Below are 56,904 nucleotides of genomic sequence, written 5' to 3' on the forward strand. Positions count from 1 at the left end.
TGGGGCGGGGGGCATCCCACTCGAGACCCGCATAGACCTCATCGACGATCAACCACGCTCCGACCGAACGTGCAATGTCGACGATCTCCGTCAGCTCTTCTGGGCTAAGCAAGCGGCCCGTTGGATTGTTGGGGTTGGTCAGAAAAATCAACTTGGTTTTGGGCGTTATCAATCTGCGAAATTCATCCAGATTCAAGGCCCAATCAGCAGCCTCACGGCGAAACACCGTTTTGATATCAGCGCCCTGCGCCAAGGCCATGACCTCTGCTTGCGGCCAGCCGGGTTTTTCGATGACGATCTCATCGCCCGGCTCCAGCAACTGACGCAAAGCAAGATAATTCGCCTCTGCTGCCCCGGCCGTGATCAACACATCATCAATATCGCATGTGTCAGCAAGGTTCGCTTGACGCAACACATGGGTGCGCAATTCAGGCAGACCGCGAAAAGAGCGGCCATTCCAATCAAGCGAAAGATCGGGATCAAGATCTGCCAGATAATCGCCAAGCACCGGAGATTTCGACAGGGAAAAGCCAACAAACGCTTCTGGATCCGCTTCTGTGGTCTCCAATAGATACTCAAACAGCGTGTGAATCTTGACTTTCATAGGGTGGCCTGACTTTCCTGAGTGACATCATTGGGAGAGAGCATCGTGAGTCCGACAGGTTTCATCAAGGGGCAAGTGCAGCAACTGCATGTACTTGATTACGGGTTGTTCAAAGTCCACGCGAACGGACGCGTGATCGGGATCTGTGGATTCCTGATGGTGACCGATCGCGGAGAGCGGATCTTGGTCGACACAGGGTTCCCACAAAAATATGCAGAGGATGTTGAGGCGGCATCGCTCGAGGACAAGCTTGGCGAGTTTGGTAAGGTTCTGGAGCTGACCCATGACAACCTGCCAAAGGCGCAATTGGCGAAGGCGGGTGTTGTGATGGGTGACATTGATCTGTTGATTATGACCCACACGCATATCGATCACGTCGGTGGTCTCTGTGATTTCCCGAATGTTCCGATTTTGATCGCCAAAGCAGAGCGGAACCTTGCGAAGCCCCTCTATTGGGGTGACGTCAAGCCCATGGATTGGCCGGATCGGGAGTATTTGTTGCTCGAGGGAGATATTGGTTTGGGACCGAATTTGCGGGTGCTGTTGGTACCAGGCCACGCACCTGGCCAATTGGCGATTCTGGTTGATTTACCAAATAGCGGGCCGATGTTGCTTGTCAGTGATGCTATTTCACGGCCCGCGGAAGTTGATGAAAAATTCGAAGGCTCTTGGGATGAGGGTTTAGCGATTGAAAGTGGTAACCGTCTGATTAAATTTGCAAAAAAGAAGGACGCAGAAATCATTTACGGGCATTGCCCTGCGCAGTGGCCAACACTGCGCAAGACACCGGATCACTTTACTTAACGCACATCGCGCCCTTGATTCAGGATGAACACATTGCCGCTGGAGACTTCCCCCATCGGCCCCACAAGGAAGCCAACCCAGCCCGCGATTTGTTCCGGCTGCATCGCATGACCATGGGGCATTTGCGCTATGGCTTTGGCGAGCACATCGTCTGAAAGCACCCCAAACAAAGGCGTTTCCGTCATCGCGGGGGCAATTGAATTGACGCAAATCTTATCGGTGGCATAGCGCCGTGCAAGGTCTTTGGTCAGCGTATCAAGCGCGGCCTTGCTCGCACGATATGGCGGTGGATCGAAGACATCGAAATTATACGCGCCATTGGATGAAATGTTGATGATCTTCTTCACGCCATCGCGCTTTAGCATCAAAGGCACCGCGTTTTGGCAGCAATGAAAGGCAGTCTCAAAGTTAAGCGCCATCTGCTGTTTGAACTCATCCGCGGGGATGTTCGGGAACTCTGACATGAAACAGGTGCCCGCATTATTCACCAAAATATCAAGCCCGCCAAAGGCCGTGACAACCGCTGTAAAGCTTGCCGTAACGGCATCAGGATCGGTCAGATCAACGCGGATACCTAAGAAATTTGACCCGAGTTCAGCACTCAAATCGTCCAATCCATCCTGCGATATATCAAATCCTGCAACGCGGCATCCATCCGCTATCAGTTTGCGAACAAAGGCTTTTCCCATGCCGCCTGCGGCACCAGTCACGATTGCTACTCTTGTGCTCATCAACCAGGCCCTTTCTGTCTCGGCGCTCCAAACATGCGCTGCAACAGTGTGTTTTGCAATCGCGTGCTGTGTTTGATGTGAGATTGCTTGCGAACAGCGACATGTCCATGCATGGTGCCCTTATCAATTATTTCCTTGGGAGAAAACATCATGAAAAATCTAATGACGGCAACAGCCGTATCCGCACTAATGTGCTCGGCAGCTTTCGCGGAAGACATTAAGCTTGGCGTGATCTACGGCTTTACAGGCCCGATTGAATCACTGACTGGCCCAATGGCGGCGGGCGCAGAATTGGCGATGCAAGAAGTGACAGACTCCGGTCTGCTTTTGGACGGCTCTACAGTGACATCTGTACGCGCAGACAGCACATGCATCGATTCTGCAGCGGCAACAGCGGCGGCAGAGCGTTTGGTGACAGCGGACAAAGTGAACGCGATCGTCGGCGCGGACTGCTCTGGTGTGACAGGTGCGATTCTACAGAACGTGGCGCGCGCGAACGGTATCGTGATGATTTCTCCATCTGCTACATCCCCAGCGCTGTCCACGGCTGAGGACGATGGTCTGTTCTTCCGCACAGCACCGTCTGATGCGCGTGAAGGTCAGGTCATGACCGACATCTTGATCGAAGAAGGCATCAAGTCCGTCGCTCTGACGTATACAAACAACGACTACGGTAAGGGCTTGGCAGACGCGTTCGTTTCCGCATTCGAAGCGGCCGGCGGTGAGATCACAGTCAACATCAGCCACGAAGACGGCAAAGCTGACTACTCTTCCGAGGTTGGCACACTCGCATCTGCGGGCGGCGACATCTTGGTTGTTGCTGGCTACCTTGATCAAGGCGGTCGTGGCATCATTGAAGGCTCCATCGACACAGGTGCTTGGGATCGCTTCGTTCTGCCGGGCGGCATGATCGGTGACAACATCCTGACAATCGGCGATGCGTTGAACGGCTCATTCGGTCAGGTTGCGGGTACGGACAGCACGGGTGCTGCTACCTATGCGGAAATGGCGACAGCGGCTGGTTTCGACGGCACATCCCCTTTCACACCAGAGAGCTATGACGCGGCGGCTTTGATCATGCTCGCGATGCAAAAAGCGGGCTCTTCCGCAAGCGGCGATCTGAAGGATCACGTGTTTGATGTTGCGAACGCACCTGGCGAGCAGATCTTCCCTGGCGAGTTGGCTAAGGCACTGCAGATCATCAAAGACGGCGGCGACGTTGACTATGTTGGCGCATCCGCAGTCGAGATGATTGGCAATGGCGAGAGCGCAGGCAGCTACCGTCACCTCAAAGTCGAAGGCGGCGAGTTTGTGACTGTTAAGTATCGCTAAACAGGCCTACACTTTATGAGACAGGCCCCGGCAGTGCTGGGGCCTTTTTCGTTTGAGACCCATTTCGCGAGACAACAAGATATGCTGAGTAATTCCAAACAAGCAGGTTATTTTCTCTATCATTCCATAGGGATGTATCCCGGTAAGGAAGAAGAGCTGGCCGCCGCAACGGCAGAATTTGCGCAAATTTGGGCGGCTCCTGACGACAAGCAATGGGGCTATGTTCTTTTGAAACGACAGGATTTCATTGATTACTGGCGCCGTATCATCAATGTACCTAAAGGCTCGATGACGACTTGCGAAAGTGTGACGGATGGCATGCACAAACTCATGCGCGCGCTGCCTGACGGGCAATTGCATGGCAAGCGGGTTTTGGTCGCAGAGGATTGTTTCCCCTCGATGCATTTCTTGCTTGCGGGGCTTGCGCCGAAAATGGGCTTCACGCTGGATACGGTGCCAAAACGCGATGGTGCGTCTTGGGTGGAGCCGGAGGATTTCATGGCGCAATGGGGCCGCGATGTTGGGTTGGCTTTGCTCACTTGGGTGACATCGACCGCCTCAGCGCGCGTTGATCTGGAACCGCTCGTGGCGCACGGGCGCGACATGGGCAGCATGATTGGTGTTGATATCACACAAGCGGCGGGCTTGATCCCGTTCGATGCGATGGAACCGAAAGTGGACTTTGTACTTTCAACATCTCTGAAATGGATGTGCGGCACACCGGGAGCGGGAATTCTTTATGTGGATAAAGTACTTGCGCGTGAATTGGAACCAGAAGCGCGGGGATGGTTTTCGCAAAACAACCCGTTCTCGTGGGACTTGGACAAGTTCGAATACGCACCCGATATTCGCCGTTTTGACAGCGGTACGCCCGGATCGGTTGCCGCGCTATCGTCTTTGCCTGCGCTGAAATGGCATGCGGGACAGGATCACGCGGTGCTTGCATCATGGAACCGTGAACTTGTTGATTTAATTATCAAACGCGCCGATGCACTGGATCTGCCACTGCATTCCCCGCGCGATGTGGATGCCCGCGGTGGATCTGTTATGCTGCGCTTTCCAGACAAAGCAGAAGCGGCGGCAGTGGTCGGTGCGCTGGGTGTTGCGGGGCTATCGGTTGATTTCAGAGGGCAATTACTGCGGCTGTCGCCGGGCAATGTAACGTTGAAAGAAACCATCAATGATGTGTTCGATCTGACGGATGAAGTGATGGCCCGCCGCCGTCGTCGATTTGCGGGGCAGGGCGCGCACAAAAAAGAAAATGATATGTCTGCAACTGATGTGCTTGGCGCGCTGGGTGGGATGCTGTTGAGCGGTGATATTCGAATTGTGGATTGCACAGCGCAGCTTGGGCCTGACACACCAATCCTCCATTTACCTGAAGATTTCGCGGTGAATACGCCACAGGTAGAGATCCATAAGATCAGCGAGTACGATTCAGATGGTCCGTTTTTTGCGTGGAATTGGATGAAATTGGGCGAGCATTCAGGCACGCATTTTGATGCCCCACATCACTGGATTTCGGGCAAGGACCACAAGGACGGCTTTACAGACACGTTGGATATGCAGCGCATTATGGCCCCTGTGAATGTGATCGATTGCTCGGCGCAATCTGAGGTGGATAATGATTTTCTGCTCACTGCGGAACACGTCAAAAAGTGGGAGGTCAAGCACGGCGAGATCAATCCTGGCGAATGGGTCGTCATGCGCACGGATTGGGATAAGCGCAGCCATGTTCCCGTGCTTTTCTTGAACGAAGACCCTGATCCACATGAGGACGGCAGCCACAGTCCTGGACCGACGACAGAGTGTATCGATTATTTACTCTCCAAAGGCATCGTTGGTTGGGGCACGCAGTGCATTGGCACGGACGCTGGCATGGCTGGCAAATTTAGCCCGCCGTATCCTGCGCATAACTATCTGCACCGCGACAATTGCTTTGGTCTCGCAAGCCTTTGTAATCTCGATCAACTTCCACCCAAGGGCGCGATTTTGATTGCGGCCCCTTTGAAGATCGACAATGGCACAGGCTCACCCATCCGCGCGATGGCATTGGTGCCAAAACGTTAGTCAGTCTTTCGTGAAGTCCGCTTTCGCTTCACCGCAATAGAATTGCGAAAGTTCCTTGGGAACTTCGCTGCCGTCGGTCATGAACGGGAGAATACCGCGTCGCAAGGAATTACCGCGCATCGCTTTGATGTCATCTTCTGATTTGGTTACGCGCTGCGACATGCGCCGCGCCCATGTGAACAGATAGTCATAAAGCCGGTCGATCTCGCCCTGATGCATGTCGCCTTTGGCAAGGTCGTTAAATTCCTCTGGATCGGTCTCCAGATCGAACAACATCGGGCGCAAACCACCCTCCGCGTGCATCAATTTATAGCGGCCATCAAAAACCATGAACAGCCGAGCATCGCGAGGCTCTAACCCCAGTTTCACGGCTTGCGGTGTGGCGGAGTAATCATATTCGCTAATCGCAAAAGTCCGCCAATCGGGCGTTTCACCGTGCAGCCAAGGCGTCAAAGACCGTCCTTCCAGAATGTGATCGGCCACCTTACCGCCCGCGAATTCAACAAAGGTCGGGGCAAGATCAATCGATTCCACCAATGCATCACACACGGTGCCGCGCGTGGCATCTGCCTCAGAGCGTGGATCATAAATGATCATGGGAACCTTGACGGATTGCTCGTGGAACAAATCCTTTTCCCCGAGCCAATGATCGCCAAGATAGTCGCCATGATCAGAGGTCAGAACGATCATCGTATCTTTCAACGTGTCTTGCGCTTCCATGTGGTCTAGCAGGCGGCCAAGTTGATCATCGCACTGTTTGATCAGACCCATATAGGCAGGAATAACCTTTTGGCGCACCTCTTCCTGCTGGAAGGCAGTTGCGATTTTGTTCTGCATATATGCGCCAAACACAGGCTGCGGATTGTCTTGTTCAACCGCGTGCCGCGTTGGGGCAGGGACATGATTCGCGCCATACATATTATGATAGGGCGCGGGGACGATGTAGGGCCAATGCGGCTTGATAAAGCTGACGTGGGCCATCCAAGGGGGTAATCCGTCGCCTGATTTTTCATTCATGAATTCAATGGTTTTCGTGGTCAGCCACGGCGTTTCGCTATCGTCCTCGCGAATGTTGGCAGCCTTGTCGGCATTCTTGAACATCCAGCCGGAGGCCAGATCGCCGTCCTCGTCGATGCCTGCATTTGCGAAGTCTGCCCATGGGTTCTGGGACGGATAGCCTTTGCCCTTGAGGTACTCATTATAGGGCGAGCGTTTTTCGTCGTAGAACCCGTCAGGGCCCTGGCCCCACAACCCATCATCCCGGATCCATGTGTCAAAGCCGCATTCGGCTTGGCGCGCGCCGATCACGCTGTCTGCAGACAGGCCAAGACGTGCCATACCTTCTGCGTCGGCCTTCATGTGGGTCTTGCCGATGAGCCAACTGTCCATGCCTGCGCGGCGCAAATGATCGCCTATCGTGTGTTCACCCACGCGCAGAGGAAAGCCGTTCCACTGTGCACCGTGGCTCGATGCATATCGCCCAGTGTAATAGCACATGCGCGATCCACCACAGACGGGTGATTGCACATAAGCGTTGGTGAAACGCACGCCCATTGCAGCAACGCGGTCAAAGTTTGGCGTGTGTAGATGCGGGTGGCCCGCGCAGCTTAGATAATCAAAGCGAAGTTGATCATACATAATAAAAAGGATGTTCATATCGCGTATGGCCTTCGATGGTTTATTCGTCTCTACGTCAAACCGAACAACATTTGAAGCACCGTTGATGCACTGCACGTTCGAAATTGCCTGAAACAGGTCGCTCCAGGGCATGCATTGGTCTATTCAACTAAAATTTGCAACCGGTTGCAAAAATTCTGAATCGGGATAGAGTGAAGCTCGAATCATATTCATTCGCGTGATAATACCTGCGCGGCTTGGATGTGTTTTAGACGTTTTCGTGCCTTCGATTGAAGCGCACAGATAGCGCACACATACGCCTTTGTCGAAAAAGGCCCCGGTTTTATGAACGTGCGCCGGGCACATTTTGGGAGGACTACAATGAAGAAAATTCTGATTACGACAGGTCTCGTCGCGATGATGGGAACATCCGCGATGTCACAAGAAATCGGCGCAACATTTTCACGTTTTGACGACAACTGGTTGACAGTTCTGCGCAACGGCATGGTCGAGCACGCAGCAACCATCGACGGTTTGACGTATCAGCAAGAAGACGCGACAGACGATCTTGCGAAGCAGATCGACCAAGTGAAAAATTTCGTCGCATCTGGCGTTGACGCGATCATCGTGAACATTGTTGACACATCCGCAGGTGCAGCTGTTTCCGCAGCCGCGGGCGACACGCCACTAGTCTACGTCAATCGTGAGCCTGACAACGTCAACCAGCTGCCAGCGACACAAGCGTTTGTGGCGTCCAACGAGATCGAGTCCGGCACATTGTCCGCGTTCGAAATCTGCAAAAACTTGCGTGCAGCTGGTAAAGCTGGTGGTGCTACCGGTTACATCATGAACGGTCAACTTTCCAACCAAGCGGCTGTTCAGCGTTCCAAGGACGTACATGATGTGATCGGCATGGACATGTGTAACTTCATGACCATCATCGACGAACAAACGGCGAATTGGTCGCGCGACGAAGCGCAAGACTTGATGACAAACTGGATGTCTTCTGGTGAGCCGTTCGACTTCGTTCTTGCCAACAACGACGAAATGGCAATCGGCGCGATCCAAGCGATGAAAGCGGCGGGCATGGATATGGCTGATGTTCAGGTTGGTGGTGTTGACGCATCCCAAGACGCGCTTCTGTCCATGGCGGCGGGTGATTATGATGTCACAGTGTTTCAAGACTCTGTTGGTCAAGGCACAGGCTCTATTGATGCGGCACTGCGTTTGATCGCTGGCGAAAAAGTGGACCAGAAAGTCTACATCCCGTTCAAGTTGGTGACACCTGCGAACATGGGTGACTTCCTCGACAAGAACTAAGTCGATTTAAACGAACTGGGGCGGCGCATTTGTGCCGCCCTAATTTTTACAGAGCGCTGGAAACTGGGCGCTGAATAGGGAATGGCACCGATGACAGACACCAGCCACGGCACTGGCGGACTTGCGTTCGACAAAACCAAACGATCTTGGCCCAATGAGCTGAACATCCTTTTCGCGCTGTTCGTTATTATCGCGATCTTCGAGGTGCTGGGCCAAGTGTTGCCCTACATGAATGATCAAAGCTTTTTGTTCGACACTAGAGACCGCTTTGACAGTATTTTCAACGAGGCACGTCTTAAAATTATCATCCTTCAGGTCGCCATTATCGGCATTATTGCTTTGGGCGTGACCCAAGTGATTATCACCGCTGGTATTGACCTAAGTTCCGGCCCGCTTGTCGCCGCCACCGCCATGATCGCAATGAGCTTTGGACAAACTGAATTGGTCAACGGCTTTGTGAACCCGAAAGCGCTGTTTGGGCCATGGGCCATGGATTTGCCGGTCATTGTTCCGGTCGTTGTTGGTTTGGCCTTTGGCGCATTCATCGGAGCCATTAACGGCACGTTCATCGCCTACATGCGCATCCCACCATTTATTGCGACATTGGGCATGTTCCTGATCTGCCGTGGCATCGCGCTGTGGTGGTCTGGTGGCAACCCAATTTCCTTCCCAACGGAAAGCTTCAAATTCATTGGCTCTGGCATGATGCCCGTGGTCTGGTTCCTGTCGCTAGCAGTCGTTTTCCACGTGATCATGCGCTACACTGTCTATGGCAAACATACCTATGCAATCGGCTCCAACGAGGAAGCCGCGCGGATGTCTGGCATCAACGTAAAGCGCCACAAGGTGACGGTCTACGTGATCGCCTCGATGCTGGCGGCCTTTGCGGGTGTCGTCCTTGCAGCCAAAAGTGAAACCGCGCAGGCGGGCATGGGCGAGTTCTACGAACTGTTCGCGATTGCCATGGCCGTGATCGGTGGCATTAGTTTGCAAGGTGGACGCGGTTCCATCATTGGCACGGTGCTGGGCGCAATGGTTTTGGGCGTCATTCGTTCTGGCTTTACCTACGTCAAGCTGGACGGTTCTTATCAACTGATGGCCATGGGCAGTATCATTATAGCAGCCATTCTGTTCGATCAATACCGACAACGAAATCGGGCTTAGGAGACATTACCATGAGCGATATCATTCTAAAGACCGAAAACCTGTCCAAGCACTACGGCGGGGTACACGCGCTGGTTGATGCCAACTTTGAAATGAGGAAGGGCGAACACGTCGCCATCATGGGCGACAACGGCGCGGGCAAATCAACCTTTGTGCGACAGATCACAGGTGTTGAGCAACGCACCAGCGGCAAGGTCTCGCTCTATGGCGATGAGGTGAACTTTGCCGGACCGCTTGATGCGCGTGAGGCTGGCATCGAAACGGTGTTCCAAACGCTTGCGCTGGCGGATGATCTGGACGTGCCGGACAATCTGTTCTTGGGTCGTGAGAAAACCAAGTTCGATTGGCTGGGCCCGTTCCGTTTCTTGGACTACAAAGCGATGCGGCAGGCCACTATGGAGGGTCTAGAGCGCACGGGTGTAAAAATCCCCAACATCCGCAACACCATCCAGAATATGTCCGGCGGGCAACGTCAGTGTGTTGCGATCGCGCGCACTGCGACATTCGCAAGTAGACTTACCATAATGGATGAGCCGACAGCTGCCCTAGGTGTGCAGGAAACCGCGCAGGTGGAAAACATCATTCGCACGCTGAAAGAGGCGGGGGAGCCGCTGATTTTGGTCAGCCACAACATGCGCCAGGTATTTGATCTTGTAGACCGCATCGTCGTGTTCCGCCGTGGCCGCATCTGCGCCAATCTCGACATCAAAAATGGCGACTACACAGGTGAGGACGTGGTGTCCTACATTACTGGTGCCAAGACAGGTGCGGAGTATGAGGGCGTCGCGTGAGCAAACTTCTCGATCTTGAAAACCCGTTCTTTGCACCGCTCTGGATACGCATCGCTGTTGTCGCGGTGATGACGCTGTGGGGTTTGTTTGAACTCTCCCAAGCGGCCTATATGTGGGCGATTATCTTCCTTGGGTTTGCGGCGATTTGCGGCTGGCGCTTTGCAACGATCGACTACTCCGCGCGCGACGGCTAAGCGATGGCCGTAACGCTCAAAGATGTGGCCGAACTTGCAGAGGTGTCTCGCTCTGCCGTGTCGCGCACCTTCACCAAGGGCGCGTCCGTTTCTGAGAAAACCCGTAAAAAGGTGATGAAAGCCGCGGATCAGCTTGGCTATAGTCCCAATGCCTTGGCGTCGTCACTCACTACTGGGCGCACGAAAATGATCGGGCTGATCTCGAACAACTTTCACAACCCTGTTTTCCTCGAAGTCTTTGATATGTACACGCGCGGTCTGCACGAGCGGGACCTGCGCCCGTTGCTGGTGAACCTTACCGATGAAACGGATCCAGAGGCGTCGATCCGAATGTTGCGCCAGTATTCTGTGGATGGCGTGATCGTTGCCTCCTCGACCTTGCCGCCTGCGTTTGCCAAGTCATTTCGCGATGCAGGAATTCCTGTGGTGCATTCGTTCGGGCGCCACACGGAAACGCCGGATGTAGATGTGCTTGGGATCGACAATATCGAAGCGGGCCGTATGGCTGCGCGGACGTTGATTGCGCATGGCTACACGGATATGGGCTTCCTTGGCGGCCCTGCGGAGGCGACCTCGACCCTTGATCGTGAGAAGGGGTTTTTGCTGGAATGTGCGTCGCATAAAGGCGTGAGCGCGCGCGTGAGTTTCGCGGATGCCTATTCGTTCGAGGCGGGTAGGGCAGAGATGCTGGAACTGCTGACCGCGCCGCTTGCAGAAGCTTATTTCTGTGGTGATGATGTGCTTTCGATCGGGGCGATCTCGGCGTTGGAAACGGCAGGTCTGAGCGTACCAGAGGACGTGGGCATCATCGGGCTCAACGACATTGATATGGCGAAGTGGGAGAACATCAATCTCACCACAATCCACAACCCGTTTTCCGCGATTATTGCCGCCTCGATTGAGCAAGTGACCGCGCTGGTCGAAAATCAGAGCATCACACCGAAGGCGCATCTATTTGAGTGTTCTGTGATCGAACGAGGAACGTTGAAAGCGCGCTAGGTTTCCCCAGCGCGCCTTATTTTTATTCACAAGTTTTACTGAAACATAGGTGGACGGGCATCGAGCCACGCGCCGTCCTGTTGCCCGCTTTTTGCGACTGCAACGACAGCAGCCATAGAGCGCAGGCCATCCTCTGCACGCGGATAAAGATTCGCGGCTGGATCCATAACGCGGCTTTCTTTGCGCGCTGAAATAGCTTCGGCCAAATCTTTGTAGATGTTGGCAAAAGCAAGCGGCATGCCTTCAGCGTGACCAATGGTGACACGCGTGGTGCGGTCTGCTTCTGGCGATAGGTTTTCTTCACCGCGCTCAATGATTTGCAAGCGCTCGCCCAGTGGCATGTAGTAAAGCTGGTTTGGCTGCTCTTGCGACCAACGCAGACCACCTGTTTCGCCAAAGACCTGAATGCCCAAACCATGCTGGCGGCCAATCGCGATGGAAGAGGTCCAAAGGCGTCCAACGGCACCGCCATCCATGCGGAAGTTCACCATCGCGTCGTCTTCAAGCGTGCGTACATCAATGCAGGCGACCGTATCGGCAGAGAGCTTCGTGACTTCCTGACCCGTGACGAAACTCGCCATATGCATCGCGTGAATACCGCAATCGGCGAACTGCGCGGAAACACCTGCTTGCGCAGGATCATAGCGCCAACGCACGCGCGGATTGTCCGCATCGGTGGCATCGGCGTGATGACCATGGGCGAATTCAGCGTTGACCAAACGCACCTTGCCAATATCACCGCGCGCGATCATCGCTTTCATGTGACGTACAAGGGAATAGCCGGAATAGCCGTAGTTTACCGCACAGATTTTACCGGTTTTCTTAGCGATTTCGACGATTTCCTCGCCCTCTTCAACGGTCATCGTCATGGGTTTTTCACACAGCACATGGAAACCCGCTTCAAGGAAGGCTTTGGTGATCTCGAAGTGTGTAGAGTTTGGCGTGGCGACAGTCACGAGATCAATACGATCCTTCCGTTCGCTTTCACCCGCGAGCATATCCTGCCAAGAGCCATAAGCGCGATCGCCAAGGCCGAGGCGTTGACCATAGTCGATCCCCTCGGCTGCGCGGTGATCGAGTGCGCCAGCGCTGAATTCAAACAAGCCATCAAGGCCAGAGCCTAAGCGATGTGCCGGACCGATTTGGCTGCCTTCGCCGCCGCCGATCATGCCCCATTTTAGTTTAGTCATTTATGCGCCCTCAAAGCCGATGGATTGCAGATATGTGCGGTTTAGTTTGGCGTCATCGATGGGGGATGTGTCGCCCGATGGATCGCAGTCTTGCTCGACTGTGCACCAGCCCTCAAAGCCATTATCAAGCAGGACCTGACGTACAGCTGGGAAGTCCACGTCGCCGTCGCCCAAGTTGCAGAAAATGCCATCGCCACAAGCTGTGTAAAAGTCTGTGCGGTTGGCAACGACGTTAGCCTTTACTTTGGGGTCAATGTCTTTGAAGTGCATGTAGCTGATGCGATCCATATTCTCTTGCATAAAGGCGACCGGATCAAAGCCGGCGTAGGAATGGTGGCCCGTGTCGAAGCAGATTTTAAGGATGCTTTCATCAACCTCGTTTAGAAGGCGCTCCAACTCAGGCTCAAAATCCATGAAGCCAGCTGCGTGGGCATGGATGCCGACTGTGAGGCCATATTCTTCAGCGCCCATCTTCGCGATGGTTGCGATCTTTTCGCGGTAGGCGGTCCATTCGGCCTTGTCCATTTGCTCTGCCTCATCTGCGCGGCCCGCAGTGGGTGCGCGACGCGGCGAGATGGAATCGATCAACACGAGATGCTCCGCACCATGCGCTTTGAGCGCTTTGCAGGTGCGCACGGAGCCGTCCATCACATCGTCCCAAGCATCAGGGTCGTGGAACGGGCGGAACACAACGCCGCCGACGAGCTCTTGGTTAAACTCTTCGAGCGCTTCGGAGAGCATCGCAGGGTCTTCGGGCATAAAGCCAACGGGGCCAAGTTCGATCCCTGTGTAGCCCGCTTCTGCGTTCTCTTGCAGCACTTTGCGCCAGCTTGGGTTACGCGGATCATCCGCAAATTCGACGCCCCAAGAGCAAGGCGCATTTCCGATTTCAATCATTCTCTCAGTTCCTTAGTAATCGGCGACATCGACCCATGCGCGTTTTTCGCTGGAATCGATGGCTGCTTTGACGATGCGGTTCACTTCCATACCTTCGCGGAAAGTGGGCCAAATGTTTTGCTTAGTCTCAATCGCGGTCAGAAAATCTTTTGCCTCGATGATGATTTGATCTTGGTAGCCCGTGCCATGCCCGGGGCCTTGGCAAAAGGGTAAATAATCGGGGTGGTCAGGGCCTGTGAGGATCTTGCGGAACCCTTGCTGGGCATCGTCGCCTTCGCGCACATAAAGATGCAGCGCGTTTTGATCTTCGCCGTCGAAACGGATCATCCCTTTGGAGCCATGGATCTCGTAGGCATACCCCATCTTGCGCCCCGTCGCGATGCGGCTCGCGTGAATGTGACCGCTGACGCCATTCTCGAATTCAAGCATGAATTGCGCTTGGTCGTCGTTGGTCACTTCAACGCCGCCACGTGAGCTGTGCACGGTTTGCACCACAGCACTGAGCGAAGCGATCGGCCCCATAAACGCACGTGCGCAATTGATGATATGCGGGGACAAATCACCCATACAGCCGTTGGCCATCCCGCTAGTGCGCCATGTGGCAGGGGCGTCAGGATCAGCAAGGAAATCTTCGGTCATTTCCGCGCGAAAGTATGTAACGGCGCCGATGTGCCCCTCATCAATTAGTTTGCGCGCATACTGAGAAGCAGGAGTGCGAATGTAATTGAACCCAACCATGTTGATAGCACCAGCCGCTTCGGCGGCGGCAAGCATGGCACGACTGTCTTCAAGCGTTTCGCCCAAAGGTTTCTCGCAAAACACTGGTTTGCCTAACGCGAATGCTGCTTCCGCAATGGCGCGGTGCGTAGATTGGGGCGAGGCGATTACAATCGCATCAACGTCTGGATCATTGACCAAGCTCTGCCAATCAGACGTGCAACGATTAAAGCCAAACTTCGTTTTGTAACGCTCTGCCGACGTATCAGAGGTCGCGCAAACCATCTCCAAGACAGGGCGCAATTTGGTTTCAAAGATAGTACCAACGCTCGCGTAGGCCGCTGCATGAGCCTTGCCCATATAGCCGCCACCGACGATTCCAATTCTGATTTGCGTCATCGTAACATCCCTTCCCAAAAACGTATTGCAACCGGTTGCAAAATGGGTATCCTTGATTAGGTCTGCTGGTCAATAGCATTGTTGAAAAGGGCAGGCACTTAGCCATCTTGGAGGGTGCAATGGGGCGAGCGGACGAGACCATCACATTGACGACGGCACAGGCGATCATTCGCTATTTGGCTGCGCAATTTATAGAGATTGACGGTGTGAAAACCCGTGCGTGCGGCGGTGGATTCGGTATTTTCGGACATGGTAACGTGACCTGTCTTGGCGAAGCGCTTCACGATCATAAAGATGTGCTGCCGCTCTATCGTGGACAGAATGAACAGGGCATGGGATTCGCGGCCGCTGGCTATGCGAAGGCGCATTTACGCCGACGTTTCATGTTTTGCACGGCGAGTGCTGGGCCGGGAACTGCCAACCTGCTCACCAGTGCGGCTTTGGTACATGCGAACCGTTTGCCGATGTTGATGCTTTGCGGCGATACGTTCTTGACGCGTTTACCCGATCCTGTGTTGCAACAGCTTGAGCACTTTGGAAACCCGACCTTTGGTGTGAATGATGCGTTCAAAGCGGTTTCGCGGTTTTGGGATCGCATTACGCATCCTGCGCAGATCATTCAGTCCTTGCCCGCTGCATTGGCAACAATGCTCGATCCTGCGGATTGCGGCCCTGCGTTCATTGGTTTGCCGCAAGATGTACAGGGCTGGACATATGACTACCCGGTTTCGTTCTTCGATGAAAAAGTGCACCGCATTCGTCGCCAAGCAGCGGATGCTGAAGAGATTACTGATGCGGCAGAGCTGCTGAAGTCAGCCAAACGCCCGATGATCATTGCGGGTGGCGGCGTACAATATTCTGGTGCAGTGGCAGAATTAACCGCCTTCGCCGAAGCACATGATATTCCCGTGGTCGAAACCATCGCGGGACGCGCGAATATGGTGAATGATCACACGCTCAACATTGGGCCGCTTGGCGTAACGGGATCGGATTCGGCGAATACGATTGCGGAGGAGGCGGACGTCATCCTCGCCGTCGGCACGCGCTTGCAGGACTTCACCACGGGGTCTTGGACCGCATTCGCGAAAGATGCGCAGATCATCGGGTTGAACGTAGGGCGGCACGATGCGGCGAAGCATATGTCGATGACTGTTGTGGGCGATGCGAAACTCGCGCTCGTTGAGCTCGGCAGTGCGACCAGTGGGTACAGCGCGCCAAAATCATGGACCAAATACGCGCAAGGCGAGCGGGCGAAGTGGAGCGATTACGTCGCCGACAATACGCGCGTTGGCAATGGACCAGCTTCCTATGCGCAAGCGATTGGTGTGGTAAATGATCTCTGTGATCCGCGCGACCGCGTTGTTGCGGCGGCGGGCGGCTTGCCCGCAGAGGTGACAGCCAACTGGAAAACGCTTGATATTGGCACCGTGGATGTCGAATTCGGTTTTTCCTGCATGGGCTATGAAATCGCCGGCGGTTGGGGCGCGCGCATTGCGCAAGCGCAGATCGATCCCGACCAAGACACGATCGTATTCACGGGGGATGGGTCTTATTTGCTGATGAACTCGGACATCTACTCCTCTGTTCTCACGGATAAAAAGCTGATCATTCTCGTGCTTGATAACGGTGGTTTCGCGGTCATCAACAAGTTGCAAAATAACACGGGCAATGAAAGTTTCAATAACCTCATCGCCGACACGCCCACAGCCACACGCCAAGTGAACGTCGATTTTGAAGCCCACGCACGCGCTATGGGCGCAGAGGCGGAAACGGTCGAAATATCTGGTTTAGAGGAAGCGTTCAAACGTGCCAAGGCCAGTGACAAAACCTATGTGATCTGCGCCAAAGTGGATCCTTATAAGGGCTGGACGACGGAGGGTCATACATGGTGGGAGGTCGGCACGCCGCATGTGACGGACAATCCCAAAGTGCAGGCTGCGCATGTAGAGCAAGAAGAAGCGCGCGCGCGTCAAAGGAAGGGTGTTTAAATGAAAAGGTTTAACGCGAGCAACGCGGATCCGGCGACCATTGTCGATGAATTGCTCAATGGCAAAGGCGCTGTGCTAATCTCAGGTCTGTTCAGCGACGCACAAATCGCGGAAGCCCGAGCGATTATTCTAGAGCACTCTTCCCAGGCGGATACAGTCACACATTTCCAAGGCCAAGCCGAAGAAGAGGGCAAGTTGAATCTGCAACGCCGCGTATGGAACCTGCTTGCGAAGGGGGATGTGTTTTCTGATATGGCGGCACATCCCGTTATCATGGACGTCCTGCGCAAATTCTTGGGCAGCGAGTTTATAATGGGCTCCATTGCGGCCAATCGCATCCTGCCCGGCGGGCTGGGGCAGGAGCCGCATGTGGATTATCCCTATTGGGATTTTTACAAGCCCGAAAGCCATCCAATTGGCTTGAACGGTTCTTTTCCGATGAACGCTCAGGTGTCGATCTTGCTTGATCCGTTCACCGAAGAAACGGGGGCGACGGCCTATGCGCCGGGCTCGCAAAAGGAGCTGCGCTATCCCAATGAAGACGACAAGTTCTTCGATATCTGCGAACGCATGTTGGGGGAGCCGGGGGATGTGGCCCTGTTCTACGGTGTCGCGTGGCACTGCGCGATGCCCAACAAATCCCAGCAGGATCGCAGCGCTGTTTTGATCAATTACCTGCCCAAATGGGTGAAACCGTTGGAGGATATGCCGGGGGCTTTGTCGCAAGAATTTCTTGAGGCCGCTTCGCCCGATCTGCGCCAGTTGTTGGGCTTGAACTACCCTTACCCAGAGCTTTTTGATGAGGTCAAAGCAGGCAACGCAGTGGGGCGCAAATGAGCGACTTAATAAACGGCATCAAGGCCAATACCTTCGTTATTGTTGGCCGTGCAGGGATGGATTTCTTTGCCGATCCTGCGGGCACAAAGACCGAGGAAGGCGAGGTTTTTCGCGCAGGGCTTGGTGGTTCATCGGCCAATATCGCAGCCGGAATTTGCAAGCTTGGCGGACAAGCTGCTTTGGTGACGCGGGTGTCTGATGACAGCGTTGGGCGCTATTGTGTGAACCAGCTCAAACATTACGGTGTCAATGCAGATTACGTGACGCCGATTGGTGGCGAATTTCGCAATTCGTTAGCCGTCTATGAAAGCCGGATTGAGGATCATCAGTCAGTGATCTATCGCAATGGAGCCGCAGATTTCCAGATGGATATCACGGACGTAGAAGCGGTGGATTATTCCAAATACGGCGCGCTTATCACGGCCGGCACGGTCTTCGCGGCAGAACCTTCTCGTGCCGCAACGTTTCATGCATTTGCATTGGCGAAACAGGCGGACCTGCCAATCATTTTCGACGTGGATTATCGTCCCTACTCATGGCCTTCGCCACAAGTCGCCTCCGACGTGCTCAGCCGTGCGGCGGCAGAGTGCGATATGATTGTGGGCAATGACGAAGAGTTCGGCTTTATGGCGGGTGGCATCGAAAAGGGTCTAGCCAAGGCGAAAGAGCTTTCCGAAACCAGCGCCACTATTGTTGTTTACAAAATGGGACCGGAAGGGGCGATCACATTTGCCAATGGTGCAGAAATCCGCACCGGAATTTACCCTGTTGAGGCCCTTAAACCCACAGGGGCGGGGGATAGTTTCATGGCGGGGCTTATGACATCTATCGCGGGAGGATATGACCTCGAAACCGCAATCTTGCGCGGCTCTGCCTGCGCCTCTGTCACCGTGTCAAAACCGGGTTGTGCGCCTGCGATGCCTGACACACAAACCTTAGAAACATTCTTGGCCGAGCATTCCGGCCCAACCGCTGCTTAAAGGACCACGCCCATGCATATCGCGCCATTTGACAATCAGAACAAACCTATCGTCGATGCGGATGATCCCACGGTTCCGTTGAATTATTTCAACATCGTTAATCTCAAGAAGGGCGAAGCATTCGAGTATTCCGTCCCCGGATACGAGACCTGCATTGTGCCTGCGACAGGGTCGGTGGATGTGAATATCGAAGGCTTCAAAGCGGGTGATCTTGGGGGCCGTGTCGAGGATGTTTGGGGCGGTGAGCCAGAAGGCGTCTATGTCCCTATGGCCGCGAAGGCGGAATTTGTCTGCACATCTGATACAGCTGAAATCTACATCGCGGGTGCACGCTACGACAAAGTTCTGGATGCATTTGCTGTGCGCTCTGACGAGTTGGACCTGGTGCAATACGGTTCTGACGACACGAAAACGCACCGTAAAATCAAGCACATCCTTGGCACGAAATATCACGACAAAGTTGGTCGCCTTTTGGTGTCCGAACTGTTCACGGTCGGTCAAGGTGGCTGGTCCGGATTTCCGGCGCATAAGCATGACACGGATAATCTGCCACATGAAACGCGTCATGATGAGACCTATAACTTCCGCTTCAAGCCGAGCCATGGCTCAGGCGTGCAAATTCTCCAACGCGAGGAAGGTGTGCCGGGGGATGCGTATCAATTGATGAACAACTCCACGATTATGATCGATAATGGCTATCATGCCTGCGCGGTCATGCCGGGATATGAGATGTATTACTTCACGATTCTGGGTGGCCTGTCGCAACGTTCGCTCGTGCAGTATTTCCAGCCAACGCATGCTTATCAGATCGAGACTATTCCCGGCATCAAAGACATGATTGCGAAGTTTAAGTGACCCTCGCTACGCTTGCAGATGTCCTGCAACCCGCCCTAAGAGGCGGCTATGCTATCGGCGGTTTGGTCACGCTTGGATGGGAAGACATGCGCGCCTTTGTAGCGGCTGCGGAAGCCGAGAATTGCCCTGTGATTTTGCAAGCAGGGCCAGGGTGCCGCGCACATACGCCACTTCCTGTTTTGGGCAAAATGTTCCGGCATCTGGCGGAAGGTACAAGTGTGCCTGTCGTGGCGCATTTAGATCACGGTTATACCTATGACGAGTGTTCAGAGGCGTTGGATAGTGGCTTTACGTCGTTGATGTTTGATGGTTCACGCACGCCGATGGCGCAAAATATCGCTGACACATTGAAAATCGCGGAAATGGCGCACGGTGCGGGTTTTTCTTGCGAAGGTGAGATCGGTTTTGTTGGTTATTCCAATGGCGAGCAATCGGCAGGTACTGACCCCGAGGAAGCCGCGATCTTTGCGCGTGAGACTGGTGTGGATGCGATGGCGGTTTCGGTCGGGAACGTGCACTTACAAGAGAATAAAGAGGGTGGTCTGGACGAGGCGCGCATAGCTGCGATCCAAACGCTGACGGATGTGCCACTGGTTATTCATGGCGGGTCAGGCGTGCCTGTGGAGCAACGCGCGAAGCTCGCCAGAACCACCAATATATGCAAATACAACATCGGCACAGAGTTACGCATGGCCTTCGGCACGGCGATGCGCGAGGCGGTGAATTCTGATCCTGCACGCTTTGATCGTGTCTCAATTTTAAAAGACACCCATGATCCTATGGTCGCGGCAACTCGCCAAGTGCTGCAAGCTTTGAAAGGGTAAAGATATGCTCAACATCGGACTTTTGGGGGCAGGGCGCATCGGTCAGGTTCATGGTGCAACACTGGCGCAAATGACAACTGCACGCGCAGCGGCGGTGTCAGATTTCCTGCCGGATGCGGCGGCGGCTTTGGCCGCTAAGCTCGGCGCGACAGCGATGAGCACGGAAGAAATTATCGCCGACAAAAGCATTGATGCGGTGGTCATTGGCACGCCGACAACAACGCATTACGATATCATTCACGAAGCTGCCGCAGCTGGCAAAGCGATCTTTTGCGAAAAACCTGTGGATCTGTCAACGGACCGCATTCGCGAATGCCTAGCGGTCGTTGAAAAGGCGGGCGTGCCATTTATGACTGCATTCAATCGCCGTTTTGATCCCAGCTTCGCGTATTTGCAAAAGCAGATCACAGATCAGGTGATCGGCAATGTGGAGATCGTCACAATCCTGTCGCGTGATCCTGCGCCGCCCCCCATCGGTTACATTAAAACCTCTGGTGGAATTTTTCGCGATATGATGATCCATGATCTTGATATGGCGCGCTTTTTACTAGGTGAGGAGCCTGTGGAGTTGACCGCTGCCGCGTCTTGTCTTGTTGATCCAGAGATTGGGAACGCCGGAGATTTCGACACCGCTATCGTAAATCTCAAGACCGCGAGCGGCAAACTTTGCCAGATCAGCAACTCGCGTCGCGCCACCTACGGCTATGATCAACGCATCGAAGTCCACGGTTCCAAAGGCATGTTGCGCGCGGATAATATGCTGGAGAACACGGTTGAGGTGTCCAACGGGCAAGGCTTTCGCACAGCGCCGACACAGCCCTTTTTCTTAGAGCGTTACGCCGCTGCGTACCGCGCTGAGATGGAGCATTTTGTTGCTTGTTTGAACGACAAAGTTACGATGAAGCCGACCGGCCTTGATGGTTTGAAAGCGCAAATGTTGGCGGATGCGGCAGACAAGTCCGCGCGCGATGGCAAGACGGTTTCTTTATAGGGCCAATCCGGTATCCTTCCCGCAAAGAGGGGTGCATAGCATGGCGACAAGTTTTTCCGCGTTCGTTCACGATCTTGAATTTAACGACCTGCCCGAAGACTTGCTAGCGCTGCTAAGACGCAGCTTTCTAGACACGATGGGCGTCGCAGCGATTGGTGCCGGCACAGAGCTGAGCGATATCGCTCGTCGCAGCGCAATGGCGCTCTTTGGCGCGGGCACTGTGGGCGGCACGCGCATGTTAATGGATGGGCGCACGTGCAGTCCTGCGGGCGCTGCGATGGCGGGTGCATTTACTGTTGATAGCATTGACGCTCATGATGGCAGCACACCGAACAAGGGCCATGCGGGATCTGCGGTCTTCCCTGCGGTTCTCGCCGTTGCAGATGCGATGCGTCAGAAGGGGCAGTCCGTCATGGGTCGTGATCTCGCACTGTGGTTGGCGCTGGCCTATGAGGTGAGCTACCGCGCAGGGCAGGTGCAACATGCTACCTGCGCGGATTATCACACATCGGGGGCTTGGACCGCTGTCGGCGTTGCTGCATCTGTGGCGCGTATGTTGGGCTGTGATACGGAGCAGATACGCCACGCCGCTGGCATTGCAGAGTATCACGGACCGCGCAGCCAAATGATGCGCTGCATCGATTTTCCGACCATGGTGCGCGATGGTGTCGGCTGGGGCGCGCCCTCGGGTGTCACGGCGGCCTATCTTGCGCGCGAAGGCTTTACAGGCGCGCCTGCACTGACCTGCGAAAGTACAGAGGCGGAGTCGTTTTGGAGCGACCTGGGCAAGCGTTGGCTGACGTTGGAGCACACGCACTACAAGCTATACCCCTGTTGTCGCTGGGCGCATTCCTCGCTTGATGGTGTGCAAAAACTAATGCGAGAGAATGATCTGCACCACACAGATATCGCAAATGTTGAAATCAAAACCTTCCACTATGCGACGCGCCTTGCAGGGTATGAGCCAAAAACGCTTGATGAATTCAGCTATTCCATTGCCTTTCCAGTCGCTTGCATGATCGTTCGCGGCACCATTGGCTCCAATGAGTTGACGCCGGAAACCCTGACCGACCCTGATATCTTAAGGATCAGTCGTGCCACCACTTTGATTGACGATCCCGAATTGACAAGGCGCAGTGTCTCCAAACGTTGGGCGCAAGTCGCGTTGACCCTAAAGAATGGTCAGCGCATTCAAGGTGTCCCAATGACGCCGCGTGGTGACGTTGATTTACCAGTGTCAGATGCCGAAATCAGTGCAAAATTTCATCTGCTTGCGGATGAGGGGTTGGGACTTGAGCGAGCCAATGAGCTTGAAAGGCTGTGTGCTGAGTTTGATACATTGGACAGCGCAGGGTTTGCACTGCTTTTGGATCTGTGCCTCTCGGGGGCCTCAATCTCGCAGTCTTGATCTAGCGCATCGGCTGGTTTCTGCGCGCCTGTAAAATCGGGCGCTTGATTGTTGGTATTTTATAAAATAACAATTTCTTTGAAGCTGGAGTATATTGCATGAGAAAATCAGCGGATGTGCGGCAGGCGGACATCTTGGAGGTTTTGAAAACCTGCGAAAAACCAATGACTGCTTATCAAATCCTTGAGCAACTTCAGCGCTCTGAGCCGGATATCGCACCGCCGACGGTCTATCGGACATTGTCTGCTTTGACCGATCAAGGTCGCGCGCATCGGTTGGAATCCATCAAGGCCTTTGTGCCGTGTCGCTGCAATCACGCAGAAAGTGTACCGGTCCTCGCGATCTGTGAAACATGCGGTTTGGTTGATGAACATGACGGAAGCGATCTTCTACCCAAGCTAACGGAATTGACGGACCAAAACGCCTTTCGCGCGGACCGCCATATCGTAGAAATTCATGGGCACTGCCAACGGTGTGTTGCCTAAGACCTATCTGACCAATAAGGGACCGATTATGAAAAACGCTCTTTCACTTTTTGCACTTATCGCAGCTTTTCCTGCTGTCGCCGAAGAGACACGCCAGCTTGATGCGCATGAACATGGTGTGGGTACATTGAATATTGCGATCGATGGCGCAGAAGTTGCGATGGAGTTTCATGCGCCCGGCGCGGATATCGTCGGGTTTGAGTATGAGGCCAGTAGTGCCGTGGATTTAGCTGCAATTGAGACTGCTCTTGCGGCTCTCAATGCGCCTTTGGAACTATTTGCGATGTCCCCAGCGGCGGGCTGCGTGGTAAACAATGCGCGCGCCGAATTGGAGACAGAGGGCGAGCAAGAAGATCATGACGACCATGATGACCACGAAGATCATGACGACCATGAAGATCACGAAGACCGCGGCGATGACGCTGGCCACACGGAATTCCATGCAGAGTATGCTCTGAGCTGTTCTTCAGCCGATGCTCTGAACGAGATCACCTTTCGTTATTTTGACGCTTTCCCCAATGCTGAGGAAGTTGAGGTGCAGCTCGTTACGTCTAACGGTGCCCAAGCTTTTGAAGTCACGCGCGCGGCCCCGGTCTTGGATCTGGATCGCTAAGTACGCATGACGGATGCGGTTCTTAACTTGTCTGATGTCGCTTTTGGCTGGGCGGGAGGTGCGGCGTTTTCATTGCGGGTCGCTGATTTCCGTGTGGCCAAGGGTGAATCCGTGTTGTTGCTGGGTGAAAGCGGATCGGGCAAGTCGACGCTCTTGTCGCTGATCTGCGGCACGATTGTGCCGGATAGCGGACGGATCGAGATAGCGGGCCAAGATATTACCGAACTATCTGCCAGCAAGCGCGACAAGTTCAGAGCGGAACAGATTGGCGTTATCTTTCAGCAGTTTAACCTGCTGCCGTTTGGTACTGTAGCCGACAACATAATGCTACCTTTGCGCTTTGCGCCTGCGCGCAACAAGCAGGCGGGCGATGCGTTGGCGAAGGCAACTGAACTGTGCTGCGCCCTTGGTCTACCTGACGGTGTGACCAACAGTAAAGCAACCGCGCTCAGCGTTGGCCAACAACAACGTGTCGCAGTTGCGCGTGCGCTCATTGGCCAGCCGCCACTAATAATCGCGGACGAACCGACCTCTGCGCTTGATGCAAACAGCCAAGCGGCCTTCCTCGAATTGCTCTTTGCCCAAGTGCGTTCAAACGAAACTTCCTTGCTGATGGTCAGCCATGATCCACGTCTGGGCGCGCGTTTTGATCGGGTTATAGATATGCAAGACATCGCGCGTGTTGAAAGAGGTGCGGCATGATCCTGCGCCTTGCCATCGCCTCGCTATTTGCACGAGCTTTGACCGTTGGCATGACGATCCTTGCGATTGCTTTATCCGTAGCGCTCTTTCTCGGGGTCGAGAAGATAAGGACAGGAGCAAAAGCCAGCTTTGCGGATACGATTTCGGGGACGGATTTGATTGTCGGCGCGCGCTCAGGTTCCGTTCAATTGCTGCTTTATTCGGTGTTTCGCATAGGCAATGCGACCAACAATGTGACGTGGCAAAGCTATAAAGACATCTCTGCGCGCCCTGAAGTGGACTGGATCGTACCGATTTCCTTGGGCGACAGTCACCGCCAGTTCCGTGTCATGGGCACGTCCGTTGCGTTCTTCGAGCATTATAAATATCGTCAAGGCCGTTCCCTTGCTGTCGCGGATGGGGCGATCTTGTCCGATCTTTTCGACACAGTCATCGGCGCCGATGTTGCGGCGACTTTGGAATATGAGATTGGTGACCCGATTATCGTCGCGCACGGGCTGGCCTCTTTTGCGGAGCATAAGGACCAGCCTTTCCGCGTGTATGGTATCTTGGAGAAAACCGGCACACCAATTGATCGCACTGTGATCGTCAGCATGGAAGCTATTGAGGCGATCCATGTGGATTGGCAGGGTGGCGCGCAGGTGCAGGGCCAAGCCACGCCCGCTGATGAACTGCGCCAGATGGAGCTGACACCGAAAGCGATCACCGCCGCGTTGGTCGGTGTGAAAAGTCCTTTGCAAATTTTCCGCCTGCAACGCGCGATCAATGAATACGGCCAAGAACCCTTGCTCGCCATCTTACCGGGCGTCGCATTGCAAGAACTTTGGGGCATCGTTGGCATCGCCGAAACTGCCCTGCTTGGTGTGTCTTTTATGGTTGTTGTGACTGCTTTGATCGGGATGATGGCGACGATTTTCTCTAGCCTGAACGAGCGGCGACGAGAGATGGCAATCTTTCGCGCGATGGGTGCGCGCCCTGCCACGATCCTCAGTATACTGGTGCTGGAAGCGGTTGTCATGGCGGCGCTCGGGGTGCTTCTGGGGCTTGGCTTGCTTTATCTTGGGCTATTCATCGGCCAACCGATATTGGATCGCGAGTTCGGCCTATGGCTGGCGATTGATCCACCCAGCCTGCGCGAAGTGTGGGTCATGCTAGCTGTCATCGCAGCTGGCGCAATTGTGAGCATGGTGCCAGCTATAAGGGCTTACCGACTGTCGGTGGCTGATGGTATGGTGGTGAAAACGTGACACCCTGATTGAGGTGAAAGACATGCTAAATCGTAGATCGACTTTGATGTTGTTGTCAGGCGCGCTTGCGACGCCCAAAACGGCACTCGCCGCCACCCTGAGAGAGATCACCTGGGATGATTTGCTGCCCGCCGGCGTGCCCTATTCAGAGATCATCGGTGAAGGCGAACTCGACGAGGTCAACGACACGTGGAACCCGATCTACGATGAAAACGCGACCAAGCTGAACGAGAGTTTGGATGGTTCTTACATCAAAATGCCAGGTTTTGTGATCCCGTTTGATATTAGCGCAAAGGGCGTCACAGAGTTTATGTTGGTACCCTATACGGGGGCCTGCATTCACATGCCACCACCGCCCGCGAATCAGCTGGTTATGGTGAATGCGAAAACCCCGTGGCCCAGCGATGATCTCTGGGATCCGATTTGGGTGATTGGCATGATGCGCACGCGATTGCAATCGACGGATTTGGGGCAAACTGGCTATGCGATCGTCGCGGATCAGATGGAAGTCTACGAATGGTGACGCGCCGCAGCCTTCTAGCAGCGTTAGCGGCGAGTGCCGTGATCCCGCAGATGCTAAGGGCGGAAGAGTTTTTTGATTTGGATTGGGTGGATTTGCTGCCAGCGAGCGACACCCCCATTCCGCAAGCATTTCGCGGTCTCATTGATCACGATCAACCGCCTTTGAGCAACCAACAACCGGCTTCAAGTGGCGTGCGCTCGGACTGGAACGGCCAGATCGTGCGTTTACCGGGGTTTATGGTGCCAATCGATCAAAGCGCCTCGGGCGTCACCGCGTTTATCTTGGTGCCCTACGCGGGAGCCTGCGTGCACGTGCCACCGCCACCCGCGAACCAATTGGTCTTTGTCACAACTGAAACCCCCTATGAAAGCAGAGGTTTGTACGAGGCGATCAACGTGATTGGCATGTTTGGTATTTCGTCAATGCGGACCTACATCGCAGATGTCGGCTACGCCTTATCTGCCGACAAGATTGAGCCTTTTCGAGTTTAAATTGCCTTGCTTCGAGTGCAATGAATTGGACAGCCAAATCAGCACAAAGATTACTGGCAATGTTGTGTTGGGGGACCGTTTGAGTTGCCAAAAAACTAAGAAGTTTTTGGCTCCGGCGGTAGGGATGATAAGTATTTTCTTAAATGCTATCTATCTATTTGTTTTTTTTATTTCTCGAAGGCGTTCTGATTTGATTTTTGTGCAACCTTGTGTGCTAGACTGGTTAAAGCACCCTCCTCATTCTCCCAACAACGATTTCAAGGTGCCTTTCGGTTCATCGACACCACTGGTTTACACAATTCACACCCAGACCGTGTTTGAACCGGAGCAATTGTTGTGCGCTATTGGAGTACATATTGGCGAGAAGGAGCCATTCGCGGAGCTGCAGCGAAATAGTTGCTCGAAGTGAAAAGTAGCCTCTTATTTGCATATTGATTTCACGGGCGCTGCGCACGATCCATTGGCGAAGAAAGCCTATCTCGGCCGTGGTTTGATCGGCCTACTAAGAACATTCATTGTGTTCAAATTTATCAAAGCGCAAATCCCGTAAGCAGACCGATTTCGATCAGTTAACAATCATGTACCGAAATGCAGGACATCGCTAACCTTGGGAATTTTTCTTACGCCTCGGCGGAATTTCCAAAAACGCAGGAAAGACTATCACAGCATGGCCTCTAAAGATGATTGCTGGCGCGTTGAACAGCTCCTTGTTAATTCAAAGAGATTTTTTATCCGCCTTGCCTGCATTTCTACCTAGTACCGTCGCCGAAAGTAGACCGTTGCCAGATAAATATCCGTAGTCGCTAGATCCTGAAATCCCGCATGCTGCGCCTCCGCCAGCGAACAGTGTCCGGAAGGTTTGGCCATCGGACTTGATTACGCGACCAGAAGCATTTGTTCGTAATCCCCCTTGCGTGTGGAACAAGGCACCGGTTACACGAACCCCGAAATAAGCTGGAGACAGGGGCTTCGCGTGGAATGCCCGGCCAAACTCATCAGTGCTGCCAATAGGCAAACCTGAATGTGTTTCGCGAAGCGCTTGGGCTGGTAGCCCCATTCGAGTAGCCAAGCCTTCAATGGTTTCACATGTTTTAACCGCACCCACAGCCTCGGCCCTCTTGAAGTCCTCGAACTGACGGGCCACTTTCGCGATCCGCTCATCGAAAATCGCAAAAGCTTCTCCACCGGGCTGAGCAAGAACTGCGCGCGCAGCTTCGGAATACCCTTGCGTCTCGTTCCAAAAACGCTTGCCCGCGCGGTTCACTTGAAAACCGCCCTCCGTGATGACGGCCCAGGTGATCAAAATTCCATGTGGATGAGCGACGTTGCCATGTCCTTGATAGGCTCCCAAGTGCGAGACCTGCGCACCAATTTTTTCAGCCCATAGGATCGCTTCACCCTTGTTGCCATCATGCCCGAACCAAAGCCCGTCTCTGATCTGTGGCAGGTACCGTTCCACCAATTCACTGTTCCCGCCAAAGCCGTTGCATGCCAAAATAAGTCGCACGCATTTGATCGTTTCCTGCGCTCCATCTGGATTAGCAACTGATACGCCCACAATCTCGCCATCCTCGTGGAACAATGCAAAAGCACGTCTTTCGCAGATGATGTCAATATCTAGCGCTTCGCACCTTGCGCGCAATGCATCGATTAACTCTGCACCGGATCTAGTAGGCAGGCCGTGCATGCGCCTGCGCGAATGTCCAGGGTAGTCAAAATTGTCCACGACAGAGAACGGTAATCCATGTGTTTGCGTCAACCAATCAATGACCTCTGCCGAATCGGTAGCTATCTGCTCGACCAGAGATTGATCGTTTTCGCCCTTTGCCTTCGCTTGTATGTCTGCGGCAAACAAGTCAGGAGTGTCATCAATTCCGGCAGCGCGTTGGATGGCTGTGCCAGCGGCGGGGATAAGGCCTGCGGACAACGCGGTTGATCCGCTAGGCACAGCATCCGCCTCAATAACCAGAACATGTTGGCCTCGCTCATGTGCTGAGAGTGCGGCGATCATGCCGCAGGCACCAGCGCCTATAATCAGGGTTTCACATTCAATGTGATAGGCTGTCGGAGGTGTGGAAACGTCAATTTTTGACGTCATAACGCGCCCCAATTTCGAGCTGTTCCTTTGTTCCGATCACCTCATTCAGCCCATCAAAATCAAACATGCGATCTGCAAAAGGCTTGTTTGATCCGTTTGCATGCAAGCTATTGTAATAGGTCTGCGCAGTTCGCCCGATTGCGCGCACAATTCCACCCGGAAAGATCGCGATGGAAAAGCCCTGCTGCTCAAGATCATTCGCATCAGTAATTGGCGTCGCGCCGCCCTCTACCATATTCGCCAGCAGGGGAATGCGGCTTGCGAACTGCGCGCCAATGTATTCAAGTTGCGTGCGATCTTGCGGCGCTTCAACGAATAGAACATCTGCGCCAGCTTCAAGGTATGCTTCTGCGCGATCAAGGGCCGCTGAGAACCCTTCAACGGCGATTGCGTCTGTGCGGGCGATAATCAGAGTCTCTCCGCTGGCGCGAGCATCGGCCATCGCGCTGATTTTCCCAGTCATTTCGGCGCATGAAATCAAGGATTTATTCGTGAGATGTCCGCAGCGCTTGGGGTAACTCTGATCTTCAAGCTGAAGGGCGCTCGCACCTGCACGTTCATAGGTGCGCATTGTTCTTTGGGCATTCAGAGCGTTGCCAAAGCCAGTATCAGCATCAATAATTACTGGTAGAGGCGTGCGATCAGCAATCAACGCCATGGTATCCGCCATCTCGCTTGCGGTGCTCAGGCCGATATCTGGGCGCCCAAGGCGCGTGTAGGCAACTGCTGCGCCACTCAGATAGAGCGCTTCAAACCCTGCATCGGTTGCAAGGACCGCCGTGAGTCCATCATAAACTCCAGGGGCCACAAGGATTTTGCTTTGTTGTAGGCGTGACTTTAGGCCCATGATTTGCCCTCCAACCACGTGAGCGCACTAGCGCAGTCCATCTGTTTCGTAATCGTTCCAAGCGACAAAAGCGTGGCGTCATGCACGTCTTGGCGAAATGCGGCGCAGCCATCCGTAAGCACCACAGTTTCAATGTTGCGTAGGTGCGCATCGCGCAGCGTCGAGGCAACGCCACCATTGGTCACAATCCCGCCGACAATCAAATGATCAACGCCAGTCGCACGCATGATGTATTCTAAGCGCGTCTGATAGAACGCAGAATAGGCGACCTTTTCGATCACAAAGTCCGCTGGATGCAAAGTATCCACAACCATATGCCCGAATGAGCCCGGTGTGAAATCGCCTTTACCGAGAAACGGGCGTAGCTCTTTGAGATGTGGTGCGATCAAGGGCGTGCCGTCTCTGTCGGGCACCAAGGTAAACTGCGCGGAAAAGTAGCGCCCACCTTTCGCGCGAAGCGCGGCGGCTAAAGGCGCAACACGATCTGGCAGTGCCGCAATCGCGCCCTCTCCTTGTCCGGCGCGGCCATAAGCACCCTCAGGATGAATGAAATCATTTTGCAGATCAATGGTCAGCAATGCAGTGCGCGACAAATCCCATGTGGTTGGATTACTCATGAAGCCCCCCCCTGTTTTTCAATGATTGTGTTGCCAAAGCTGTCGACGCGTCCTTGCAAATTCGGTTCTATTAGAACGGTCGTATCAGGCTGGGTCAGAATAGCAGGGCCTTTGATTAGGGTGTTAATTGGCAGACCTAGGCGATCATAGATGGCAGTATCATGCCAGTCCGTGCCAAAATGGACCTTACGCATTGCGATAGGCTTTGCCGCAGTTTTGGACGTCGGTGCAAGGGTCGCGAGATCAAATTTGGGACGCTTGCCCGTCACCGCACTGCGCAGGTTTAAAATTCGGCGTACGCCGTTGTTCAAGAGGCGGCCAAAGGTGGCTCGATATGCTGCGTCAAACGCCGCTTCAACCTGTAATTTGTTTGGGGGGATAACTTTACCATCTACCGTTTCAATCTGAATCAGCACGGGCACAGTATGGGTCTGACCGATGTAGGCCATGTCCAACTCAAAACTTAACTCGCGACTATCGAATTTGGTTTTAGATGCCTCTAGCAAGGCTATCCCTTGATCGACGTGCGATTGCATAAAAGCCGCTAGGGTAACTTCGTCCAAAGTGCTGACCAAAGTGTTGATGGTTTGCACGAAATCTTGTCGCATATCTGCAATCACACAGCCCATCGCTGACGTTACACCGGGGTACCGCGGCACGATTGCGCGCTCGATACCCGTCTCTATCAACATCGCGCCTGCATGCAACGCCCCGCCGCCGCCAAAGGGCATGAATGCAAAGCGCTTAGGATCAAATCCCCGCTCAATCCCAACCAACCTGATCGCGCCTGCCATGCGGCTATTGGCAACTGTCAGGATGGCTTCTGCTGCTTCCAAAGTGCTTAACCCTAAAGGTGTGCCGACATGTATATCGATGGCCTTTGAAGCTGCCTCTACATCCAGCCGATCCAGCTTGCCGCCAATCGGGTTTTCAGGGTCAATACGCCCCAACACGATATTGGCATCCGTAACAGTTGGGCGATCATTGCCAAGACCATAAGCCACCGGGCCAGGGTGTGAACCTGCGCTTTCTGGCCCAATATTTAGCAAACCGCCTTTATCGGCCCAAGCAATTGATCCACCGCCTGCGCCAATCGTCGTGATCTCGATCATCGGGGTGCGCACGACCATTCCAAAATCAATAGAGGTCTGCGGTGACAGGATTGACTGACCTTCATGGATCAAAGACACATCAAAACTAGTGCCGCCCATATCGCCCGTGATGATGTTCTCGAAACCCGCAGAGCCAGCGATGTAGCCCGCTGCAATCACACCTGCCGCAGGTCCAGATAAGGCCGTTCGAACAGGCATCTTGCACGCCGTATCAACCGCCATGACACCGCCGTTGGACTGCACGATCATTAATTCGCCTTCAAACCCATCGCTGCGCAACGCGGTCTCAAGGCGGCCAAGGTAGCCGGAAATCTCCGGCTGAAGGTAGGCATTAAGCGCTGTCGTTGAGAACCGTTCGAATTCGCGGATTTCCGGTAGAATTTCGTGAGAAGCAGACACATGCGCATTCGGCCAGATATCGCGCAGAACAGCGACAGCAGCGGCCTCATTCGCAGGGTTGGCATAGGCGTTGGCAAACAAAATTGCCGCCGCCTCGCACCCGTCTTCCAGCAATTGCTCCGCGGCTGAGCGAACCGCATTAAGATCGACCTCTGAGCGAATTGAACCATCAGCCAATGTGCGCTCAGGAACTTCAAGCCGGTTGCGACGATCCACAATCGGTTCAAAATCTCCGCGCAAACCCCAAGTGCGCGGCCTATCACGGCGACGCATCTCGAGCACATCGCGCAGGCCTTCAGTGCAAATCACACCGGTCTTAGCCCCCTTTCGTTCTAGGAGTGCATTGGTGCCGGCGGTCGTACCATGCACCACAACAGATATTTCTGATAGGTCCTGAATTTCGCGTCTGATCCCATCAAGGAAGCCGCCAGATTGGTCTGGCCGTGTCGTTGGCACTTTGGCCACGCTCGCGGTGCCAGTTTCTTCATTCAAAACGAACACATCTGTGAACGTGCCACCCACATCCACACCGATTATATGCTTGCTCATGATGTCACCTCGCGCCATGCTGTGCCGTAGGCTTGATCAGCCGCTTTCTCGCTCACAAGGCCTCGTTGCACATCGCGGGCAATCGCCTCGCGCGCACGCTCAGCCTGCGGGCCGTAACCGCCACCTCCAGGTGTTTCCAACCGTACCGCTTGACCTTGGCGCAGCTTGATACCACGCATCTTGGAAGCAAGGGGTGGGGTCATCCAACTATCATCTTGTTGGTAGGCAAACAAGTTCATTGCGCCATCTGCACCATCCGCGATGCCTTTCGGGGCGAACCTGCCACGTTCACCGAACAAAAATGCCTCGGCTCCATTTTCTTCAAGTACTTCAATTTCATAGACTGCGCCAACACCGCCGCGATGTGCGCCATGTCCGGCACTATCAGGGCGTAAACCCCATGTGCGGAACATCACAGGATAGGCAGCCTCCAAAATCTCCATCGGTGGTATGGTCGCTGTCGAAATAGGTGCATTGCCGTGATTAAGACCATCGGTTTCAACCGATCCACCATGTCCACCACCATAAAAGCTGAACATTACCCAAGGTTGCCCATTGCTGCGTTTACCCGCAATGGAAAGCGCGTTGATCGTTCCATAGGCGTTTGCCACCACCCGCGTGGGGGCGGCCTTGGCAAAAGCGGAAAACACAACATCAATCATGCGCAAAATGGTTTCGGTATAGCCCCCTGTAGGTGCCGGAAATTTAGCCGACAGCATAGAACCTTCGGGCACAATCACATTAATTGGACGCATCACCCCAGCGTTCGCGGGTAATGCCGGAAAGATGTGTTTGACCGCAACATAGGCCGTCGCCACCGAGGTTGGCAGAGCAATGTTCACGGGACCTGCGCATTGCGCGGCGGAGCCTGTGAAATCGAGCGTCATTTTGTCATTCGCAATTTCGAGCGCGACCTTGATCGGCAAAGGCTTATCCGTGATGCCGTCGTTATCGAGAAAATCCTCTGCTTCCCAACGACCATCGGGCAGCTCTTGCAGTTCTGATCGCATAAGCGATTCGGCGCGATGACCAAGAGCATCAAGCGCCGCTGAAACTGTTTCAGCGCCGTAATCATCAAGCAGTTCATCCATGCGTTTGATACCAAGATCAAGAGCGCCAAGTTGACCGTTCAAATCGCCCAGCGCTGATTGCGGCAGCCGCGTATTGCGCAGCAAAATGTCGATGATGTCTTGGTTGACCTCACCACCACGTGCGAGTTTGACGGGCGGCAGAACGAAAGCTTCTTGAAACACATCCGTCGCAGCAGGATTATAGTTGCCAGGAACTGCGCCGCCCACATCATGCCAATGACCGACCGAAGCCAGATAGCAGAACAGTTTGCCGTCTCGATAATAGGGTCGCACCAAACGCATGTCGCTCAGATGTGTGCCGCCGATGTGTGCGTCGTTAAAAATATAAATGTCGCCATCCGCAAGGCCGCCATCCTTGGCGGCTTTTTCGATGACCGCTTGAACAGCAAAGGACATCACTCCCACGAAAATTGGCAGGCCAGATTTCCCTTGCACTAACGTGTCGCCAGTCGCTGCGTGATATAGACCGTGGCTCGCATCATGGGCCTCTGCGATGATCGGATTGAAGGCCGCACGAAACAGCGTGGCGTCCATTTCATCCGCAATCTGTTCCATCCGTCCGGCAAGAACCGAGAGGGTAATCGGATCAATCTCTGTCATGCTTTGGCCCTTGTTTCAGCGATGTCATTCCAGACGTCTTGTTTCAAAAGTGCGTCGCCCACGACCTCAAACCGGTCAATGAAGCGGATACCATCAAAGGGGGTCCCATCTGACCATTCCCCCGACAGTGTGCCACGGCAATAAACGATGGCTGCATCGCCTGCGCTCTGCATTGTATCAAAGCCATCATAAATTTTGGTCACGTGGGTGTAGCGCGGTTTTGCCCAATCGATCAGTTGGCTGAGCGATTTCATCGGATCTGTTCCCGGAAAAGTCATCGTGAAGCTCTCAGACAAAAAGCTCTGCGCCGTTTCCAAGTCTCGCGACTGCATGGCAGTCAAAAACGCGCGGACCAAGCTCGTGGGATCAGGCTTAGCTGGTGCTGGCGTTCGCGTTGTGCGGCCGCGAAAATAATTCTCTGCGGGCATGTCGCTGATCATGATGGTCACGAGCTCAGGTGTTGCAGGTACCACGAGGCGTACAGCATCTGTCAAAGCCTCGCCAAGACGTTGTTTATCGTCTTTTGTATAGCCTTCCAACACATGCAGTTGAACAATCGGCATGCGACCCTCCCAAGTCATCCTGTATTATCTATAGTACAGATTTTGTATGATTGTTAAGTCTATTTTTTTCTTGCAAAACGACAAGCAATTGGTTTTTGTTAAACGTAATTACTGTTTTTAAGACGCTGTGAGGGGAAATCCAGGGTTGGAAGCTGCCACTGCAAAATCCTTACCGGAAGGTGCAAAAGCTCGTCGGGTGTATTTGTCGTTGCGCGATCAAATCTCTGATGGGAGGTTGTGTGATGGTGAGATGTTACCGGGCGAGCAGAAGCTGGCCGAGGCGTATTCCGTGTCGCGCGTCACTGTGCGCCGTGCGTTGGATGGGCTAAGTGCTGCAGGCTTGATCGAAAAACGCGTTGGCAGAGGAACGACTGTGCGCAGCGAGTCACTGGCTGGCAAGCGCGCTGGGATGAATTTCAATACATTGATGCCGCAGCTGGTTGAGATGGTTCAATCTACGACAGCGCGCCTGTTGTCGTTCTCTTACAGCCAACCGCCGGATTTCGTGGCGCAAGCGATGGGGCTTGGACCTGGTGAGAATGTCCAAATAGCAACGCGTGTAAGGCTTGCTGGTAACGTGCCGTTTTCGCATCTCACGACTTATGTGCCGACACACATCGCGCGCAATTATTCTGAAAATGACTTGGCAACGACGCCTTTGTTCAAGTTGCTAGAACTCAGTGGTGTGCAAATCGACGCGGCGCATCAATCAGTCTCGGCAAGTCTCGCTGGTCCAGAAGTGGCAGAAGCGCTTGAAGTTACCGAAGGCTCTGCGCTTTTGTCTTTAAAACGCATCATGCGCGATGTGGACGGCAATGGTGTTGAATTTCTATCTGGTCTCTATCGCCCCGACATGTTCAGTCTCGAAATGCCTTTGGTGCGGACTGGCACTGGAGGAGAGCGGCATTGGAAGCCTGCGATTGGTCAAACTGCTCAAGACGATAGCGGGCAAAGCCAAGCATGAGCGAGCCAAAAACCCTACTCGACAAACTCTGGGCCTCGCATGAGGTCTTGCGCCGAGAAGATGGTGTGTCACTATTATGGGTCGATCGGCATTTGGTGCACGAAGGATCGCATCATGCCTTTGCGAAGATTGCTGCGCGCGGCCTTCCTGTCGCCGCGCCTAATAACACCGTGGCAGTGGTGGATCATTATGCGCCAACGCGTACCCGCGACAAGATTGCCGATCCACAGGTTGTGCGCATGATTGACACGCTGCGCCAGAACGCCAAATCTCACAGCTTGCGCATCTTTGATCTTGATGACCCAGCTCAGGGTATTGTGCATGTGGTCGGCCCGGAACAGGGCCTGACACTTCCCGGATTACTAATCAATTGCGGCGATAGTCATACATCGACACACGGCGCGTTTGGGGCCTTGGCCTTTGGTATTGGAGCTACGGAAGTAGCACATGTTTTGGCAACACAAACCATTTGGCAGAAAAAGCCCAAAGCGATGCGGATCACCGTCGATGGTGTGTTAGGCGTGGGTGTAACGGCCAAAGATATTGCTTTGCACTGGATTGCGAGGCTTGGAACAGGTGGCGCGCAGGGGCATTCCATAGAATACGCCGGTGGCACCATTCGTGGGCTAACGATGGAAGGGAGGATGACACTTTGCAATCTCTCTATTGAAGGCGGTGCGCGGTTCGGAATGATTGCGCCTGATGAGATCACTAAGGACTATATTAAAGGACGCTCCTACACGCCCAGGGGCGATCAATGGTTGGCGGCAGAAGCTGCTTGGGATGAACTCCTTACTGCCGATGACGCGGTTTTCGATACCGAAATCCACATTGACGCTGCCGATATCGAGCCCACAGTGACGTGGGGGACAAGCCCTGAACAAGCCTTGCCGATAAGCGCCAAGCTTCCTGACCCTGCCAAGTTGGATGCGCAAAAGTCTGAACTGGCGTTTAAGGCGTTAGAATATATGGGGTTGAGCAAGGGTCAAAACCTTGCAGGAACGCCTGTTGATCAAGTTTTCATCGGGTCCTGCACCAATGGCAGAATCGAAGATCTTCGCGCAGCGGCTGCTGTCCTCACAGGACGTCGCGCTAAGGTGCCGGGGCTCGTGTCACCCGGATCGCAGCTCATCAAAGCGCAAGCAGAGCAGGAAGGCTTGGATAAAGTTTTCACCGATGCGGGCTTGGAGTGGGCGGCCTCGGGGTGTTCAATGTGCGTCGGTATGAATGGGGATTTGGTCGAAATCAAAAAGCGTTGCGCGTCATCGACCAACCGCAACTTCAAAGGCCGCCAAGGACGCGGTGCGCGCACCCATCTTATGTCACCATCTATGGTTGCCGCCGCCGCTGTGACCGGTGAAATCACGGACGTCCGCACACTTTTGCAAGATCGGAACATCTGATGGTGGGATGGGAAATATATGATGGCAGAGCCAAGGTTTTACCACTTGCGAATATCGACACCGATCAATTGATCCCCGCGCGTTTCATGTCTGTACCAAGGTCCGAAGGATACGGGAGCTATCTTTTGCATGATATGCGCCGCGACGCATCTGGGGCTTTGCGCCTTGAATTTCCGTTGAATGGCGCCTCGCCAGCAACCGCATTGATTGCTGGCGCAAATTTCGGCAGTGGATCGTCGCGCGAAGCGGCTGTTTACGCACTGGTCGATGCTGGATACCGCGCCGTTTTCGCGCCCAGCTTTGGCGATATCTTCGCAAGTAACGCGATCAACAACGGGCTTTTACCAGCACGTATCGAACCTGAAACCTATGAAGAATTGGTATCATGGATCGGCGCTTCTTTCTGCGATGTGCAGATTGACCTGCAAAACGGATGCGCCTCGTTCGGTGGAAAAGAGGTGGATTTCCAGCTGGATGAAACATGGCGCATGAAGCTTATAAATGGTTGGGATGACATTGATCTGACGCAGCAATACGCGTCTGAAATTTCACAGTTTGGAAAAATTTACGCTCAAGCAGCGCCTTGGGCTGTGCCCTTAGTATCTGATTGAAACACGCAGCACTTGCTGCATCAAACGACATCTTGGAGGTGTCGAAAAAACAGGCAAACATATCGTTTTGCCTATCAAAATGGGAGAACTGAAATGAAAATGACTTTATGGGGTGGCCTTTTTGCCAGCTCGACTTTGATCGCGAGTATTGCCCAAGCGGAAGAAACAATTTCTGCTGTTCATGCGTTTCCAGAAAGCCTGATTTACACCAAGAGTTTCCTGTCCTTTGTGGATAAGGTGAACGAAGCTGGCGAGGGAGTTGTACAAATTGACGTGCGCGGAGGGCCAGAAGCGATCGGCATGTTCCAGCAGCCCGATGCGGTACGTGATGGGATCGTCGACATGGTTTACACACCAGGCTCTTTCTACGGAGGCGCGCTGCCTGAGAAGGACGCGATGGTTGCATCAAATTTAACAGCCGTTGAAACCCGTATGAACGGTGGCATCGAGTTAATCGATCAAATTCATCAGGAAAAGATGGGTCTCAAGTATCTTGGCTGGTTCGACAGCGGTGTATGCTACAATTTGTGGACCCGTGATGAGCCAACGTTTGATGCTGATGGCAACCTCGAAGTCGACGGTTTGAAGTTGCGTGGCAACAACGTTTATAACGCGTTTTTCACCAACTATCTGAATGCTCAGGTGATCGACTTGCCGACTGGCGAGGTCTATTCAGCATTGCAACGTGGTGTGGTTGATGCGACGGGTTGGACACAGATCGGCCTGATCGATTTGAAGTGGAACGAGTTCCTGAACTACCGAATCGAGCCATGCTTCTTCTCCACAGACCTTGGTGTGATCGTGAATAATGAGAAGTGGAATTCCCTTTCTGGTGAGGCTCGCAAGATTGTTCAAGAAGTTGCGATCCAACACGAAAAAGATAGCGTTGAAGCACTGCGGGCCAAGCGAGACGAAGACTTCGCTGCTTTGGATGCTGCTGGCATGAAGGTTGTAACTTTGAAAGGAGATGCGAAAGCGAACTACCTTGCAGCAGCCCGTCAAAAGACGTGGGAGCGTATGAAGTCGGTGATGTCTGAACAACCCGGTGGCACAGACAACTATGATCGCCTGCTTGAGCTGTTCTACGATCTCGACGCAGCTAAATGAAATCAGCACTGGGCTGGCCAATTGCGGTCAGCCCAGTGCTTCTCAAATCGGATAGATGATGTCGCTACCCTCAAAAGCCCTGTCGTTCCTTGTTAACTTTTCTGCTGTCACCGCAGGCGCAACTTTGGTTTGGCTTATGGTCTCGGTGATCACATCTGTCCTGATGCGCAACGCAGGATTGCAACCCTTTGCATGGCTCTTCACGTCTGCGGAATATGGTCTTCTGTATATGACAATGCTCGGTTCACCGTGGCTGGTGCGCGAAAAAGGGCATGTGCATATCGAATTGGTCACCGCTGCGCTGCCCGACAAAGCTCGGCGCATTGTTAGCCGGATCGTCGCTATCGCTTGCGTCTCGGTCTGCGTGATCCTTGCATGGAAAGGCGTGGAACTTTTCCTAAAGAATATTGATCGCGGAGATTATGATACGCGCGCTTATTATTACCCCCGTTGGATGCTCACGATTGCATTTCCAGTCAGCTTTGGCCTGATGGCGATTGAGTTCTCGCGTTTCATATTCGGTAGCGATTTGATGCACTCTGGCGAAGCAGGGATTCACGAATAATGGAATGGTTTGAAGCCCTTGCGCTGCTAGTCGGTTCAATCATCTTTCTCATGGCACTTGGCATGCCGGTAGCTTTGGCGTTTCTCGCAGCCAACATTATCGGTGCCTATATTTTCATGGGCGGTGAACGCGGTATAGGCCAACTCCTCAACAATGGCCTTGGTTCGCTTACGAAGTATGCGCTGGTGCCGATCCCGTTGTTCTTGCTGATGGGCGAGATTTTCTTCCACACAGGCTTGGGTGGACGTATGTTCACAGCCATCGACAAACTTCTGGGGCGTCTTCCTGGGCGACTGAGTTATGTCACCGTTTTAGGCGGCACGGCGTTCTCTACGCTCTCCGGCTCGTCCATGGGATCGACTGCATTGCTTGGCTCCCTTATGGTTCCTGAAATGGGGCGGCGAGGCTACAAACCGCATATGAGCATTGGACCGATCCTTGGCACTGGTGGCCTCGCGATTATCATCCCCCCCTCCGCTTTGGCAGTCCTTCTCGCGACCCTTGCGCAAATAGATGTCGCAGCTTTGCTCATCGCAGGTGTCGTTCCAGGCTTGATCCTCGCGACGTTTTATATCGTGACGATCTGGCTCCAGACCAAGATCGATCCGACAGCTGCCCCCGCCTATGATGTTGAACCGATGACATGGGGACGGAAGATTGCGACTTTATGCACTGAGGTCGTCCCTATGGTTGGCGTCATGGTTGTTATAATCATATTGATGATCAAAGGCTTCGTGACCCCGTCCGAGGCTGCTGCGTTCGGTGCAGTTGGCGTTTTGATCCTTGCGGCCGTGTTTCGTTGCCTCACGATCGAGGCGATGCGCAAATCTATCACAGGCGCGCTGCGGGTCACGTTGATGGCCTATCTCATCGTTTTCGGCTCAGCGACATTCAGCCAACTCTTGGCCTTCTCAGGCGCTTCTCGAGGGCTGGTGAAATGGGCGACATCCTTCGATCTCGCACCCTTGGCGATGCTATTGGTTATGTTTGCCGTGCTTCTTTTACTAGGCATGTTTATGGAACAAATCTCCATGATGCTGCTGACTGTCCCTATCTTTTTTCCATTGGCTCAATCCTTAGGGTTTGATCCAATCTGGTTTGGCTTGATCATGCTGCTAGCTCTCGAAATCAGCTTCACCACACCGCCTTTTGGATTGTTGCTATTCGTTATGAAAGGTGTGGCCCCTACAGGCACAACCATGAAAGCGATCTACACTTCGGCCTTTCCATTTATCGGATGTTCGCTGCTCTTGGTTGCCTTGCTTATTGCGTTTCCGCAACTCGCATTATGGCTTCCCTCATTGTAGAGTTTGGACAAACATGTTTTCGATTATCTCACTATTTCGCTAATATTTCTAGATATTTACTCACGGTTCACCTCCGCATAGCCCTAAAAAGGCCAGTATCAGGTTCGCTACAGCCTTCCAAAACGACCTTGATGTGGGCATCTTGACACCTTGTCAGAAACGCTTCGCAGAGGCTTAACTGCTTTTTTTATTTTGCAACTCAAGATAGCAAGGAATTGGCGCTTACAACACAAAATCTTAATCTGTATGACCGAACTCTAATATTCTAGGGTCCATTCGTCCAGTGAATGACAGCTTTCACAGAATCAGAAAAGCGTCTGCACGCCAACGTAAAGCACGAAGCTCTAATTCTGTCGTTTTTTTACTTTTAAGAAGCGCGCATAGACGCTGTTCAACCTAGACACTGCGATGGTCGTTTTGTCTGCGATGTATGAACTAGCTGATCACAGAATTTTGGCATTGCAGCGAAAGATGTCCATGCGGGCTGCGCCTACAGCAAATAACATGGGCGTTGAATGGCGGTAGAGGGCCGCCCATGCCACAGCCGTGCTACCTATTGGGCAGAAATGCTGCATCAGATCTAAGGTCGACAACGAACCCATTGTGCCCAATGCTGCGCAGTTCACGAACGGCATGAAAGCGCAAAAAGGCCGAATTTCGTGTCGTTCAGCTGGCTTAATTGCCAATCCATGTTTTGACCAACTCGGCAATTGCGTCAGAGTTCTTGTCCATCAGGGGCACATGTGAATTTCCACGGAATCCGCTGGCTTGAAGATCTAGCGTGTCGACGGAACCGCCGCATTTCGCCAGTCGATCAGCATAGAGGTCTGCGCGCTTGCTGTAGGACACCCAGGTTGCTGATTGTTGGAGATCAGCCAAACCGGGCCTGTTCGGACCAGGGCATCGAAATAGGCATCCAGGGTCTCTGCCCAGTGATTGCTCCAACCGGGCACAATCTGTGCCAGGAAATGATCTATGCAGTTGACCGGAAATTGCAGGCCATCATACGGATGGCACCGTCTGCCACCGCGGCTGTATCTCTCGGGTGGTCTATGTATTGGCTTGGAATTACTTGTTTCTGTTACCCTGGGCTTTACTCTGGCAAGAAAGCCATAAAAATCCAAACGGCGTCAGTGGGTTAAGCCATTGACGCCGTTTGGATTTTTATGGCTCCGGCGGTAGGGATCGAACCTACGACAAATTGATTAACAGTCAACTGCTCTACCGCTGAGCTACGCCGGAATACTTTGAGTGTCTTAGCAATGCGCGTTTGCGGCGTCCAGAGGGATTTACGCGCAAAGTGAGATTTTCTTTCAATTAATTGCCAACTAATGAAAACCGCGCATTTTGGTTCGGGATGCCATCGCGGGAGACCAATTTACGGCCTTCCAAATCAATGAGATGGGCGAAGACATTGCGGGTTGCTGCTGGAATGAGGGCCGTTGGCGTTTCGGTATAAATCGCTTCTGCAAGCGCGCGCGCCGTTGCAAAATCTTCTGAAAGCGCGGCTAGAATCTGGGTTTCGCGCGATTTGCGATGTGCGATCAGCCATTCGATCCGCTCAACAGGGGCCGTGATCGGAGCCCCATGACCCGCGTGCATAATTCGCGGTTTCAACGCGTTGAGTTTCTCGCAAGAGGTCATGAAATCCGTCAGATCGCCGTCAGGAGGTGACACCAAGGAACTGGCCCAGCCCATAACAAGATCGCCGCAAAATACGACGTCATCCCAAGCAAAGCACATGTGATTGCCCATATGACCGGGCGTGTGATGCGCTTTGATACGTTGATCACCCGCTTGGATCTGGCTTTGATCGAGTATCAGCACATCAGGTTGAAAATCGACATCAATGCCTTCGCCGCCCGAGGCCATGCCGGAGGCTAAACAGGCTTTCATCGCATCACTTTGGCCAACGTTGCTTGGACCGAATGCGAGAATGGGTGCGCCCGTTTCCTTCGACAGAAGCGCGGAAAGCGGTGAGTGATCCACATGGGAGTGGGTTACGAGAATATGCGTGATCGTTTGATTGGGACGACATGCTGCAAGAATCGCGTCTAGATGCGCGTCACTTGCGGGGCCGGGGTCAATTACTGCAATCTCGCGATGGCCGAGGAGATAAGTGTTGGTGCCACGAAATGTCATGGGGGAGGGGTTTGGCGCGACGATGCGACGCAAACCCTCCTGCAAAGCGACGACTGCGCCAATATTCGGATTAAAGTCTTGCTGCTCCATCGGCTCTTCCCTCCCGCGCGCCCTAAGCCTAGGGTGACGCATGTTCTTTGTTTGGCTCAAAAACTATATGCCGCGCAGCCTCTATGGTCGAGCGGCACTGATCCTAATCCTGCCGGTTGTGACATTGCAATTGGTGGTCTCCGTAGTGTTTATCCAACGTCATTTTGAGGGTGTGACTGAGCAGATGAGCCGCGGTGTTGCGCTGGAATTGCGCTATCTCCTGGATGAAATGCAAGGGCTGCCGACACAGGCCGTTACGTTGAATGCAGTGCGCGATGCGACCGAAAGTCTGAATTACGACTTTAGTTATGTCAGCGACGCGCAGCTTCCGGCGCAAAACCTGCGACGTTGGTATGATTTTTCCGGCATTGTCGTTGTGCGTTCGCTTAACGAGAACCTGCAAGAGTTACGCGGTGTTGAGATGCCGGATGATCGTCACGTCTTTGTTTACACAGATACAAAGTTAGGATTGTTGAAAATTGGCTTTGATCGTCCACGAGTTTCGGCAACGAATCCACACCAACTCCTCGTAAATATGTTATTCTTTGGCGTCTTTATGACGATTATTTCATTCTTTTACCTGCGCAATCAATTGCGTCCCATCACCCGCCTGGGCCATGTCGCCGAAGCTTTTGGTCGCGGGCAGACCTTGCCCTATCATGCCTCTGGTGCGGTAGAAGTCCGAGCGGCAGGCAATGCATTCTTAGCAATGCGCGCGCGGATTGAGCGTCAGATTGAACAACGCACGATGATGTTGTCGGGTGTCAGTCACGATCTGCGCACGCCCCTGACCCGACTCAAGCTGGGCCTGTCGATGTTAGAGGATGAAGATCGCGAACCGCTCGAGCGTGACGTTGAGGATATGAGGTGGCTCTTGGACGAATTTTTGAATTTTGCTAGCGGCAACGCAGAAGGTGAACAAGAACTCAGTGATCCTTTGCGTCTCACGCAATTGGCAATCGAGGATGCGGTGCGCATGGAACTGGCAGTTGAGATGCTCAAGGCAGAAGCGGGTCCCCACGTGATGCTCAACCCGCTGGCAATGCGGCGGGCCTTGGACAACCTTATTGGCAATGCTGTGCGATATGGAACACGCGCGCAGGTTTCGGTTTTGAGAACGGAGAAAACCGTGACGTTTCGTGTCGAAGACGATGGGCCGGGCCTTACGGAAGATCTCTATGGAGCAGCCGTTAAGCCGTTTGTCCGTCTGGACCCTGCGCGTAATCAGAACAAGGGCACTGGCGTGGGCCTTGGACTTGCGATCACCAATGATATCGCGCGAGCGCATGGAGGTAGTTTGCGGTTTTCGAAAAGTGAAACACTTGGCGGGTTGCGCGCCGACATTGTGATAAGAGCATAAAAAAAGCCCCGCCTCTTAATGGCGGGGCTTCGATAGTGTGCTTTGCGAACACGGCCTTAGCGGTTCTCGATATCAACATAGTCACGCTGCGTTTCACCAAGATAAAGCTGGCGCGGACGGCCAATTTTGTTTTGTGGATCTGCAATCATCTCTTTCCACTGGCTCACCCAACCAACTGTGCGCGACAGGGCGAAGATTGGTGTGAACATCGACGTTGGGAAGCCCATCGCCTCTAGGATGATGCCGGAGTAGAAGTCCACATTTGGGAACAGCTTTTTGTCCGCGAAGTACGGATCAGCAAGGGCGGCCTTTTCAAGTTCTTTAGCGACTTGAAGCGTCGGATTGTTTTCGACGCCAAGCAACTCGAGAACCTCGTCCGCAGATTTTTTCATCACAGTAGCGCGCGGATCGAAGTTTTTGTAAACACGATGGCCAAAGCCCATCAGGCGGAAGTCATCGTCCTTGTCTTTCGCGCGCGCAATATATTCAGGAATGCGATCCGGGGTGCCAATTTCACGCAGCATTTCAAGGCAGGCTTGGTTCGCGCCACCATGCGCTGGACCCCAAAGGCATGCGATACCAGCGGCGATACATGCGAACGGGTTCGCACCAGAAGACGACGCAAGGCGAACAGTGGACGTGGAAGCGTTCTGCTCGTGATCCGCATGGAGCGTGAAAATACGGTCCATCGCGCGGGCAAGGATCGGGTTTACTTCATACTCTTCCGCAGGCACGGCAAAGCACATGCGCAGGAAATTGGATGCATAGTCCAAGTCATTGCGTGGATATACAAAGGGTTGCCCGATTGAGTACTTATAGGCCCAAGCTGCAATCGTTGGCATTTTCGCGATCAAGCGGTGCGATGCAATCTCGCGTTGGCGCTCATCTGTGACGTCTGTGCTGTCGTGATAGAACGCAGACATCGCACCAACCACACCAGTCATAATCGCCATCGGGTGGGCATCACGGCGGAAGCCACGGAAAAATCCGGTCATCTGTTCATGAAGCATTGTGTGATGTGTGATCGTTTGCTCGAAATGCTCAAGCTCTGTTGCTTTCGGCAATTCACCGTAAAGCAGAAGGTAGCAAATTTCTAGAAAGTGAGAATTTTCTGCAAGTTGATCGATTGGGTAACCACGATGCAACAACTCACCTTTGCCACCATCGATGAAGGTAATTGTGCTGTCGCAGCTCGCAGTAGATGTGAAGCCAGGGTCATAAGTGAACACGCCTGCTTGTGCGTAAAGTTTGCGTATGTCGAGCACATCAGGACCCGCCGTGGGCGAGTAGATCGGCAATTCAACTGAAGTGTCATCGAAACTCAGCGTAGCGCTGCGTTTGGCAGTATCAGACATATGTGTCCCTTTTCAAATCTGCCCGGCGCGCGGATCGCACACGGGTTGTGTAACTGTTGGGTCTTACCGAAGTCTTACCCGTTCTCTTGAGCGGCATCCGAAATACGAGCAATCGCTTCGTCTTTTCCTAAAACCAACAACATATCGAATACGCTTGGTGTCACAGCACGACCAGAAAGTGCTGCGCGCAGAGGCCCGGCCATCTTGCCAAACTTAGTGCCATTTGCTTCGGCAAAGTCTGCGGTTACGGCCTCTAAAGCGTCACGATTCCAGCTAGCATTTTGCAGATGCGGCGTCAACGCGTTCAGTATACTACGGGATACTGTATCAAGCGCCTTGCTCGCCTTTTCGTCTGGTGTGATTGGGCGATCGGTCAAGACAAACTCAGCCTTTTCAAGGATTTCTGGGAAGGTTTTGGCCCGTTCTTTCAAGTAATCCATGGCGGCTGATAAAAGTAATATCTTTGGATCACTAATGGGTTCATCTGCGCGCGCGCTCAGAAATTCATGCAACTCTTGCTGCAAAGCAGCATTGTCGGCGCTCGCAATATGCTGTCCACACAGGTGTTCCAGCTTTTTCGTATCAAAACGGGCAGGGGATTTGCCGATCCCGCTTAGATCAAACCACTCTTTCGCCTGTGCGTCAGAAAAGAACTCATCATCGCCGTGACTCCACCCCAAACGCGCGAGATAGTTTCGCATCCCAGAGGCAGGGTAGCCCATAAGTTGATATTCTTGCGCGCCCAAAGCGCCATGGCGTTTGGAAAGTTTTTTGCCATCGGGCCCGTGAATCAGCGGGATATGCGCGAAGACAGGGACGTCCCAGCCCATGGCCTCATAGACCATCATCTGACGTGCCGCATTGCTCAGGTGATCGTCGCCGCGGATAACATGTGTGACGCCCATATCATGGTCATCCACGACGACCGCGAGCATGTAGACAGGCGTGCCATCAGAGCGCAGCAAGATCATGTCATCGAGTTGCGCGTGATCGATTTTCACATTGCCCTGCACTTCATCGCGGATCACCATCGTGCCGCCTTCGGGTGCGCGCACGCGGACAACATAAGGCAGATCTGGGTGGGTAGAGGCATCCGCATCACGCCAAGGGCTGCGATAGAGCGTGGATTTACCCTCCGCACGCGCGCCCTCGCGGAAGGCTTCGATTTCGTCTTGCGTCGCAAAACATTTGAACGCTTTGCCATTGGCGAGCATTTCATGGGCAACTTCTGCATGACGATCTGCGCGTTCAAACTGGCTGATCACATCGCCGTCGTGATCAAGTCCGAGCCAAGCCATGCCTTGCAGGATTGCTGTCGTTGCTTCTGGGTTTGACCGCGCGCGATCGGTGTCCTCGATGCGCAACAAGAATTTGCCACCGCGACCACGGGCATAAAGCCAGTTGAACAAGGCCGTGCGTGCCCCGCCAATATGAAGATAGCCCGTCGGAGAAGGGGCAAAACGTGTTACAATTTCAGCGGACATAGCGCGATTAACCTTTCGGTAAGCATAAATTGGCTAGAATTGAGGTCCTGATAGCTTCCAGTTTGCGCAAGGACAAGGACCCGCATGAGCCAGCATAGTCCGTTGCGCGAGCAACTTAGTGCAGAGCTAGGGCAAGGATTTAACTTTGCGGCGGTTTTGCTTGGCTTGGGCATTCTGGTCTATTTTGATATGCTGGAAGAACCGCCGCTTGTTATTTCGCTGCTTAGTCTGCTCCTTGGTTTCGGATGCGCAGTTTTACTGCGGTTGTCTCCCTTTTCCTGGCGGCCTTTGCTCTGGGGCATCACATTAATTGCTTTCGGTTTTGGCTCTGCCGCATGGCGTAGTGCGGCCGTTGCTGCGCCGGTTCTGAACTGGCGTTACTATGGCCCCGTTGAAGGCTGAGTTGTTGGCTTAGATCGCTCCGCATCCGGCGCGTTGCGGGTGACCTTGGATCAAGTCATACTAGGGCGAAAAGGGTCGCCCCAAGCCCCCAAGCGCGTGCGTGTTTCGCTTTATGGATCAGACGCGGATAAAAGACCAATCGCAGGGGCGCGGGTGATGACCACAACGCGTCTGTCGCCACCATTGGGATCTGCTGAGCCGCCCGGTTTCGATTTTCAACGCCATTTCTGGCTCACGCAGATGGGTGGTGTCGGATATGCCCGCGTGCCCTTGTTACTTGTTACTTGTTGCCTATCCTGTGGGGGGCTTCAATTTTTCAAACTTCGCATCGCTTTGTCTAATCGGATCAACCTGCATCTGGATCGGCAAACAGGCGCTTTGCAGCGGCCTTAATGACAGGGGATCGCAGCGGGCTGAGTGCGGAGACATTGAGAAATCTGCGTCACAGTAACCTCGCGCATTTACTCGCAATCTCGGGTCTGCATATGGGACTGCTTGTCGCCCTCGTTTTTGCAGCCCTAAGGTTAGGTCTAAGCCTTATTCCGTAGCTTGCGTCAGGCAGCGCAGTCAAAAAGATCGCCGCCTTAGGAGATTTGATCGCAGGAGTGGGATATCTTGGCCTGTCGGCGGGGCCGTCGCGACGAAACGCGCTTTTATTATGGCGGCAGTCGCCTTAGGCGCGGTCATATTAGAGCGACGCGCGATCAATCTTCGCGCTGTTGCATTAACGGCGATGGTCATCCTGATCCAACGGCCCGATGCGATCACGAGGTCGGGATTTTAAATGTCATTCGTGGGAATGACGGCTTCGGTTATGATCTTCAATACGATCAGCCGCCTTGACGCAGGAAAACCGCCGCGCCACGTGATCGGGCGCATGATCTCAGGCATTGTCATTTCATCTGCGGCGACAGGCCTTACCACTTTGCCTATTGCAACGGCGCATCTCAACAATATTGCGCAATTCGGTTTGATCGCGAACCTCGCCTTGGTGCCCCTGATGGGGATATTGGTGATTCCTTTGGCGGTCGTCGCGGTCTGCCTCCTACCTGTGCATTTGGAGTGGTTGTCTCTCACGGTCATGGGCTGGGGTCTTGATTGGATTTTGGCCGTCGCGCGTGAAGTGTCTATTTGGGACGGTGCGATCCACAAAGTGCCCGCGCCGCCGGGCTGGGCATTTTTGACGATTTGCGTCGGGCTGTTGTGTCTGGCGCTGTTGATTTCCAAATTTCTCTTTGTTGCGCTGGCACCCACCGTATTTGGTGTGTTTGGTTGGGTCACGGTCCAAAGGCCGGACATTTTGATTTCGAACACAAGGGTTTTGGTATGTGTGCTCGGCGCAGAGGGACGTGCGTTGAGCAAGGAAAAAGGCGCGGGCTTTTTTTCAGGTGATTGGCTCAAGAATGATGGCGATCCGAGCTTTCAACGCGCTGCCGCGCGGCGATGGGACGGACCAACAGATGCAACACGGATTGGAGCGCATGTTATTTTTGCGGCCGCGGGGAAGCGCAGGCTAAACGTGCTTGATGGCTGCAAAGCCTCTGACATTGCAGTGTTTTCTGAAAATTTTGAATGCGATGTGCCCTGTCGTGTATTCGACCGAAAGAGCCTGGGGCGCTCGGGCAGCGTCGCGATTTCAATCAAGGAAAACGGTGCTTTGAACGTAACAACGGCCCGCAAAGTAGCGGGCTGTCGATACTGGAATGATAAAACGCTGCAAAAAGCGCGATTCGGGTACTAGTAGCTGCGGATCAAGCCGACCAAGCGTCCCTGAACTTTGACCTGCTCGTGCGAGAAGAACCGCGTTTCATAAGCAGGGTTCGCCGCCTCAAGCGCGATCGTGGTACCGTTGCGGTGGAACCGCTTCAGCGTCGCTTCCTGTTCTGCGACCAAAGCCACCACGATATCGCCGTTATCCGCCGTGTTGGTTTCGCGGATCACAACCGTATCACCATCATTGATGCCCGCGTCGATCATCGAGTCGCCTTTAACTTCAAGCGCATAGTGCTCGCCCGGGCCGGAGAGCATCTGGCTGGGCACCGCAACATTATGCGACGCGTGGCTGATCGCCTCAATCGGGACACCTGCCGCAATTTGCCCCATCACAGGCAGCTCCATCGCGCGGATCGCTTCAGCGGGTTGCGCGTTACGCGGCGCAGAAACGTCAGGCTTTCCTCCCTCAACAACCCGTGGCACAAAGCCCGCAGGAGTCATCCCCAAGCTATCAGGCAGTTTCACAATTTCGATGGCGCGTGCACGGTGGGCGAGGCGGCGTATAAATCCGCGCTCCTCCAAAGCGGTAATCAAGCGGTGGATGCCGGATTTAGAACGCAGATCCAACGCCTCTTTCATTTCGTCAAACGAAGGAGGAACACCGTCTTTTTGCACTCGTTTGTTAATAAACTCGAGCAGATCCAGTTGTTTTTTTGTCAGCATATCTGCATTCTCCTGCTGTGCGATTTTGCTTTGTTCTATCGATGTTCCTGTTTTGTGTCAATGATTTGTTCAGTTCGGTTAAAGAGGAACAAACGCGACCTCTGCGCCAGTTTGCAATGCGGGATCATGCGGCGGTCGCAATAAAAGCGCGTTCGCTTGGGCAAGTACTGTCAGCAGGGCGCTGTCTTGACGCTCAAACGCCTTTATCTGCCCATCTTCAACGCGTGCACGCATATAGTGCGCACGTGGCCCGTTTGCGGGGAACTCCTGCGCAAGGCGCGCTTTGGCATGTGGCACAGGTGTTTTGCTTAGCCCCAGCATTGCGCGGATCACAGGCTGCACGAAGATAACTCCACAGACCATAGCAGACACAGGATTGCCCGGCAGGCCGATCATTGCAGCGTTACCTAACTTGCCCGCCATGAGCGGTTTGCCAGGTCGCATCGCAACCTTGTAGAACGCGCGCTCCATCCCGAGGGTTTCTGCAACATCGCCGACCAAATCATGATCCCCGACAGAAGCGCCACCAATCGTGATGATCAAATCGCTGCCTTTGGCTAGTTCGAAGGCTGTTGTGAGGGCGGGAATCGTGTCATTCGCAATCGGAAGCACGCGCACGCGCGCGCCGACGGCATCGAGCATTGCTTTCAGTCCAAAGGTATTTGAGGCGATGATTTGATCAGGTCCGGGGCTTTCACCGGGCATCACCAGTTCAGTCCCCGTCGAGATCAGCGCGACTTCGGGACGGCGCGTCACGGGTACCGCGTCGACGTTCATAGACGCAAGTAAAGCGATCAACTGGGGTGTCAAAATTTGTGGCGCTTCCAGCGTCTGGCCTGCATTGAAATCGGTGCCAGCTGGGCGGATGTAGGGGCTTGTCTCGCTCGTCTCGCGGATGGTAATTTGATTTTGTTCTGCGTCCACATCTTCCTGAATAACGACCCAAGTGGCACCTTCAGGAACGGGTGCACCCGTAAAAATGCGCACTGCTTGACCCTGATCCACAGTACCTTCGAAGCGCGTGCCTGCGGCCGCTTCGCCGATCACTTTCAAGCTGCGGCCAGCAACGTAATCGCTCTCGGAAATCGCATAACCATCCATTGAGGACGCGGGGAAGGGTGGTTGATCGCGGTTCGCAGCGACCGGGTGCGCCAACACGCGACCAGCTGCTTGCCGCAAAGGAACTAATTCGACGTCAAGTGGGTCCACAAGGGCGAACAGTGTGTTGAGCGCGTCCTCAACCGAAATCATGACGTTTCATACCGACCGGATTTGCCTCCGTCTTTCAAGGTGATACGGACGCCGCCAATTTCCATTGTCTTATCGACGGCTTTGATCATGTCGTAGATCGTCAAGCCTGCGATACTGACAGAGGTCAATGCTTCCATTTCAACGCCAGTTTGCCCTGTCGTTTTCACTGTGCCGCTGATGCGCACGCCGGGCAAATCAGGATCAAGGGTAAGATCAAGCGCGACCTTTGAGATCGGCAAAGGATGACACAGCGGGATCAGATCAGGCGTCCTTTTCGCACCCATGATGCCCGCCAGCTGCGCGACGCTTAGAACATCCCCTTTCTTTGCGGTGCCACTGGAAATGATCTCAAACGCTTCCGCGCTCATGCGCACCCAGCCAGCTGCGGTCGCTACTCTGGCTGTAATTTTTTTGTCTGATACGTCGACCATATGCGCGTCGCCTTTGGCATCAAAGTGCGTAAGGCCACTCATGCGCCCATACCTGCGCTGGTGGATGCATTGCTCAATAACGCCCGCGTGGCGCTTTCTACATCGTCTTGGCGCATCAGGCTTTCGCCAATGAGGAAAGTGCGTGCCCCGAATTTTGCTATGTCGGCGAGGTCAGCAGGGGTAAACAGCCCGCTTTCCGAGATGATCAAACGATCCTCAGGCACCATCCGGCTGAGTGTGCGAGTTGTGTCTAAAGAGGTCTCAAATGTCTTGAGATTGCGGTTGTTGATCCCCATCAACGGCGATTTCAGAATGGAGGCGCGCTCCAGTTCAGCTGCGTCATGCACTTCGAGCAGCACATCCATATCCCAGCTAAAAGCGGCTTCTTCCAGCTCCGCCGCTTGGGCGTCCGAGACAGAGGCGAGAATGATCAAAATGCAATCTGCTCCAAGCGCGCGGGCCTCGGCGACTTGATAGGTGTCATACATGAAATCTTTGCGCAGTGCGGGCAGGCTGACCGCGTCGCGCGCGTCACTTAGGAAGGGCTTCGCACCTTGAAAACTCGGCGTATCGGTGAGCACAGACAGGCAGGTCGCGCCACCACGCTCATAGGCTTTTGCCAGCATTGCAGGATCGAAGTCTTCGCGGATCAAGCCTTTGGAGGGGGAGGCTTTCTTTACCTCCGCGATCAGCCCATAGCCTTCACGAGAGGCGCGCATCAACGCATCCGCAAATCCACGCGGCGCGCTGGCTACTTTCGCCTCTGCCTCTACTGCCTCAAGCGATTTAGCTGCTTTATCGGCGATTATTTCTTCAAGCTTGTAAGCTTTAATGCGGTCTAGGGCGGTTTGGGTCATGTCAGTCTCTAACTTTGTCGCAGCAGTCTAGGGTTTTGGGTCGTTTAGCTTTGGGTGATGGTTGCCAAGGCCTCGATCTTGCCTTTGGCGGCCCCGCTATCGATGCTTTCACGTGCCATTTCTGCGCCGGATTTAAGGTTGCTGGCCTTGCCCGCAACCACCAAAGCGGCAGCGCTATTCAAAAGAACCGCATCGCGATAGGCGCTTTGGGTTCCTTCCAGAAGCGCGCGAAAGGCTACACCGTTTTCTTCGGGCGTGCCACCCATGACATCCTCGAACGGGTGTAGAGGCAGGCCTGCATCTTCTGGGTTAACTTCAAATTCGCGCACAATGCCGTTTTCGAGTGCGGCAACCCAAGAGACGCCAGCGATGCTCAGCTCATCAGTGCCGTCACTGCCGTGTACCAACCATGCCACATCTGAGCCGAGTTGTCCCAAAATTTCTGCCATAGGACGGATCAGATCGCGACGGTATGCGCCTGTAAGTTGACGTTTCACGCCCGCAGGGTTGGTCAGGGGACCAAGAATATTGAAGATCGTGCGCGTGCCAAGTTCCGCGCGCGTGGGCATCACGTGCCGTGTCGCGGGGTGGTGCATAGGGGCCATCATAAAGGCGATGCCACACTCGTTTAGCGCTCTTTCGACGATATCCACACCGACCATCACATCGATGCCCATTTGACCAAGCGCGTCGGCAGCGCCTGATTTCGAGCTAAGATTGCGATTGCCGTGTTTGGCGACCGTAACACCCGCGCCTGCCACTACGAAAGCTGTAGCAGTTGAGATATTCAGTGTGCCTTTGCCATCGCCGCCGGTGCCGACAATATCCATCGCATCGCTTGGCGCTTTGACTGCGTTGCATTTGGCGCGCATCACGGATGCGGCTGCGGCGTATTCTGCAACGGTTTCACCGCGCGTGCGCATCGCCATCAAAAGACCGCCTATCTGGCTTGGCGTAGCTTCGCCCGTGAACAAGATCTCGAACGCGGCTTCCGCTTCCGCGCGGGTTAAATCACGCTCTGCGGCTGCATCAATCAGGGGCTTTAGGGCGTCGCTCATGCGGGAACCTTCATCGTCTTGAGGAAATTTTTCAGCATCGCGTGACCATGTTTGGACCGGATCGACTCTGGATGAAATTGTACGCCGTGAATAGGCAATTCTCGATGTTGCAGCCCCATAATCGTGCCATCGTCCAGCTCTGCGGTGATTTCAAGCGCATCAGGCAGGCTGTCGCGTTTGACCACCAGCGAATGGTAGCGCGTTGCTTGGAAAGGGCTTGGTAGATCTTCAAACAAACCACGGTTTGTGTGCTGAATTTCACCCATTTTACCGTGCACAATCTCATGACAGCGCACGACCTTGCCGCCAAAGGCTTCACCAATTGTCTGATGGCCCAAACATACCCCCATCAACGGGGTTTTCGTAGTTGCAGCCAAGCTGACTATATCGAGACAAATCCCCGCTTGCGCAGGGGCTTTGGGGCCGGGCGAGAGCAAAATTCCAGTGGGATTCAAAGCCATCGCCGCTTCTGCGCTCATCGCGTCATTGCGGATCACTTTTACATCTGCGCCCAACTCGCCCAAATAATGGACAAGATTGTAGGTGAAGCTGTCGTAGTTATCGATCAAAAGCAGCATGAAACGTCTCAATTCGTCAAAATCGACCTATCGTGCAGGTCCAGTTGCAACCTACATGCTCAGGACAGCGCCCTAGGGTCAAGAGGCCCCTTGTGTTGCGCTGTGCAAGCGGCCAGGTTAATCACGAATTCAGCATAAGGGATCAAGGCGGGTTTACTGTGGCAAATGGCGCATTTTCAGGTGTGATTTGGGGCGCACTCGTCGCGGTTGCGGGGGCGGGCGGCTTGTCCTTGGCCTATCCCGATTATAAACCAGGTGGATCTTCCGATGCGATGCAAGAGGCTGTGGCTGAAGAGTTGGCCGCGACAGAAGAGGTCGCGGAGACCGTGGTTTCTGAAACCCCAGCGATGGACGTAGACGAAACGGCTCAGCTGGAGGCTGCGCCAGAAGAACTTGTCGAAGATCTGTTAGAAGATGTTGCGTCGGAGCAGGAGCCCGAAGCACCAATGGCCGACGTTGTTGTAGAGGATGAAGTGTTTGATCCTGAAACGGGTGAGCCCGAGGTTGAAATGGCCAAAGTGGCTGAAACCAAGCAAGCAGAACCAGATACTGTTGTCGCAGATGCTGCAGAAACCGAGACTGCGGTGGAGCTAGAAGTGAGCGAGGCAGAAACGCCCATCGCTGAAACGGAAATCGAGCCAGAAACTGTCGCAGAAGAGACGGTCGAGAACGCAGACGCCGCAGAAAGCATAACAGACGAGATCATCACATCCTTGCCGAAGCCCGTCGGAACCGTGGGCGATTTGGCACCAGAGGTTACGACCAATCGCTTACCATCACTGGCCACTGATCAGGCTGAGACAGAGGACAGCCCAAGCGCCGTCGCACCGCCACCTTTTGAGCGGTTTGCCTCAACAGCACCGATTGAAAACGACAAGCCCCGCATGTCTATTGTCTTGATCGATATGGGCGATAGTTCACTGGGCGTAGAAGCGTTGGATACTTTCCCTTATCCACTCACCTTCGCAGTTGATGCAAGCACACCGAACGCCGTCGAGCGGATGCAAGTCTATCGCGACAAAGGGTTTGAGGTCCTCGCATTGGTTGATCTGCCGCGCGGAGCAACAGCGTCGGACGTCGAAGTTGCGATGAGTGTGTACCTAGCGGCGGTTCCAGAGGCTGTTGGCATTCTCGAAGGGGTTGAAACAGGCGTGCAAACCAGCCGCGAAATGGCCGACCAGCTGACGCAGATCGTTCTCGATAGCGGGCATGGCATGCTTTTGCAAAAAAGCGGGTTGAACACGGCGCGCAAACTGGCAGAGCGCGAGGGCATTCCTGCAGCCACAGTGTTTCGTGATTTTGATGGCAAAGGCCAGTCCGCGAGCGTTATGCGTCGGTTCCTTGACCAAGCGGCGTTTCGCGCGGCTCAGGAGGGTGGCGTGGTGATGATGGGACGCCTTCAGGCAGAAACAATTTCCGCCCTACTGATTTGGGGCTTCGCAGATCGCGCAAGCCGCGTGGGGCTGGTGCCAGTGAGCGCGGTTTTGAAGCAGGACGCACCTGATGAAGGTTAGATCTGATCTGCAAAGCGTTCGGCGCGCGCACGCATGTCTGCGTTTGGGTTAATTTCTATGACTAGAGTCTCACATTCTGATTAGAAATCTGCCCGTTCTTCATCGGGCGCATTTCGTGCCGCCCATATACAATAGTCCAATGCCGCGTGTTTCAACATCCAAGTAAAGTGCGCTTTGATGATCAACTGTGCAAGGTTTTTTCCGGCTTTCGGATAGTCGCCTTTGACCGCTTGCAGGTAGAAACTATAGGCGGTGAGCAGGTCGATATGCACACCGTAGCCTTCCTCATGCATCACGCCTAAGTCGTTGAAGGCGCGAAAATATCCGCGCGCGGCGGCTTCTGTATAAAGCACACGCGCTCTGACCCAACTTACGCTGCGCCCCCGCCCTTTGACATAAGCATGCGCAAGATTGGTGGTGCCGACGACATCGCCCGTCTCGTGACCCTTTTCGTACCAATCAGCCGCGCTGCCATGATCTACTGGATCGGCGCTTTCGGCTAATTTGCTAAGCGCTGTCATCGCAGGCACGTAGCCCAAACCAGCGGCGGCCTTGAATTCTAGACCTGCTCGTTTTCGATCCATCTCGACCTCGCCTGAGCCAAGCGCGAAAATCGAGCCGAGATTGTAGCAGGCCCGCACTTCACCTGCTTTCGAAGCCTGATCAAATAGATCCACTGCTTTAACCGTGTCTTTTTTGAACGCTCCGCCCTTCATCATAGTCAGCCCCTAGAATGTTCAACGCCATCCCATTGCCCGCTTCTGCGGCCGTACGGATCACAGCTAATGCGCTGTCTAATCCCCATCAATATAGGCGAGACGCGCGGCTGCGAACTCGTCCTGCGTCGGAGCAGCAAGGACGGGTAGGGGCGCGGACAAGGCGGCAATCAAAGCGAGTGACAATGAACGCACGGGGAAGTCCTCATTGATAAATGAGGATAGCTTAGCGAAATCTATGTGCGTGCATAGGGGGGCACGCGAGCGAGTTAGTGGTTGCCGTTCCCCGTAAAGCGGCTCGCATCCTTAGCAGCCTTACGGATCGCGCCGGATTTGTGAACTGTCTCCATATATTCGGCCTCTGGATCGCTGTCATAGACGACGCCACCACCCGCTTGGATGTAGAGCTTTTCGTCCTTCACCACTGCCGTGCGCAGGGCGATACACATGTCCATATCCCCGCCCGCAGAAAAGTAACCGCAACCGCCACCGTATACGCCGCGCTTTTCCGGCTCTAGCTCGTCAATGATCTCCATCGCGCGCACCTTCGGCGCACCAGACACGGTGCCTGCGGGCATGCCTGCAAAAAATGCGCTGAGTGCGTCTTGGTCTTCGTGCAATTCG

General features: G+C 53.9%; 55 protein-coding genes, 1 tRNA gene and 1 pseudogene (2 of these 57 cut by a window edge). 32 read left to right on the plus strand and 25 right to left on the minus strand.

What is annotated here, in order from left to right; all coding sequences use genetic code 11:
• Positions 1–604 carry the 5' portion of a pyridoxal phosphate-dependent aminotransferase gene (locus QZ280_RS03105; protein ID WP_293440975.1) on the minus strand. It extends 521 nt beyond the left edge of the window, so the window shows 604 of its 1,125 coding nt (coding positions 1–604); it begins with the start codon at positions 602–604; its stop codon lies off the left edge, out of view.
• A 45-nt stretch (positions 605–649) separates the two neighbouring features.
• Here QZ280_RS03105 and QZ280_RS03110 point away from each other — a divergent pair, with 45 nt between their 5' ends.
• Positions 650–1,408, plus strand: a complete 759-nt coding sequence (locus QZ280_RS03110; protein ID WP_293440977.1) for an N-acyl homoserine lactonase family protein — start codon at positions 650–652, stop codon at positions 1,406–1,408.
• Here the strand turns inward: QZ280_RS03110 and QZ280_RS03115 are convergent.
• The gene (locus tag QZ280_RS03115; protein WP_293440979.1) at positions 1,405–2,139 is read right to left on the minus strand and encodes an SDR family oxidoreductase; all 735 of its coding nucleotides are present in this window, start codon (positions 2,137–2,139) and stop codon (positions 1,405–1,407) included. The genes QZ280_RS03110 and QZ280_RS03115 overlap by 4 nt on opposite strands.
• A 150-nt stretch (positions 2,140–2,289) precedes the next feature.
• Here QZ280_RS03115 and QZ280_RS03120 point away from each other — a divergent pair, with 150 nt between their 5' ends.
• A complete protein-coding gene (locus QZ280_RS03120; RefSeq protein ID WP_293440980.1) occupies positions 2,290–3,471 on the plus strand; it encodes an ABC transporter substrate-binding protein in 1,182 nt (393 codons plus the stop codon).
• A gap of 15 nt (positions 3,472–3,486) precedes the next feature.
• Positions 3,487–5,541 carry an aminotransferase class V-fold PLP-dependent enzyme gene (locus QZ280_RS16190; RefSeq protein ID WP_365734121.1) on the plus strand — a complete coding sequence of 685 codons (2,055 nt, stop codon included), beginning with the start codon at positions 3,487–3,489 and terminating at the stop codon, positions 5,539–5,541.
• Here the strand turns inward: QZ280_RS16190 and QZ280_RS03135 are convergent, their stop codons facing one another.
• Positions 5,542–7,197: a sulfatase-like hydrolase/transferase gene (locus QZ280_RS03135; protein WP_293440983.1), complete on the minus strand. Its 1,656-nt coding sequence runs from the start codon at positions 7,195–7,197 to the stop codon at positions 5,542–5,544.
• 342 nt (positions 7,198–7,539) lie between these two features.
• Between QZ280_RS03135 and QZ280_RS03140 the strand changes: the two genes are divergently transcribed.
• The 5 genes from QZ280_RS03140 (at position 7,540) to QZ280_RS03160 (ending at position 11,626) form a co-directional block, all read left to right on the plus strand.
• Positions 7,540–8,478 carry a substrate-binding domain-containing protein gene (locus QZ280_RS03140; protein WP_293440985.1) on the plus strand — a complete coding sequence of 313 codons (939 nt, stop codon included), beginning with the start codon at positions 7,540–7,542 and terminating at the stop codon, positions 8,476–8,478.
• Between the two features lie 90 nt (positions 8,479–8,568).
• Positions 8,569–9,642: an ABC transporter permease gene (locus tag QZ280_RS03145; RefSeq protein ID WP_293440987.1), complete on the plus strand. Its 1,074-nt coding sequence runs from the start codon at positions 8,569–8,571 to the stop codon at positions 9,640–9,642.
• A gap of 11 nt (positions 9,643–9,653) precedes the next feature.
• Complete coding sequence (locus QZ280_RS03150) at positions 9,654–10,433, plus strand: ATP-binding cassette domain-containing protein (protein WP_293440988.1); 780 nt, start codon at positions 9,654–9,656, stop codon at positions 10,431–10,433.
• Entirely contained in the window at positions 10,430–10,627 is a 198-nt protein-coding gene (locus QZ280_RS03155; protein ID WP_293440990.1) for a hypothetical protein, read from the plus strand. Before QZ280_RS03150 ends, QZ280_RS03155 begins: the two co-directional genes overlap by 4 nt.
• Positions 10,628–10,630: 3 nt before the next feature.
• Complete coding sequence (locus QZ280_RS03160; protein ID WP_293440993.1) at positions 10,631–11,626, plus strand: LacI family DNA-binding transcriptional regulator; 996 nt, start codon at positions 10,631–10,633, stop codon at positions 11,624–11,626.
• A 35-nt stretch (positions 11,627–11,661) separates the two neighbouring features.
• Here the strand turns inward: QZ280_RS03160 and QZ280_RS03165 are convergent, their stop codons facing one another.
• The 3 genes from QZ280_RS03165 to QZ280_RS03175 are packed head-to-tail and all read right to left on the minus strand — an operon-like array spanning position 11,662 to position 14,829.
• Positions 11,662–12,816, minus strand: a complete 1,155-nt coding sequence (locus QZ280_RS03165; RefSeq protein ID WP_293440995.1) for a Gfo/Idh/MocA family oxidoreductase — start codon at positions 12,814–12,816, stop codon at positions 11,662–11,664.
• Positions 12,817–13,713 (minus strand): TIM barrel protein, encoded by an 897-nt coding sequence (locus QZ280_RS03170; RefSeq protein WP_293440998.1) that lies wholly within the window; start codon positions 13,711–13,713, stop codon positions 12,817–12,819.
• A gap of 12 nt (positions 13,714–13,725) precedes the next feature.
• Complete coding sequence (locus QZ280_RS03175; protein WP_293441000.1) at positions 13,726–14,829, minus strand: Gfo/Idh/MocA family oxidoreductase; 1,104 nt, start codon at positions 14,827–14,829, stop codon at positions 13,726–13,728.
• Between the two features lie 119 nt (positions 14,830–14,948).
• Between QZ280_RS03175 and iolD the strand changes: the two genes are divergently transcribed.
• The 13 genes from iolD to QZ280_RS03240 all read left to right on the plus strand — a co-directional run bounded on the left by iolD (position 14,949) and on the right by QZ280_RS03240 (position 26,773).
• Positions 14,949–16,817 (plus strand): 3D-(3,5/4)-trihydroxycyclohexane-1,2-dione acylhydrolase (decyclizing), encoded by a 1,869-nt coding sequence (iolD, locus tag QZ280_RS03180; RefSeq protein WP_293441003.1) that lies wholly within the window; start codon positions 14,949–14,951, stop codon positions 16,815–16,817.
• Complete coding sequence (locus QZ280_RS03185; protein ID WP_293441006.1) at positions 16,818–17,654, plus strand: phytanoyl-CoA dioxygenase family protein; 837 nt, start codon at positions 16,818–16,820, stop codon at positions 17,652–17,654. It begins immediately after the preceding gene.
• Positions 17,651–18,634: a 5-dehydro-2-deoxygluconokinase gene (gene iolC, locus QZ280_RS03190; RefSeq protein WP_293441009.1), complete on the plus strand. Its 984-nt coding sequence runs from the start codon at positions 17,651–17,653 to the stop codon at positions 18,632–18,634. Before QZ280_RS03185 ends, iolC begins: the two co-directional genes overlap by 4 nt.
• 12 nt (positions 18,635–18,646) lie before the next feature.
• Complete coding sequence (locus QZ280_RS03195; RefSeq protein WP_293441012.1) at positions 18,647–19,489, plus strand: 5-deoxy-glucuronate isomerase; 843 nt, start codon at positions 18,647–18,649, stop codon at positions 19,487–19,489.
• Positions 19,486–20,313: a class II fructose-bisphosphate aldolase gene (locus QZ280_RS03200; RefSeq protein ID WP_293441015.1), complete on the plus strand. Its 828-nt coding sequence runs from the start codon at positions 19,486–19,488 to the stop codon at positions 20,311–20,313. Before QZ280_RS03195 ends, QZ280_RS03200 begins: the two co-directional genes overlap by 4 nt.
• Before the next feature lie 4 nt (positions 20,314–20,317).
• Positions 20,318–21,304: an inositol 2-dehydrogenase gene (iolG, locus tag QZ280_RS03205; protein ID WP_293441018.1), complete on the plus strand. Its 987-nt coding sequence runs from the start codon at positions 20,318–20,320 to the stop codon at positions 21,302–21,304.
• Positions 21,305–21,344: 40 nt separating this feature from the next.
• Positions 21,345–22,712: an MmgE/PrpD family protein gene (locus tag QZ280_RS03210; protein ID WP_293441020.1), complete on the plus strand. Its 1,368-nt coding sequence runs from the start codon at positions 21,345–21,347 to the stop codon at positions 22,710–22,712.
• Between the two features lie 98 nt (positions 22,713–22,810).
• Positions 22,811–23,197, plus strand: coding sequence for a Fur family transcriptional regulator (locus QZ280_RS03215; protein WP_293441022.1), 387 nt, complete (start codon positions 22,811–22,813; stop codon positions 23,195–23,197).
• A gap of 28 nt (positions 23,198–23,225) precedes the next feature.
• On the plus strand, positions 23,226–23,810 hold the full coding sequence (locus tag QZ280_RS03220; RefSeq protein ID WP_293441024.1) for a DUF2796 domain-containing protein: 585 nt from the start codon (positions 23,226–23,228) through the stop codon (positions 23,808–23,810).
• A 6-nt stretch (positions 23,811–23,816) separates the two neighbouring features.
• Complete coding sequence (locus tag QZ280_RS03225) at positions 23,817–24,512, plus strand: ABC transporter ATP-binding protein (protein WP_293441027.1); 696 nt, start codon at positions 23,817–23,819, stop codon at positions 24,510–24,512.
• Positions 24,509–25,759, plus strand: coding sequence for an ABC transporter permease (locus QZ280_RS03230; protein WP_293441030.1), 1,251 nt, complete (start codon positions 24,509–24,511; stop codon positions 25,757–25,759). Before QZ280_RS03225 ends, QZ280_RS03230 begins: the two co-directional genes overlap by 4 nt.
• A 22-nt stretch (positions 25,760–25,781) precedes the next feature.
• Positions 25,782–26,282 (plus strand): DUF3299 domain-containing protein, encoded by a 501-nt coding sequence (locus QZ280_RS03235; RefSeq protein WP_293441032.1) that lies wholly within the window; start codon positions 25,782–25,784, stop codon positions 26,280–26,282.
• Positions 26,276–26,773 carry a DUF3299 domain-containing protein gene (locus tag QZ280_RS03240; protein WP_293441033.1) on the plus strand — a complete coding sequence of 166 codons (498 nt, stop codon included), beginning with the start codon at positions 26,276–26,278 and terminating at the stop codon, positions 26,771–26,773. Before QZ280_RS03235 ends, QZ280_RS03240 begins: the two co-directional genes overlap by 7 nt.
• A gap of 715 nt (positions 26,774–27,488) precedes the next feature.
• On the opposite strand, the gene QZ280_RS03245 is transcribed toward QZ280_RS03240, so the two are convergent.
• The 6 genes from QZ280_RS03245 to QZ280_RS03270 are packed head-to-tail and all read right to left on the minus strand — an operon-like array spanning position 27,489 to position 34,649.
• Positions 27,489–28,871, minus strand: a complete 1,383-nt coding sequence (locus QZ280_RS03245) for an FAD-dependent oxidoreductase (protein ID WP_293441034.1) — start codon at positions 28,869–28,871, stop codon at positions 27,489–27,491.
• Positions 28,855–29,718 (minus strand): isocitrate lyase/phosphoenolpyruvate mutase family protein, encoded by an 864-nt coding sequence (locus tag QZ280_RS03250; protein WP_293441035.1) that lies wholly within the window; start codon positions 29,716–29,718, stop codon positions 28,855–28,857. The genes QZ280_RS03245 and QZ280_RS03250 overlap by 17 nt, the downstream gene beginning before the upstream one ends.
• A complete protein-coding gene (locus QZ280_RS03255) occupies positions 29,709–30,335 on the minus strand; it encodes an isochorismatase family cysteine hydrolase (protein ID WP_293441037.1) in 627 nt (208 codons plus the stop codon). Before QZ280_RS03255 ends, QZ280_RS03250 begins: the two co-directional genes overlap by 10 nt.
• Entirely contained in the window at positions 30,332–32,395 is a 2,064-nt protein-coding gene (locus QZ280_RS03260; RefSeq protein WP_293441039.1) for a hydantoinase/oxoprolinase family protein, read from the minus strand. The genes QZ280_RS03255 and QZ280_RS03260 overlap by 4 nt, the downstream gene beginning before the upstream one ends.
• Positions 32,392–34,086: a hydantoinase B/oxoprolinase family protein gene (locus QZ280_RS03265; protein WP_293441040.1), complete on the minus strand. Its 1,695-nt coding sequence runs from the start codon at positions 34,084–34,086 to the stop codon at positions 32,392–32,394. Before QZ280_RS03265 ends, QZ280_RS03260 begins: the two co-directional genes overlap by 4 nt.
• On the minus strand, positions 34,083–34,649 hold the full coding sequence (locus tag QZ280_RS03270) for a tautomerase family protein (RefSeq protein ID WP_293441042.1): 567 nt from the start codon (positions 34,647–34,649) through the stop codon (positions 34,083–34,085). Before QZ280_RS03270 ends, QZ280_RS03265 begins: the two co-directional genes overlap by 4 nt.
• Before the next feature lie 145 nt (positions 34,650–34,794).
• On the opposite strand from QZ280_RS03270, the gene QZ280_RS03275 reads away from it, so the two are divergent.
• The 6 genes from QZ280_RS03275 (at position 34,795) to QZ280_RS03300 (ending at position 40,606) form a co-directional block, all read left to right on the plus strand.
• On the plus strand, positions 34,795–35,613 hold the full coding sequence (locus tag QZ280_RS03275; protein WP_293441044.1) for a GntR family transcriptional regulator: 819 nt from the start codon (positions 34,795–34,797) through the stop codon (positions 35,611–35,613).
• Positions 35,610–37,016, plus strand: coding sequence for a 3-isopropylmalate dehydratase large subunit (gene leuC / locus QZ280_RS03280; protein WP_293441047.1), 1,407 nt, complete (start codon positions 35,610–35,612; stop codon positions 37,014–37,016). Before QZ280_RS03275 ends, leuC begins: the two co-directional genes overlap by 4 nt.
• Positions 37,016–37,627 carry a 3-isopropylmalate dehydratase small subunit gene (gene leuD, locus QZ280_RS03285; protein WP_293441050.1) on the plus strand — a complete coding sequence of 204 codons (612 nt, stop codon included), beginning with the start codon at positions 37,016–37,018 and terminating at the stop codon, positions 37,625–37,627. The genes leuC and leuD overlap by 1 nt, the downstream gene beginning before the upstream one ends.
• Positions 37,628–37,720: 93 nt before the next feature.
• Positions 37,721–38,734, plus strand: coding sequence for a TRAP transporter substrate-binding protein DctP (gene dctP / locus QZ280_RS03290; protein ID WP_293441053.1), 1,014 nt, complete (start codon positions 37,721–37,723; stop codon positions 38,732–38,734).
• 58 nt (positions 38,735–38,792) lie between these two features.
• Positions 38,793–39,299: a TRAP transporter small permease gene (locus QZ280_RS03295; protein ID WP_293441056.1), complete on the plus strand. Its 507-nt coding sequence runs from the start codon at positions 38,793–38,795 to the stop codon at positions 39,297–39,299.
• Complete coding sequence (locus tag QZ280_RS03300; protein WP_293441059.1) at positions 39,299–40,606, plus strand: TRAP transporter large permease; 1,308 nt, start codon at positions 39,299–39,301, stop codon at positions 40,604–40,606. Before QZ280_RS03295 ends, QZ280_RS03300 begins: the two co-directional genes overlap by 1 nt.
• Before the next feature lie 675 nt (positions 40,607–41,281).
• Here QZ280_RS03300 and QZ280_RS03305 read toward each other — a convergent pair.
• The 3 genes from QZ280_RS03305 to QZ280_RS03315 all read right to left on the minus strand — a co-directional run bounded on the left by QZ280_RS03305 (position 41,282) and on the right by QZ280_RS03315 (position 42,838).
• Positions 41,282–41,485 (minus strand): hypothetical protein, encoded by a 204-nt coding sequence (locus tag QZ280_RS03305; protein WP_293441062.1) that lies wholly within the window; start codon positions 41,483–41,485, stop codon positions 41,282–41,284.
• Between the two features lie 288 nt (positions 41,486–41,773).
• Positions 41,774–41,848, minus strand: a tRNA-Asn gene (locus QZ280_RS03310).
• 75 nt (positions 41,849–41,923) lie between these two features.
• Positions 41,924–42,838 carry an MBL fold metallo-hydrolase gene (locus tag QZ280_RS03315; protein WP_293441065.1) on the minus strand — a complete coding sequence of 305 codons (915 nt, stop codon included), beginning with the start codon at positions 42,836–42,838 and terminating at the stop codon, positions 41,924–41,926.
• Positions 42,839–42,878: 40 nt separating this feature from the next.
• On the opposite strand from QZ280_RS03315, the gene QZ280_RS03320 reads away from it, so the two are divergent.
• Positions 42,879–44,198: an ATP-binding protein gene (locus QZ280_RS03320; protein ID WP_293441068.1), complete on the plus strand. Its 1,320-nt coding sequence runs from the start codon at positions 42,879–42,881 to the stop codon at positions 44,196–44,198.
• 56 nt (positions 44,199–44,254) lie between these two features.
• On the opposite strand, the gene gltA is transcribed toward QZ280_RS03320, so the two are convergent.
• Together gltA and gltX are read right to left on the minus strand one after the other, a co-directional pair.
• Positions 44,255–45,553, minus strand: coding sequence for a citrate synthase (gene gltA / locus QZ280_RS03325; RefSeq protein ID WP_293441071.1), 1,299 nt, complete (start codon positions 45,551–45,553; stop codon positions 44,255–44,257).
• Positions 45,554–45,627: 74 nt separating this feature from the next.
• Positions 45,628–47,037, minus strand: coding sequence for a glutamate--tRNA ligase (gene gltX, locus QZ280_RS03330; protein WP_293441073.1), 1,410 nt, complete (start codon positions 47,035–47,037; stop codon positions 45,628–45,630).
• Positions 47,038–47,121: 84 nt separating this feature from the next.
• Here gltX and QZ280_RS03335 point away from each other — a divergent pair, with 84 nt between their 5' ends.
• The 3 genes and pseudogenes from QZ280_RS03335 (at position 47,122) to QZ280_RS03340 (ending at position 49,180) form a co-directional block, all read left to right on the plus strand.
• Positions 47,122–47,439 carry a hypothetical protein gene (locus QZ280_RS03335; protein ID WP_293441075.1) on the plus strand — a complete coding sequence of 106 codons (318 nt, stop codon included), beginning with the start codon at positions 47,122–47,124 and terminating at the stop codon, positions 47,437–47,439.
• A 392-nt stretch (positions 47,440–47,831) separates the two neighbouring features.
• Positions 47,832–47,987, plus strand: coding sequence for a ComEC/Rec2 family competence protein (locus tag QZ280_RS16195; RefSeq protein ID WP_365734135.1), 156 nt, complete (start codon positions 47,832–47,834; stop codon positions 47,985–47,987).
• A gap of 62 nt (positions 47,988–48,049) precedes the next feature.
• Positions 48,050–49,180: pseudogene (locus tag QZ280_RS03340) on the plus strand (ComEC/Rec2 family competence protein).
• On the opposite strand, the gene lexA reads toward QZ280_RS03340, so the two are convergent.
• The 6 genes from lexA to QZ280_RS03370 form a co-directional block, all read right to left on the minus strand.
• Positions 49,177–49,875: a transcriptional repressor LexA gene (gene lexA, locus QZ280_RS03345; RefSeq protein WP_293441076.1), complete on the minus strand. Its 699-nt coding sequence runs from the start codon at positions 49,873–49,875 to the stop codon at positions 49,177–49,179. The pseudogene QZ280_RS03340 and the gene lexA sit on opposite strands and share 4 nt — an antisense overlap.
• 78 nt (positions 49,876–49,953) lie before the next feature.
• Positions 49,954–51,126 (minus strand): gephyrin-like molybdotransferase Glp, encoded by a 1,173-nt coding sequence (gene glp / locus QZ280_RS03350; protein ID WP_293441078.1) that lies wholly within the window; start codon positions 51,124–51,126, stop codon positions 49,954–49,956.
• On the minus strand, positions 51,123–51,599 hold the full coding sequence (gene moaC / locus QZ280_RS03355; RefSeq protein WP_293441080.1) for a cyclic pyranopterin monophosphate synthase MoaC: 477 nt from the start codon (positions 51,597–51,599) through the stop codon (positions 51,123–51,125). The genes glp and moaC overlap by 4 nt, the downstream gene beginning before the upstream one ends.
• Positions 51,596–52,414 (minus strand): indole-3-glycerol phosphate synthase TrpC, encoded by an 819-nt coding sequence (gene trpC, locus QZ280_RS03360; protein WP_293441082.1) that lies wholly within the window; start codon positions 52,412–52,414, stop codon positions 51,596–51,598. The genes moaC and trpC overlap by 4 nt, the downstream gene beginning before the upstream one ends.
• Positions 52,415–52,458: 44 nt before the next feature.
• Positions 52,459–53,472: an anthranilate phosphoribosyltransferase gene (gene trpD / locus QZ280_RS03365; protein WP_293441084.1), complete on the minus strand. Its 1,014-nt coding sequence runs from the start codon at positions 53,470–53,472 to the stop codon at positions 52,459–52,461.
• Positions 53,469–54,050, minus strand: coding sequence for an aminodeoxychorismate/anthranilate synthase component II (locus QZ280_RS03370; RefSeq protein ID WP_293441085.1), 582 nt, complete (start codon positions 54,048–54,050; stop codon positions 53,469–53,471). The genes trpD and QZ280_RS03370 overlap by 4 nt, the downstream gene beginning before the upstream one ends.
• 158 nt (positions 54,051–54,208) lie before the next feature.
• On the opposite strand from QZ280_RS03370, the gene QZ280_RS03375 reads away from it, so the two are divergent.
• On the plus strand, positions 54,209–55,564 hold the full coding sequence (locus tag QZ280_RS03375) for a polysaccharide deacteylase family 2 protein (protein WP_293441086.1): 1,356 nt from the start codon (positions 54,209–54,211) through the stop codon (positions 55,562–55,564).
• Between the two features lie 80 nt (positions 55,565–55,644).
• On the opposite strand, the gene QZ280_RS03380 is transcribed toward QZ280_RS03375, so the two are convergent.
• Positions 55,645–56,283, minus strand: a complete 639-nt coding sequence (locus QZ280_RS03380; RefSeq protein ID WP_293441088.1) for a tetratricopeptide repeat protein — start codon at positions 56,281–56,283, stop codon at positions 55,645–55,647.
• Positions 56,284–56,549: 266 nt separating this feature from the next.
• A protein-coding gene (gene trpE / locus QZ280_RS03385) for an anthranilate synthase component I (protein ID WP_293441090.1) crosses the window boundary here: on the minus strand, positions 56,550–56,904 show its end. Its footprint extends 1,157 nt past the window's final position; the window shows 355 of its 1,512 coding nt (coding positions 1,158–1,512); its start codon lies beyond the right edge, outside the window — the gene reads right to left on this strand; it ends in the stop codon at positions 56,550–56,552.

Origin of the sequence: Planktotalea sp. (assembly GCF_018607995.1) — a bacterium.
Classification (GTDB): Bacteria; Pseudomonadota; Alphaproteobacteria; order Rhodobacterales; family Rhodobacteraceae; genus Planktotalea.

Excerpts from the sequence above, each read along its gene's own strand:
- QZ280_RS03115 (WP_293440979.1), bottom strand. The coding sequence starts at position 2,139 with ATGAGCACAAGAGTAGCAATCGTGACTGGTGCCGCAGGCGGCATGGGA.
- QZ280_RS03120 (WP_293440980.1), top strand. The coding sequence starts at position 2,290 with ATGAAAAATCTAATGACGGCAACAGCCGTATCCGCACTAATGTGCTCG.
- QZ280_RS16190 (WP_365734121.1), top strand. The coding sequence starts at position 3,487 with ATGAGACAGGCCCCGGCAGTGCTGGGGCCTTTTTCGTTTGAGACCCAT.
- QZ280_RS03135 (WP_293440983.1), bottom strand. The coding sequence starts at position 7,197 with ATGAACATCCTTTTTATTATGTATGATCAACTTCGCTTTGATTATCTA.
- QZ280_RS03140 (WP_293440985.1), top strand. The coding sequence starts at position 7,540 with ATGAAGAAAATTCTGATTACGACAGGTCTCGTCGCGATGATGGGAACA.
- QZ280_RS03145 (WP_293440987.1), top strand. The coding sequence starts at position 8,569 with ATGACAGACACCAGCCACGGCACTGGCGGACTTGCGTTCGACAAAACC.
- QZ280_RS03150 (WP_293440988.1), top strand. The coding sequence starts at position 9,654 with ATGAGCGATATCATTCTAAAGACCGAAAACCTGTCCAAGCACTACGGC.
- QZ280_RS03160 (WP_293440993.1), top strand. The coding sequence starts at position 10,631 with ATGGCCGTAACGCTCAAAGATGTGGCCGAACTTGCAGAGGTGTCTCGC.
- QZ280_RS03165 (WP_293440995.1), bottom strand. The coding sequence starts at position 12,816 with ATGACTAAACTAAAATGGGGCATGATCGGCGGCGGCGAAGGCAGCCAA.
- QZ280_RS03170 (WP_293440998.1), bottom strand. The coding sequence starts at position 13,713 with ATGATTGAAATCGGAAATGCGCCTTGCTCTTGGGGCGTCGAATTTGCG.
- QZ280_RS03175 (WP_293441000.1), bottom strand. The coding sequence starts at position 14,829 with ATGACGCAAATCAGAATTGGAATCGTCGGTGGCGGCTATATGGGCAAG.
- iolD (WP_293441003.1), top strand. The coding sequence starts at position 14,949 with ATGGGGCGAGCGGACGAGACCATCACATTGACGACGGCACAGGCGATC.
- QZ280_RS03185 (WP_293441006.1), top strand. The coding sequence starts at position 16,818 with ATGAAAAGGTTTAACGCGAGCAACGCGGATCCGGCGACCATTGTCGAT.
- iolC (WP_293441009.1), top strand. The coding sequence starts at position 17,651 with ATGAGCGACTTAATAAACGGCATCAAGGCCAATACCTTCGTTATTGTT.
- QZ280_RS03195 (WP_293441012.1), top strand. The coding sequence starts at position 18,647 with ATGCATATCGCGCCATTTGACAATCAGAACAAACCTATCGTCGATGCG.
- iolG (WP_293441018.1), top strand. The coding sequence starts at position 20,318 with ATGCTCAACATCGGACTTTTGGGGGCAGGGCGCATCGGTCAGGTTCAT.
- QZ280_RS03210 (WP_293441020.1), top strand. The coding sequence starts at position 21,345 with ATGGCGACAAGTTTTTCCGCGTTCGTTCACGATCTTGAATTTAACGAC.
- QZ280_RS03215 (WP_293441022.1), top strand. The coding sequence starts at position 22,811 with ATGAGAAAATCAGCGGATGTGCGGCAGGCGGACATCTTGGAGGTTTTG.
- QZ280_RS03220 (WP_293441024.1), top strand. The coding sequence starts at position 23,226 with ATGAAAAACGCTCTTTCACTTTTTGCACTTATCGCAGCTTTTCCTGCT.
- QZ280_RS03225 (WP_293441027.1), top strand. The coding sequence starts at position 23,817 with ATGACGGATGCGGTTCTTAACTTGTCTGATGTCGCTTTTGGCTGGGCG.
- QZ280_RS03230 (WP_293441030.1), top strand. The coding sequence starts at position 24,509 with ATGATCCTGCGCCTTGCCATCGCCTCGCTATTTGCACGAGCTTTGACC.
- QZ280_RS03235 (WP_293441032.1), top strand. The coding sequence starts at position 25,782 with ATGCTAAATCGTAGATCGACTTTGATGTTGTTGTCAGGCGCGCTTGCG.
- QZ280_RS03240 (WP_293441033.1), top strand. The coding sequence starts at position 26,276 with ATGGTGACGCGCCGCAGCCTTCTAGCAGCGTTAGCGGCGAGTGCCGTG.
- QZ280_RS03245 (WP_293441034.1), bottom strand. The coding sequence starts at position 28,871 with ATGACGTCAAAAATTGACGTTTCCACACCTCCGACAGCCTATCACATT.
- QZ280_RS03250 (WP_293441035.1), bottom strand. The coding sequence starts at position 29,718 with ATGGGCCTAAAGTCACGCCTACAACAAAGCAAAATCCTTGTGGCCCCT.
- QZ280_RS03255 (WP_293441037.1), bottom strand. The coding sequence starts at position 30,335 with ATGAGTAATCCAACCACATGGGATTTGTCGCGCACTGCATTGCTGACC.
- QZ280_RS03260 (WP_293441039.1), bottom strand. The coding sequence starts at position 32,395 with ATGAGCAAGCATATAATCGGTGTGGATGTGGGTGGCACGTTCACAGAT.
- QZ280_RS03265 (WP_293441040.1), bottom strand. The coding sequence starts at position 34,086 with ATGACAGAGATTGATCCGATTACCCTCTCGGTTCTTGCCGGACGGATG.
- QZ280_RS03270 (WP_293441042.1), bottom strand. The coding sequence starts at position 34,649 with ATGCCGATTGTTCAACTGCATGTGTTGGAAGGCTATACAAAAGACGAT.
- leuC (WP_293441047.1), top strand. The coding sequence starts at position 35,610 with ATGAGCGAGCCAAAAACCCTACTCGACAAACTCTGGGCCTCGCATGAG.
- leuD (WP_293441050.1), top strand. The coding sequence starts at position 37,016 with ATGGTGGGATGGGAAATATATGATGGCAGAGCCAAGGTTTTACCACTT.
- dctP (WP_293441053.1), top strand. The coding sequence starts at position 37,721 with ATGAAAATGACTTTATGGGGTGGCCTTTTTGCCAGCTCGACTTTGATC.
- QZ280_RS03295 (WP_293441056.1), top strand. The coding sequence starts at position 38,793 with ATGTCGCTACCCTCAAAAGCCCTGTCGTTCCTTGTTAACTTTTCTGCT.
- QZ280_RS03300 (WP_293441059.1), top strand. The coding sequence starts at position 39,299 with ATGGAATGGTTTGAAGCCCTTGCGCTGCTAGTCGGTTCAATCATCTTT.
- QZ280_RS03315 (WP_293441065.1), bottom strand. The coding sequence starts at position 42,838 with ATGGAGCAGCAAGACTTTAATCCGAATATTGGCGCAGTCGTCGCTTTG.
- QZ280_RS03320 (WP_293441068.1), top strand. The coding sequence starts at position 42,879 with ATGTTCTTTGTTTGGCTCAAAAACTATATGCCGCGCAGCCTCTATGGT.
- gltA (WP_293441071.1), bottom strand. The coding sequence starts at position 45,553 with ATGTCTGATACTGCCAAACGCAGCGCTACGCTGAGTTTCGATGACACT.
- gltX (WP_293441073.1), bottom strand. The coding sequence starts at position 47,037 with ATGTCCGCTGAAATTGTAACACGTTTTGCCCCTTCTCCGACGGGCTAT.
- QZ280_RS03335 (WP_293441075.1), top strand. The coding sequence starts at position 47,122 with ATGAGCCAGCATAGTCCGTTGCGCGAGCAACTTAGTGCAGAGCTAGGG.
- QZ280_RS16195 (WP_365734135.1), top strand. The coding sequence starts at position 47,832 with ATGACAGGGGATCGCAGCGGGCTGAGTGCGGAGACATTGAGAAATCTG.
- lexA (WP_293441076.1), bottom strand. The coding sequence starts at position 49,875 with ATGCTGACAAAAAAACAACTGGATCTGCTCGAGTTTATTAACAAACGA.
- glp (WP_293441078.1), bottom strand. The coding sequence starts at position 51,126 with ATGATTTCGGTTGAGGACGCGCTCAACACACTGTTCGCCCTTGTGGAC.
- moaC (WP_293441080.1), bottom strand. The coding sequence starts at position 51,599 with ATGAGTGGCCTTACGCACTTTGATGCCAAAGGCGACGCGCATATGGTC.
- trpC (WP_293441082.1), bottom strand. The coding sequence starts at position 52,414 with ATGACCCAAACCGCCCTAGACCGCATTAAAGCTTACAAGCTTGAAGAA.
- trpD (WP_293441084.1), bottom strand. The coding sequence starts at position 53,472 with ATGAGCGACGCCCTAAAGCCCCTGATTGATGCAGCCGCAGAGCGTGAT.
- QZ280_RS03370 (WP_293441085.1), bottom strand. The coding sequence starts at position 54,050 with ATGCTGCTTTTGATCGATAACTACGACAGCTTCACCTACAATCTTGTC.
- QZ280_RS03380 (WP_293441088.1), bottom strand. The coding sequence starts at position 56,283 with ATGATGAAGGGCGGAGCGTTCAAAAAAGACACGGTTAAAGCAGTGGAT.